Source organism: Actinopolymorpha rutila (genome assembly GCF_013407855.1).
Classification (GTDB): Bacteria; Actinomycetota; Actinomycetes; order Propionibacteriales; family Actinopolymorphaceae; genus Actinopolymorpha; species Actinopolymorpha rutila.
Window position 1 is genome coordinate 6191539 of the sequence record NZ_JACBZH010000001.1, and the last position, 56162, is coordinate 6247700.

Genomic DNA, 56162 nt, shown 5'->3' on the forward strand with positions numbered 1-56162 from the left:
CCACGGTGACGTCCACCTCGCTCCCCTCCACCGCACACGCGACGAGGCGCGCCCGGTGTGCCGCCGCGATCCGGTCGGCCACCGCACAGGCGGACCCGAGCTGGTCCGGGCGAACCGCCGCGGCCGACAGCGCCGCCAGGTCCGCCGCGGTGTCGGCCCTGCGTCCCGCACCCACGACGGCGACCATCGTGGTGGACACCACCGCCGCCATGACCACGATCGCGGCCGCCGCCAGCGTCCAGACACTGCCGCTGCCGCGTTCACATCCGTGAGTGAACGCCTTCGTCGCCGACGGGCTCGCCTCCGCCGTTCCCTTCGTCTCTGTCCGCTCCTTCGTTTGGGTCGGGTCGTTCGCCTGCCCCGGGTCGTTCGCCTGCCCCGGGTCTTTCCCTGCCATGTCAGGAGACCCCCGGCTCGAGCGCCACGACCGCATGGCCGCCGACCGTGATCGCCGGCAGCCGGGACAACACCGGCCAGGACGGCCTGGCGTCCGCGACCACCTCGACGCTCGCCATCCCGCCGGCGCGACGCACCGTGATCCGGGCCCCCTCGGGCGCGCTGCGCCGCCCCTCCTCCTCGCCCGCGCCGACGGACTCACCGCGGGCCACCGCGCGGGCTGTGTCGCGCGCGGCGTCGACGCACCGGGCCTGGATTCCGACCACCGCGACCACCCAGGTCATGCCGAGCGTCACCGCGACGAGTGCGGCCAACGCCACCGCGGTCTCGGCCGTCACCATCCCCGCCTGGCAGCGCCGTCTCGCCTCCACCTTCACGTCTCCTCCCGTTCGCCTTCGTTCCAGCACCACGAACCATTTCCGAAAACCGCCACCTCAGCGCTCCTCGCCCGCCACTGCCGGGTGGCCGGCCCGCCCGGCCTCGGCAAGCGGGCCGGCCACCGCGATCAGCCCGCCAGGCTCAGCGCGGCCTTGACGAGCTTCATCAACAGCTGCTGCACCTCCGAACTCGTCAGCAGCTTGATCAGCAGGCCGGCGAAGCTGGCCGCGGCCACGGTGCCCACGGCGTACTCCGCCGTGGTCATGCCCCGCTCGTCCGGGCGAGCGATCCGGCGCACCTTGCGCATAAGTACCTCCAGGAGTTCCGGCGACCGGCCGGTCCGGCGCCCCGATGTCCGAGGCGATGCATCGACAATGCTGGAAAGGCCTCGGTCGCGGCGCGGTCTGGTCAGGCCCTGAGGACAACTCGGCCGACCGGTCTCCTGTGGACGAATCTCCAACCAGTACAGGGATTCGGGCCCGACGAGACATAGGTCGCCGGACTCGGGGACGAGAACGAACCGACTCGGGGGACCAGGACGAACCGGCTCCGGGCCGCAAGGAGCTGACGCCCCCCACCCGCGCAAGGCCAGCTTGACGCGACCTCGAAGCGCTCGTCGCTACCACGAGAAGGGACGTCAAATCGCAGGTCCCAGCGCGGTGACGGCGACCGCCGGAGTGGTCGGCGACGAGCCGGACGGTCAACGCAGGAAGGCGTCCACCGCGCCCGCGACGAGCGGCACGATTCCCACCAGGACGAAGGCGGGAAGGAAGCACAACCCGAGTGGTGCGGCCGCGCGCACCCCGACCGTTCTGGCGCGCTGGTCGTTTCGTGCCCGTAGGGCTGCCCGCGCGTCGTCGGCCAACCGGTCGAGAGTGCTCGCCAGCGGTGCGCCGGAGTCCCAGACCCGCACCATCGCCCGCCCGAACGACGCCAGCCCCTCCTCGGCGAGGAAACCGGACCATGCCGTTCGGGCGTCCGCGCCGAGCCGGAACGCCGTGGCCACCTGTCCGAGCGCGCTTCCCGTGGGGCCTTCGAGCTCTGCCGCGATGACCTCGACCGCCCGCTGCGGTGAGCTGCCGGCCCGCAGGCATCCGGACAGCAGGTCGGCGACGAAGGGCAGGTCGGCGGCGAGTTGTTCGCGGCGACGGCGTACATCACGTGGCTCCAGTCGGCCCAGTACCCACGGCACGGCGAAGGCCACGACCGCACCGAGAACGAGGCCGGGCACCCCACCCACGACCACCACGGCCGCGCAGCCCGCGAGTGCGGCGGCCAGCATCCGGCTTCGCCGCTCGGCCCCGCGCGCCGGAGGACGTCGACGGGACACCGGAAGCCGGGGACGAACGCGGTCCAGGCGCCGGTGAGCCGTCGCCGGACCTGCCCACGTCAGCATCGCGACGCCGACCAGAGCGGCGGCCAGGAAGCTCACGGTCGTCCCTCCGCACGGGCCGCCAGGCGTTCGACCCACCACACACCGGTCGCGGCGAGGAGCGTGCCCAGCAGCAGGCAGCCCAGACCGTAGGGAGTCCGGAGGAGGAACGTCAGCGGGTTGGCGCCCACCCCCGCACCGAGGGCCAGGCCCAGCAGCGGCATGACAGCGAGCATCCGGGCGGTGGCCCGAGGGGCGGCCAGGGTGCCGGCGACCTCTTCCCGCAGCCGCTCCTCGGCCCGCATGCCGTGGGCGATCCGCTCCAGTACGACGGCCAGGCCGGCGCCGGTGCCTCCGGCGACCGACCACGCCACGGCGAGTCGCCGCAACGGCGCCGTCCCCGGCGCGCTCACCGCGCGCAGGGCCGCGGGCACGTCACCGCCCATCCTGCTCACCGCGGCGGCCGGCGCGAGGTCGGGCAGGACGCCCGCCGCGGCCGCGAGTGCCTGGTCGGCGCTGCGGCCGGCGCGGAGTTCGGCGGCGACGGTCTCGGTCGCCTCCCACAGTGCTGCCCGCCGCCGGCGCACGTCCTTCCGTCGGGACCATCTGGCGCCCAGCCGGACAACCAGCGCCTGGAGCGGGCGAGCGCGCCGACCGAGGGGCTCCCCACCACGCGCAAGCGACCCGGAGCCGGAGCCGCCGTTCGCCGGACGCCCGCCGCCGGCAGATGTCGCGGCTCCGGACGTGTCCGCGTACAGGCGACGCAGCAGAGTGCTCGGCGGGGCCGGTACGCACACCGCGACGGCGAGACCGACCAGGCATGCGGCGACCACCGCGCCGGAGCTCATCGAGCGCCACCGCGGTCGCCGACGTCCCGCCTGGTCAGCAGCCGGCGCAGCTTGGGCAGGCCGGCGCCGACCCGCACCTCCCCGTCGGCGTCGAACCTCACCGCGGACACCGCCGCCACCAGGCCGGTGGGCTGGCGTTCGAACACGCAGACCTCGCCCACCCGGCGGCGACCGTCTCGGCCGCGCACCAGATGCACGTCCACGTCGACGGCCGCGGCCAACTGGCTGTGCACGGCGGCCCGGCCCAGCCCGGCGGCGACGCCGAGCGCCTCGATCCGCGCCGGCACCTCCGCGGCGGAGTTTGCGTGCAACGTGCCGCAGCCACCCTCGTGGCCGGTGTTGAGGGCCGCCAGCAGGTCGACGACCTCTGCTCCTCTGACCTCGCCGACCACGAGCCGGTCGGGCCGCATCCGCAGGGCCTGCCGCACCAACGTGCGAACGGTGATCTCCCCCGCGCCCTCGAGGTTGGCCGGGCGCGCCTCCAGCGCGACGACGTTCGGGTGGTCGGGAGCCAGCTCCCCCGAGTCCTCCACCAGAACCAGCCGGTCGGACGCCGGGACCAGTGACAGCAGGGCGGCCAGCAGCGTGGTCTTCCCCACGCCGGTGCCACCCGACACGAGAAACGCCAACCTGGCCTTGACGAGCCTGCTGAGCAGGTGCGCGCCCTCGGCCGGCACCGAACCCTCCGCCACCAGCTCCTCGACCGCGAACGCACGCCGGCGCGGCACTCGCAGCGAGATGCAGGTGCCCCGCGTGGACACCGGCGCCAGCACTGCGTGGAAACGAGTGCCGTCGGCCAGCCGGGCGTCCACGAACGGGGTCGCGTCGTCGAGCCGTCGTCCCGCGCCGCCGGCCAGGCGCTGGGCGAGCCGGCGCACGGCGGACTCGTCCTCGAAGGCGACGTCTGTGAGTTCGAGGCCGGCACCCCGATCGACCCACACTCGTCGCGGCCCCTGGACCAGGACGTCGGTCACGTTGGGATCGGCGAGGAGGGCCTCGAGCGGGCCGGCACCGGCAAGCTCGCGGCGTAGCGTCTCCACGATGCGCAGGACGGCGGCGTCGCCGAGGATCCGGCCGTCGGCTCCGAGCGCGGCGGCCACCCGGGCCGGTGTCGGATCGACCGCCTGCTGGGCCAGTACCTGGCGTACGCGGTCGAGCAGTCCCTGGTCGACCGCCGCGGCGGTCGCGGCCCCGGTCATGCGGCCGCTCCGTTCCGACGGATCCGGCGGTCGTTTCGCGGCCGACGTGCAGGTCGGGCGTCGAGGTCCGCCGACGGCTGCGCCCCCCGCGCTTGCGCGGACTGCCGAGCTGAGCCGATGCCGAGGTCGGCCAGCAGCTTTCGGCACAACGTCGCGAGCGGGCCCTTGCCGCGGCGGCCAGGCGCCTCGCCGTGTTCGAGCATCACGTCCAGCCGGGGCTCGGGTGCGAGCTCACCGGCCAATGGAAGCTCCAGCGCCGCGGCCACCACCTCACCGTCCAGTCCTGCCGGTGAAGGCCCGCGCACCACCAGCCGAAGGTCGGACACCAGCGCACCGACGGCCGACCGCACCCGGGCGGCGGCCGCGACCGCGCGCACCTCGGCGGGGACGACCAGCAGAGCGAGAGTGCACTGCGCCAGTGCCGCCTCGGTGGCCTCGTCGACGTGCCTGGGCAGGTCGACCACGACGAGGTCACCGCCGCGCACGGCCGCGTTCAGCACCGACCGCATCGCCGCGCGCGGGATGGTGAGCAGGTCGCCGCGGTCCCAGGAGAGCACGACCAGGTCGTCGACGCGGGGCAGTGCCGACCGCAGGGCACCCGCACTCACCCTCCCCTCGGTCGCCACCAGCTCGGGCCATCGCATGCCCGCGCAGTCCTCGCCGCCGAGGATCAGCTCGATGCCACCACCGAGCGGATCGCCGTCGACCAGGAGACTTCGTACGCCCCGGCCGGCGGCCGTCACCGCCAGGGCGGCGACGAGCGTCGACGCCCCTGCCCCACCGCGTCCGCCCACGACGCCGACCGTGACCGCCTGCCGCCCCGCACCATCGGCGGCGTCGGCGAGCCGATGAACGATCCACTGCTCCGCGTCGGGGAGCTGGAGGACGTGCTCCGCCCCCAGCTCGACCGCGCCCTGCCACAACCCGCGGCTGTCCAGCTTGTGACCGACCACCACGACGTCCGGGCGTCGTGGTGGACTCACGCGGACGAGATCGGCCACCAGATCGGCGCCGACCAGGACGAGGGGTGCAGCAGGCCACAGCCGGCGCGCCATCCCGGCGTCGGCCGCCACCTCCAACCCGGCGCCGGCCGCCGTGCCGAGTCGGACGAGATCGTCGAGGAGGAGTTCGTCTGCCGTCGCGACGACCGATCGCGACCCGGGCAGGAGTCCAGACATGGAGAACCTTTCGAACCAGCCACAGATGGGCGGAGAGCGGTCGGAACGGCACTCACGATGCCTCGCCGCCGACAGCGGCGAGCGGGCCCGAACCGGGCCTGTGGACGGGGCCGCCGATCACGTCGGTGTGGAAAACAACCGGGAAACGGCAGGTGCGAAACCGGAAAGTCGGAGGGTTCGCAAAGGTGTGTGCCGGGCACTAGAGCAGACGACGCGAGCTACACAGGCGACAGCCCCCGCCGGGGGGGAGAGCGGGGGCTGTCCCTGGCCTCAGCGCGCTCGGCGAGCTGGGCCGGCACCAGCGGCGAGGGGGTCAGCCGCTGAGATTTTGCTTTCCCTCACCAAAGTCGTCTCAAACTTCGGACGAGGGCCCACACTCAGTTTGTCTCACGGGTGTCTGCCGCGCCAATCCTTCGTGGGTAAAAGGCCGAGGCCGCCCAGGATGATCCCCGGTCGAGTCCCCTCGATCCCCCGAGATTCCCTGTTGTGTGCCGGAATCGCGCCCATTGTCACAGCCGAACGCCGATCGCCCGGTGAGCGGAGCCGTTACCGAAAAGACCACCGCTCGACCGCGAACCGTTGCCCACCGACCGTTCCGGCCTCCCCGGTGCCGACCTAGGCTGGAGGACGGCCCTGGACGATGGCCCAGCAGTATTGGCCCTGCAGGCCGGCCGAGAGGGACGGCCCGAGAGGGACGGCCGAACCGATCCCGATCCGGCCGGCCCGAACGCCAGCCGAACGCCAGCCCGACCGACGACGGACGAGGACCTGCCGACCATGCCCGACGAAGACCCGCGCCGGCCCGACTCCGGCCACCGCGTCGCGGCGTTCTTCGACCTGGACAAGACGATCCTGGCCAGGTCGAGCACGCTCGCCTTCAGCCGCCCGTTCTACAACGGCGGTCTCATCAACCGGCGTGCGGTGCTGCGGTCGGCGTACGCACAGTTCGTCTACCTGCTCGGCGGCGCCGACCACGAGCAGATGGAGAAGATGCGGGCCTACCTCTCGGCCATCGTCACCGGCTGGGATGTGCAGGGTGTGAAGGACATCGTCGCCGAGGCGCTGCGCCACGTCGTCGACCCACTGGTGTTCGCCGAGGCCGTCGCGTTGATGGCCGACCACCAGGCCGCCGGGCACGAGGTGGTCATCGTCTCCTCGTCCGGGCAGGAGGTCGTCGGGCCGATCGGCGAACTCCTGGGCGCCGACCGGGTGATCGCCACCCGTATGGGCGTCGAGGACGGCAAGTACACCGGGGCGATCGACTTCTATTCGTACGGCGAGAACAAAGCGACCGCCGTACGCGAGCTCGCCGCCGAGGGGCACTACGACCTGGCGGAGTGCTACGCGTACTCCGACTCGATCACCGATCTTCCCCTGCTGCGGGTGGTGGGCCACCCGTTCGCCGTCAACCCCGACCGCCCGCTGCGCCGCATCGCCGCCGAGAACGGCTGGCCGGTTCTTCGGTTCGCCCGGCCGGCCGCGGTGGAGGAGACAGGCACGCGCACGACAGGCCGCCGGCCCGCGCTGGCCGTCGCGGTGTGCGCCGGCGCGGCGATGGCGGTGGTGTGGGCCGTCCGCAGCGGCCGGATCTCCGACGTACGTGGCCGGGTGGATCTTCGCGTCGAAGGTAAAGATCTTGGCCGTACCCTTTCCTTCGCGGGACGAAGGTCGTAGAAAGGCAGTACGTCCCGTGGGACCAGAAGAAACCACTCTTCTGATTGCACGAGACGTGCACGCCGGCCGGGCACCCACGCGACGACCAGCCCGTCTTCGAGGGCGGTCGCTTCGGCTCCTGGACTTACGGGAACGAAGCGACACCAGGGTGCGCGCTTGGTAACCCGGCCGACGTGCGCCTTCCGCGCCGACCGCGCTCGCCTCATCTGCCTCCGTCGGTCCTTCGTACGCGTCTGTTCCGCACGCGCATGAACGATTCCGCGACGACCGGACAAGCCCTCTTCCGCTCCGGTCAGCTGTTTTCCCGCCTGGGTTCGCGATTGGCGTCATCGCGTACGACGAAAATGTCCGTGACGCAGGACAAACCGGTGGTTCCGCGCCGTATCGTCGCGCCATGGCGGCGTTGCGTGAGCCCCCGTCCCGTAATCCCTCGTACGGTGAGCCCTCGTTCGAGGTCCTCGACGACGGACGCGTCGAGGAGACGACCACTGTCGGCCCTCGTCGCGGTGGCGGCCGCCGGCTCCGGACTCGTCGGTTCGTGCCCCTGGTGGCGGTACTTCTGGTCGGCCTGGTCGGTGGCGCCGCGTCGACCACCTGGTGGGTTCGCCGGCCCGGCGGCATCGCCGACACCGAGCCGGTCCGGCTGTTCGCCCAGGCAAGCTCCGGCGCCGACGAGCCCGACGACCGCGCCTGCGTGTCGGTGCTGGTCGTACTGCACAACCTCGGCGACCATCCCCTCACCGTCGAACGCGTCGACGTTCGGCTACCGCGGCTGCGGACGAGCCGGCAGTGCCCGCCGCCGGAGCAGCCCGCGGGCGACGCGGTCATCCGGTCGGCCGGCTATCTCGCGTACGTCCTTCGCCTCGGACTGGTCTGCCCGTCGGGCCCTTCGTCCGCGGCAACCTCCACGCCGGCGCCCGAACCGCGCTACACCGCCGTCGCCAGGAGCCCGTTCGGCCGGCGGACCACGGTCACCGGCACCGTCGACACCAGCGGACTGGAGTCCGGGGCCGAACTGTGCGGCCAACGCCCCAACTCACTCACCCTGTGGTGGTCGGGCGAGCACGCGTCCCGGGTCGACGCTCCCGGCCGAACGCCCACCCTCCGGTTGACCGGGCTGGTCGGTTCAGGCCTGTCCGCGCCGGACGTCGCACTCACCTCGCTCGGCACTGCCCCCCGCAGCGCGTTCGCCGTCACCGCGCACGGACTGCCGGTTCGCCTGCACTCCGACACCGACCGTCAAGTCGTCGTTGACATCACGGTACGGGACTGCGCCAGGGCCCGGAGGTTCGCCGACGCCGACCTGGTGCTGACCGCCACCACCCGGCCGGCCGCGCACGTCTCGGGCACCCTCACCGACGGTCCACGAACACTGACGGTCGCCCTGGTCCGCCTGGTCGACGCAAGCTGTGGCGCTCCCGCTCCGACCAGGTGAGCGGGCCCCGAGGCCGGGCTCCGACTCGGCGCCTGGGTCGGCCTCGGATCGGCCGACCCGAAACCGCCCCGGCCACGTGCCCTCGCGTACCATCGCCGCACCATGGAAGAGTCGGTACGACGGTCGCTGGGTCGCTCATTCGGGCGCACCGCCGCGGACTACGAACGCAGTCGTCCCGACTATCCTCAGGCCGCCGCCGACTGGCTGCTCGCCGGTCTGGACGACAGCCCACGCAGCCGTGCCGGCTGGCCCCCGACCGTCGTCGAGCTCGCCGCCGGCACCGGCAAATTCACCCGGTCCCTGGTCGCCGCCGGCCACGACGACGTCATCGCGGTCGAACCTGCCCAGCCGATGCTGGACCGACTGGTCCGCGCGGTTCCCGAGGCCCTCGCGGTCCGGGGAGTCGCCGAGCGCATTCCCCTCGCCGACAGCAGCGCGGACGCGGTGCTCGTCGCCCAGGCATTCCACTGGTTCGACACCGAACCCTCGCTGGCCGAGATCGCGCGGGTGCTGCGGCCCGGCGGGATGTTCGGCCTGGTGTGGAACTACCGCGACGAGTCGGTCCCCTGGGTACGCCAGCTGTCCCGCCTGCTCGGCAGCGACCGGCCGCAGCCCCGGCACGCGGAGGAGCTGATCGAGAAGCTGGAGTGGAGCAGGCTGTTCACCCCGCCGAAGCGGACGACCTTCCGGATGTGGCAGCAGCTGGACCGGCAGAGTCTGGTCCGGCTGGTCGCATCCAGGTCGTACGTCTCGACGATGTCACCGGCCGACCGCGAGGAGCTGCTGTTCAACGTCGGGCAGCTCTTCGACGTCACCGCCCGCCAGCCCGACGGCCTGCTGCTGCCGTACACGACGATCTGTTACCGCGCCGGTGTGCGCAAATGGTGACGGTCCCGGGTGCGAGACTGGCTCGATGAGCGGCAGCGGGGACCACGACGAGCCGGCAGACTCCGCCGGGCCGGCCGGGCCGGCGTCGGAGGAGCCCGGCCGGGTCCTGCACCGCTGGGCGGTCGAGCTGGCCGCGATGGCGCAGAACGGCCTGACCTACAGCTCCGACCGCTACGACATCGCGCGCTACGAACGGCTGCGGTCCATGTCGGCCGACCTGATGGGACTGATCGGCACGCCCGACGCGGCGGAGTTCCGGGCGGCGCTGAGCGCGGAGGCCGGGCACGCCACCCCCAAGGTCGACGTACGCGGCGCGCTCTTTCGTGACGACCGGGTACTGCTGGTCCAGGAGGCCCGCGACCGCCTCTGGACGCTCCCCGGCGGCTGGGCGGACGCGCTGGACTCCCCGTCGGACGCCGCCGAACGCGAGTTCGCCGAGGAGGCCGGCCTTCGCGTACGCGCGCACCGGCTGGCGGCGGTGCACGACGGCTCGCTCCGCAACGGCCACGCCGGCAGTCCCTGGCACACGTACAAGCTGTTCTTCCTCGTCGACCGGCTGGACGACTCACCGCCGCGGGCGGGTCTGGACGGCGAAACCGTCGACGTCGGCTTCTTCGCCCTCGACGACCTGCCCGAGCTGTCCACCGCCCGGTGCACCGCGGACCAGCTGGCGATCCTGCTCGCCCACCACCGCGACCCGAGCCTGCCCACCGACTTCGACTGATCCGGCGGCGCAGCCCGCGACCTCGGCGTACCCACTCCGTACGACGGCCTCAGTTTGCCGTTCCGTGAGCGCCACTTGACGAAAACACTTCCGGCGCGCCGCCGACACCTCTACGGTTGGCCTCCAACGAAGTCACGGTGCGACACCGGCACGTGTCGGTGAGGCACCGCCACAACGTCGGACGCGGCGGCCCGTCGGTGCACGGGCGCCGCACACAGCGGAGGTGGGCAGCGTGGCCGGACCCGACGCGAGACCTGAGCCGAAACCCGATCCGGGGACCGGAGCGACCGTCGCGAACCACAGCGCGTACGCGGAGATCGCGCGCAGCGAGGAGTTCGGCCGGCTGCGCCGGCGCCACCGCGGGTTCGCGTTCCCATGGACCATCGCCTTCCTGGCCTGGTACCTCCTCTACGTCCTGTGCGCCAACTGGGCACCCGGGCTGATGAGCACCAAGGTGGCCGGCAACGTCAACGTCGCACTGGTGTGGGGGCTGTTGCAGTTCCTGTCCACGTTCGTGATCGCGTTCCTCTACAGCCGGCACGCGCGCCGCCATCTCGACCCGGTGGCCGGAGAGCTCAACGACCGGTTCGAGAGCACCCGCACCCAGCCGGGAGCCGCACGATGAGCGGCCTGCTGACGTCGGCCCAGGTGACGGCCGCACAGGTGACGGCGGCACCGGTCCCGTCCTCCGACCACCGCACCCTGACGATCGTGCTGTTCCTCGTCGTCGTGGCGATCACGTTGTACGTCACGCTGGTGGCCAGCCGGCAGAACCGCACCGCCGCCGACTACTACGCCGCCGGCCGGTCCTTCTCCGGCTTCCAGAACGGCATGGCGATCTCCGGCGACTACATGTCGGCCGCGTCGTTCCTCGGCATCTCCGGTGCGATCGCACTGTCGGGCTACGACGGCTTTCTCTACTCCATCGGGTTCCTCGTGGCGTGGCTGGTCGCGCTGATGCTGGTGGCCGAGCTGCTGCGCAACTCCGGACGGTTCACCCTCGCCGACCAGCTCGCCTACCGCATGCGGCAGCGACCCGTACGCACCGCCGCCGCGGTGTCCACGCTCGGCGTCTCGATCTTCTACCTGCTGGCGCAGATGGTCGGTGCGGGCTCCCTGGTCGCCCTGCTGCTCGGCATCAGCAGCGACACCGCCAAGAACATCACCATCGCCCTCGTGGGCGCGCTGATGATCTTCTACGTCACGGTCGGCGGCATGAAGGGCACCACCTGGGTGCAGATCGTCAAGGCCGTCCTGCTCATGGGCGGCACGTTGCTGGTCACGGGCATCGTGTTGTGGAAGTTCGGCTTCAACCTCTCCGACCTGCTGGGCACGGCCGCGGACCGCAGCGGCAAGGGGCAGGCGTTCATCGAACCCGGGCTGAAGTACGGCAAGACGCTCACCTCCAAGATCGACTTCCTGTCCCTCGGCCTGGCCCTCGTCCTCGGCACCGCCGGTCTGCCGCACATCCTGATCCGCTTCTACACCGTGCCGACCTCGCGCGCGGCGCGGTCCTCGGTGCAGTGGGCGATCGGCATCATCGGCGTCTTCTACCTGATGACGCTGGTGCTCGGCTTCGGCGCGGCGGCCATGCTCGACACCGGCCCGGACTCCCAGGTGGCAGCGACCGCCGGCAACGTCGCCGCCCCGCTGCTCGCGGAGGCGGCCGGCGGCGGCGCCGGCACGACCGGCGGCGCGGTGCTGCTGGCGTTGATCGCCGCGGTGGCGTTCGCCACGATCCTCGCGGTGGTGGCCGGCCTGACGCTCACCTCGGCGTCGTCGTTCGCCCACGACATCTACGCGCACGTGTTAAGGCGCGGTCAGGCGTCCGAACGCCAGGAGGTGCGGGTCGCCCGGATGGCCGCGATCCTGATCGGCGCGGTGGCGATCGTGCTGGCGATCCCGGCACAGCGGCTGAACGTCGCGTTCCTGGTGGCGCTGGCGTTCGCGGTGGCGGCCTCGGCCAATCTTCCGGCGATCGTCTACAACCTGTTCTGGCGGCGGTTCAACACCCGGGGCGCGGTGTGGAGCATCTACGGCGGGCTGGGCAGCGCCGTCGTGCTCGTCTTCTTCTCCCCGGTGGTCTCCGGCAAGGTCGCACCCGACGGTACGAGCGCCTCGCTCTTCCCGCTGGGCGTCGACTTCGCGTGGTTCCCGCTGGAGAACCCCGGCATCGTGTCCATTCCGCTCGGCTTCCTGCTCGGCTGGGCGGGCACCATGCTGAGCAGGGACACCGACTCCGAACGCCGCTTCGACGAGTTGCAGGTCCGCGCCCTGACCGGCGCCGGGGCGGAGGTCGCGTCCGGTCGCTGAGCGACGCACCGTTGGACCGTCCGAGCACCGACATCGTCACGCTGCGCGCCAGCCCGGGTGGCCAGGGTGGTCTCCGGTCTGCCGGTCGGCCACGGCCGGTCCAGGCCACCGGGTGCGGACCGGGCACGCTCCCGCGGTGTCGGACTGGAGGGCTAGGGTCTAAGGACCCAGACTGCCAGCACATCTAAGAAGGGGTTGTCCGTGAGCGAAGCACTGTCGAACCTCCTGCGGGAAGACCGCCGCTTCCCGCCGCCCGCGGAGCTCGCCGCCGCCGCCAACGTCACCAAGGAGACCTACGCCGAGGCGGACGCCGACCGGATCGCCTTCTGGGAGAAGCAGGCCCGCCGGCTGCACTGGGACCGCGAGTGGGACGAGGCGCTCGACTGGAGCAAGGCGCCGTTCGCGAAGTGGTTCGTCGGCGGCCGGATCAACGCCGCGTACAACTGTCTCGACCGCCACGTCGAGGCCGGCAACGGCGACAAGGTCGCCTACCACTGGGAGGGTGAGCCGGGCGACACCCGCACGATCACCTACGCCGAACTGCTGCGCGAGGTGTCCAGGGCGGCCAACGCGCTGACCGAGCTGGGCGTGCGTGCAGGTGACCGGGTGGCCATCTACATGCCGATGATCCCCGAGACCGTGGTCGCGATGCTGGCCTGCGCCCGGCTGGGCGCGCCCCACACCGTCGTGTTCGGCGGCTTCTCCGCGAGCGCGCTGCGCGACCGCATCCAGGACTGCGACGCCCGGATCGTGATCACCTCCGACGGCGGCTACCGCCGGGGCGCCCCGAGTGCGCTGAAGCCGCAGGTCGACCAGGCGCTCACCGAGTGCCCCGACGTCCGCAACGTCCTCGTGGTGAAGCGCACCGACCAGGACGTGGAGTGGACCGAGGGCCGCGACCTGTGGTGGCACGAGGCGGTCGACAAGCAGAGCGACCAGCACACCGCGGAGTTCTTCGACGCCGAGCAGCCGCTCTACGTCATGTACACCAGCGGCACCACCGGCAAGCCCAAGGGCATCCTGCACACCACCGGCGGCTACCTCACCCAGGTCGCCTGGACCCACTGGGCGGTCTTCGACGCCAAGCCGGACGACATCTACTGGACCGCCGCCGACATCGGCTGGGTCACCGGGCACTCCTACATCGTCTACGGCCCGCTGGCCAACGGCGTGACGAGCGTGATGTACGAGGGCACGCCGGACACCCCGCACCGCGGCCGCTGGTGGGAGCTGATCGCGAAGTACGGCGTCAGCATCCTCTACTGCGCGCCCACCGCGATCCGGACGTTCATGAAGTGGGGCGAGGACATCCCGGCGGACTTCGACCTGTCCTCACTGCGCGTTCTGGGCAGCGTCGGCGAGCCGATCAACCCCGAGGCCTACGTGTGGTACCGCACCTACATCGGCGGCGGCCGCACCCCGGTCGTGGACACCTGGTGGCAGACCGAGACGGGCGGCATGATGATCACGCCGCTGCCCGGGGTCGCCGACGGGAAGCCGGGCGCGGCCATGACCCCGCTGCCCGGGATCTCCGCCGAGGTGGTCGACGACGCCGGCAATGCCGTGCCCAACGGCGCCGGTGGCTACCTCGTGCTCACCGAGCCGTGGCCGGCGATGCTGCGGACGCTGTGGGGCGACGACCAGCGCTACGTCGACACCTACTGGTCGCGGTTCGAGGGCCGCTACTTCGCCGGCGACGGCGCCAAGAAGGACGACGACGGCGACATCTGGCTGCTCGGCCGGGTCGACGACGTCATGAACGTCTCCGGGCACCGGCTGTCCACCACCGAGATCGAGTCCGCGCTGGTGTCCCACCCGAATGTGGCCGAGGCCGCCGTGGTGGGTGCCACCGACCCGACCACCGGGCAGGCCGTGGTGGCGTTCGTGATCCTGCGCGGCAGCGCGGCCGCCTCCGGGGAGCAGGCGGCGAAGGAGTTGCGCAACCACGTGGCCGCCGAGATCGGGCCGATCGCCAAGCCTCGCCAGATCCTGGTGGTGGAGGAGCTGCCGAAGACCCGATCGGGCAAGATCATGCGCCGGCTGCTGCGCGACGTGGCCGAAAACCGCGAGCTCGGCGACGTCACCACCCTCACCGACTCCTCGGTGATGGAGCTGATCCGGACCAACCTCTCCACGCCCGGCGCGGCCGACGACGACTGAGCAGGCAGGACCGAGCGGGTTCGAGCCGAGCCTGTGACGACGCGGCCCTGGTGTTCCCCGAGGGGAGTACCAGGGCCGCGTCGTTTTCCGCCCATCAGGGCCGGACCTCACGCGGGTTCTGGTAGACCCGCAGTACGCACTACTGGCCGAACCCTCCAGCTGCCCGGCGAACTCCGGAAGGACACCATGCGCGCTCTCGTCGTCGACCACTCCGCTCCCGCACATCTGCGGCTCGCCGAGGCACCCGATCCGCGACCGGCCGCCAACCAGGCGCTGGTCGAGGTACGGGCGTTCTCCCTGAACTACGGCGAGCTGGCCGGTCTGCCCAACCAGCCCGAGGGCATGGTGCCGGGCTGGGACGCCGCCGGCGTCGTGGTGGCCGCGGCCGCCGACGGGACCGGTCCGGCGGAGGGCTCCCGGGTGGTGACGTTCGGTCCGGCCGGCGCCTGGGCGAGGCTGCGCGCGGTGGACACCACCGAGCTCGCCGTCGTACCCGACGAGGTCGACCTGGGTACGGCGAGCGCCCTACCGGTGGCCGGCGTGACGGCGCTGCGGGCGATCCGCAGGTTCGGGTTCGTCGGGGGCGAGCGGGTCCTGGTGACCGGGGCGTCCGGCGGGGTGGGCAGGTTCGCGGTGCAGATCGCGGCGCTGGCCGGCGCACACGTGATCGCCAGTGTCGGCCGGCCCGAACGCGGCGCGGGCCTGGCCGAGCTCGGTGCCGACGAGGTGGTCGTCGGTCTGGACACGGTGGCCGGTCCGCTGCACGGGGTGGTGGACAACGTCGGCGGCCCACACCTGGTGAGGGCGTTCGGCCTGCTGGGCGAGGGCGGCTCACTGCAGTCGATCGGCGCCACCTCCGGTGAGCCGGCGGTGTTCCCGCCGTACGCCACGGTCGGCATGCACCGCCGGTTGGAGGCGTTCACCATGGGCGGCAACCTCGCCGGAGACCTCGGCTATCTCGTCGGCCTCGCCGCCCGTGGTCGTCTCGACATCCAGGTCGGACGCCGCGGCTCGTGGGAGCAGATGGCCGAGGCGGTCGAGGCGTTGTTCGGCCGGCAGGTGGCCGGCAAGGCCGTGCTCGACGTCAGCTGAGCGCCCAGGTCCCGGTCCGGCTCCTCAGGTCGGCCAGTCCAGCTGCGATTCGGGCACACCGACCGAACGTCCGTACGCCCTGGCCGCCGTCTCTCCTTCCCGATCGCCGCGGGGGTGCCGGAAGACCCGGCCGGCGTAGACGACGAACGTCTCTTCGTTCGTACGGAAGTCGACGTACCAACTGCCGGAGTCCAGCGCACGTGCGAACCGCTCCGCCAGCGCCGGCGCACGGTCGTCGGGAACCGAGAACGACAGCAATGTCCACACCACCGGCTGCCCCGCCGCGGGGTCTCCGACGGCGGCGCGGACGATCCGGTGCACGATGAGGTCGAGCCCGTCGAGCCCGTCGAGCCCGTCGAGTTCGGCGTCGGTGCGCAGGCTCTCCGCGATGAGCGTTCCCTCGGCCATGGGTCCTCCAGGTCCGTGAGCACGGCGTGCCGGCCGTACGTTAGTCCCGACCACCGACAGCGCCCGATTCCTGGCCTCTTCCTGGGGAACCCCGTGGACTTCCAGCCGATCGAACGCCCTCCGGACGCCTTCCAGCAGTCGGTCACCGCCGACCAGGTCGTGGCCATGTCGCTGCGTGCCTTCGGCCCGCACGTGCAGGTCCGCGCGGGGGTCGAACTCGGCAACGGCTCGTACAACAACACCTACCGCGTCGACCTCACCGGCGATCTCGATGCAAACGTCACCGAAGGCGTCGACGCGCATCCGCCCCAGGACCGCTCCGTGATCCTGCGCGTCGCACCCGAACCCGCCCGGCAGTTCCGCACCGAGCGCGAGTTCCTGCGCAACGAGGTCGCGAGCATCCCCCTCCTCTCCCCGATCGCCGCGCTGATGCCGAGGTTGCTCGCGGCCGACTTCAGCCACGCGGTCGTGAACCGGGACTACGTTTTCCAGTCGTTGCTGGACGGCGTACCGGCACCCCAGGGACTGGCCGCCTACCCGCGCGCGTCCTGGGCGGCCTTCTTCCGAAGCCTGGGCGCGATCACGCGGACCGTCCACGACGTACGCGGTGAAGGCTTCGGCCCGGTCAACGGTCCGGCGTTCGCCACCTGGGCCGAGGCGTTGGCCGCCCGCCTGGCCGACCTCGCCGCCGACCTGGACGACCTCGGCCTGGACGCCACCGACGTACGCCAGGTCGCCGAGGTAGCGGGCCGCCACCTCGGCGTGCTGAACCGGATCCGCGAGCCTCGGCTGCTGCACGGTGACCTGTGGACGGTCAACGTGATGGTCGCGCCCGACGCGCCGGAGCCCACGATCTGCGGGGTTTTCGACTGCGACCGCACCTCCTGGGGTGATCCGGAAGCGGACTGGTCGATCCTGCTCGCGGGCCGGCGTCCGGGCACCGAGCGGGACGCGTTCTGGGATGCGTACGGACCGTTGGCGAACTCCGGCGAGGCGAGGCTGCGCCGGCTGATCTACCGGGCCTCGCATCTCGGCGCCGCGCGGCTGGAACGTCACCGGCTGGGAAACGCGGTCGGCGTCGCCGAGTCCTACGACGAGCTGCGCGAAATCCTGGCCCTGCTGACCGACTGACGCCCAGGCGGGATCGTCGTCAGTCGTCGTCGAGCTGGAAGCCCTGCCGGCGACGGACCCGATCGTGCACCCCGGCAGGCAACGCATCCGCGGCCAGCAGCCGCGGCAGCAGCTCCGGCTCCAGGGTGAGGGCACGGAACGTCAGCGCGATCGTGACGTCGTGGTCGGGCCGGTCGACGACGACCACCTCGTCACCGGCCCGCACCTGTCCGGGCGTGACCACCCGGAGGTAGGCCCCGGGCAGCGCGCCGCGAGTGAACGTCTTGATCCAGCCGCGTTCGGCGAGCCAGCCGACGAACGTCGAGCACGGGATCCGAGGCACCGACACCTCGAGGACCGTCGAACCGATCCGCCACCGCTCGCCGATCCGAGCGCCGTTGACGTCCACGCCGACCGTGGTGAGGTTCTCCCCGAACGAGCCGGGCCGCAACTCCCGGCCGAGCACGCCCTGCCAGTGGTCGAGATCCTCCCGGGCATAGGCGTACACCGCCTGGTCGTCGCCGCCGTGATTCTTGCGGTCGCCGATGAAGTCGCCCACCAGACCACTGCCCTGCCCGCCGTGCTTGGGACCGGGTGCGCGCACGTCGACCGGCTCGGTGACCGGCAGCTTGTCGATACCGGTGGTGCCGGTGTCCTTGTGCGGGTTGGGTGCGGGAGCCCCGACGTTGACCGAGAGAACGTGTGCCATCGCGGCGACCCTACCGGGCACTTGCAACCGCCTCAGGGGCTGTCCTTGGCTCGGTCACTTGCGTCGCCGCTGCATCCGAGGCTGCTGCAGCGTCGGGTCGTCCGGGCGTACGGGCGCCAGCTGCTGGGTCTTGTCGTCGGCGTTGCCCGACTGGGTGGCGTCGTCGGTTGGAGCGGACCCACCCGCCGGCTGGACACCGTTGGCGCCGTGGTCGCCGTGGTCGCCGTGCTCGGTCTTCTCGTCCGCGTTCTGGCCGGTCTTCTCGTCCGCGTTCTGGCCGGTCTTCTCGTCCGCGTTCTGGCCGGTCTTCTCGTCCGCGTTCTGGCCGGCGTCCTGCCCGGCGGGCGGGGCCGAGGGACCCGGGACACCGGCGGCGGGCAGCGCGAGGCCGGCGTCCTCTCCTCCGGACAGGGTGGCGAGCATCTGCCGGAGGTTGGCCATCTGGGCGAGGATGCTGTCCCGCCGCTGGGCGATGGACTTCAGCTCACGGTCGGCGTCGCCGCGGACACGCTCCGAGTGAGCCTTCGCCTCGGAGAGGATCGTCTGTGCCTTGCGCTGCGCCTCCTCGATCGAACGCTCGGCCTGCGCGGCGGCCTCGGCCTGGTGACGGCCGGCCTCGGTGTGGGTCTGCTCGGCGCGCTCCAGGACGGCCGCGAGGTGCTGCTCGGCGGCCGACCGCCGCTCGGCGATGTCCCGGTCGGCGTGCTCGCGGCGCTGGGCGAGCGCGCGTTCGAGGGCGACCGTGGCCTGCGCGGACTTGGCGCGCTGGTCCTCCAGCAGCGCCTCGGCCTCGGCCCGGACGGTAGCGGCGTCCCGCTCGGCGGCCTCGGCGATCTCCGCGGCCTGGTCCTTCGCCTCGCTGAGCAACTCCGCGGCGCCGCGGTCGGCCTCGGCGCGCCGCTCGGTGGCGTGCCGCTCGGCTTCTTTGCGCAGCTCACCGGTGGCCTGCTCGGCCTCCTGGCGTAGCTCGTGGGCGTGGGTGGTCGCTGCGGCGCGCTGCTCGGCGGCCTCCTCCTCGGCCAGTGCGAGGATGCGGCCGATGCGCTCGCCGAGATCGGAGTAGTTCGACTCGCTGCGCCGCTCCCGGGCCTGCGCGGCCTTCGCCTCGAGGTCCTGCACCCGGCCGGCGAGGTAGGACTTCTCCCGGCGAGCGGTGTCCAGGGTCTCGTTGAGCTTGCGGACCGTCTGGTCCACCTGGGCCGGCTCGTAGCCCCGGCGGACGACGCGGAACGAGGTGGTGTTGGGGTCTGGCATGGGCACTCGTCCTTCGGGTCCGGCGAGAAACTCTGGCGGTGATACGGCGGGTTGTGCGTGCAGCGGAGCGCGCCCGCGAGGGCATACGTCACCGACGGCGCCGCGGGCAACGACGTCGTGTGGGCAGCTGTTGTGGGCCGCTCGCGAACACCGAACGCCTCGCGGCGACGTGAGGAAATCCTAACCGCCGTCCCTGACACCAACCAGGCCGCACATAAGGCGTGAGAAGGTCATACCGGTACGCAGTGGGCCGAGGCGCCGCACCCGCGCGGGCCGGACCTGTGCCAGCATCGGGATCCGTGTCGAGCACTCCGCGCCGCCCCCACCGACCCGGGTCCCGAGCCGGAGCCCGGTCCCGCACCAGCTCCGGACCAGGACCAGGACCAGGCCCCCGAGCCAGGGACGCCCGGGTCGGCCAGGACCTGCACGTCGGCGCCCGCAACGCGCGGTTCCAGCAGTGGCAGGCGCTGCTGGACAACCGCACGAAGCGCAATCACCAGGGCGAGTTCCTCGTGCATGGCGTACGGCCGATCACCCTGGCGGTCGAGCACGGATGGCCGCTGAGCGCGCTGCTGCGCCCGGCGAGCAGCAGGTCGACGGAGGCGACTGGGGCGACGTCGGAATGGGCCCGGCGGATCACCGAGCGCGTTCGCGCCGAGCAACCGGACGTGGAGCACGTCGCGGTGGCCCCCGAGCTTCTGCGCGAACTCGGCGAGAAGTCCGACGACCTGCCCGAACTCCTCGCCGTGGCCCGGATACCCGCCGACCGGCTGGACCGGATCGACGTAGGTACCGACGGCCTGGTGGTGGCCTTCGACCGACCGGCCAACCCCGGCAACATCGGCACGCTGGTCCGTTCCGCCGACGCGTTCGGCGCCAGGGGCGTGCTGGTCACCGGTCACGCCGCGGACGTCTACGACCCGAAGGCGGTGCGGGCGAGTACGGGCTCGCTGTTCGCGCTGCCCACGGTGCGGGCAGCCGCGCCCCGTGACGTGCTCGCCTGGGTCGCGGACCTGCACGCGGACGGCGTACCCCTGACAGTGGTCGGCACCGACGAGGCCGGGACCGAGGACGTCGACCAGGTGGATCTGACCGGCCCCACGCTGCTGGTCGTCGGCAACGAGACCCGCGGCATGAGCGCGGCCTGGCGCGAGGCCTGCGACATCGTGGCCCGGATACCGGCCGGCGGCGCCGCCAGCTCACTGAACGCCGCGGTCGCGGCCACCGTCGTCCTCTACGAGGCCGGCCGCCAGCGCCGGAGCGAGCAACCGAGGTGAACCGAGCCGTCCCGTAGGGTGGGAGCCGGTGCGCCGGGAAGTCTGGTCGGCAGTCCTCAGCGGAGCCTGCCCACGCGCGGGTCCTCCGCCGACCCAGCCGACGGACGGAGACCACCATGGCGCGCCCCACCGAACGCCTCCGCCAGCTGGTTCTTCCCGACCAGACCGGGGCCGAACGCTCCTTCCTCGGCGACGTCCTGCGCCAGGAGACCGTCGGCGGCGCCCTCCTGCTCGGCGCCGCGGTGATCGCGCTGGTCTGGGCGAACTCCCCGTGGCATGCCGGTTACGAGCACGTACACGAGTTCGCGATCGGCCCGCTGTCGGTGGAGCAGTGGGCCGCCGACGGGCTGCTGGCGATCTTCTTCTACGTCGCCGGTCTGGAACTCAAGCGCGAACTCGTCACCGGCTCCCTGCACCGGCTGTCCCTCGCCCTGGTCCCGGTCGCCGCCGCGCTGGCCGGGATGGTGGTGCCCGCGCTGCTGTACGTCGCGGTGGTCGCCGGCTCCGGTGACCGGACCGCCCTCGACGGGTGGGCGGTGCCGACCGCCACCGACATCGCGTTCGCGCTGGCCGTCCTCGCGGTCGCGGGCTCGGCCCTGCCGCCGGCGCTGCGCGCGTTCCTGCTCACCCTGGCCGTGGTGGACGACCTGGGCGCGATCACGGTGATCGCGGTGTTCTTCACCGACCACCTCGACCTCGTCGCGCTCGCGGTGGCGGTGGTGTTGCTCGGTGCGTACGCCTACCTCCAGCACCGCCGGGTCCGTACGCCGTGGATCTACGTCCCGCTGGCCGTCGCGGTCTGGTGGTTCGTGCACGAGAGCGGAGTGCACGCGACGGTGGCGGGGGTCGCCCTCGGCCTGCTGACCCGGGTGCGGCCCGACCCGGACGAGGTGCACTCCCCCGCCGAACGCCTCGAGCACCGGATCCGCCCGCTGTCGGCCGGCCTGGCCGTACCGGCGTTCGCGTTGTTCGCGGCCGGGGTCCCGGTCAGCGCGGCTGCCCTCGGCGCGATGGTGCGCGACCCCGCCGCGGTCGGCGTCATGGTCGGCCTGGTCGTCGGGAAGGCGGTCGGTGTCTTCGGCGGCGCCTGGCTGACGGCGACGTTCACCCGGGCCGACCTCAACCCCGACCTGGAGTGGCGGGACATGTTCGCCGTGGCCGCGCTGTCCGGGATCGGGTTCACCGTCTCGCTGCTGGTCGCCGACCTCGCTTTCGGCTCCGACCCGGCGGAGACCGCCCGGGTGAAGGCGGCCGTCCTCACCGCGTCGCTGGTCGCCGCGACGGTCGCGGTGGTCCTCCTTCGGCTGCGGCGCCGAGCACGTCAGGTGACATAGTCATAGTCTTGTCGCGACCTGGTCGAGAAACATCGCCAGGAGCCGTTACGAGGCAAGGAGCGCGCATGGCCACGCACCACGACACTGTGCCCGGATCGCAGTCCCGCGCCTCGGCGTCCGACGAGCGGTCGCTCGGCCAGCTCGTCGCGGACGCCAGTCGCGACCTGTCCACGCTGCTTCGCGGCGAGATCGAGCTTGCCAAGGTGGAGCTGAAGGAGAGCGCCACAGCGGCCGGCAAGGGCGCGGGCATGTTCGGCGGCGCGGCGTTCTTCGGATACGTCGCGTTCCTGATGCTGTCCGTCGCCGCGGGCTACGGCCTGGTGGCCGCCGGCCTGCACCCGGCGCTCGCGTTCGTCGTCGTCGGGGTCGTCTACCTGATCATCGCCGGCATTCTCGCCCTGATCGGCAAACGCAACATGAAGAAGGCCGGTCCGCCCGAGCGCACCAAGCGGTCCATCGACGAGACCAAGACGATGATGCAGCAGCTTGGCCACGGCGACCAGAACGCCGGCGGGCGGCCACAGCTCGACCCTTCGCGCCGGTAGTCGACGCGGTAGGTCAACACGCCCCGAGGGCGCCGAGCGGTCACCTCCGCGTCGGTTCGCTGTCCGCTATGGGACAGTGGAGGCATGAGCGCCCACGCAGGGGGAGCTGTCGAGATCGACGGGCCGTGGACCCACCGCTGGGTGGCGGCCAACGGCGCCCGGTTCCACCTGGCCGAGTGCGGCAACGGGCCGCTCGTCCTCTTCCTGCACGGTTTCCCCGAGTTCTGGTGGGCGTGGCGGCACCAGCTCCCCGCGCTGGCCGACCTGGGATACCGTGCCGCCGCCATGGACCTGCGCGGGTACGGCGGTAGCGACAAGACGCCGCGCGGATACGACCCGGTGACCCTGGCCGGCGACGTGGCCGGGCTCGTGCGTTCACTCGGCCACTCCGACGCCGTCCTGGTCGGGCACGGCTGGGGCGGCTACGTCGCCTGGGCCACCGCAACCCTCCATCCCCGCCAGGTCAGCTCGCTGGCCGTGGTCGGTGCGCCGCACCCGCTCCGGCTGCGCCGGGAGGCGTTCCGGGGCGGCAGCCAGCTCCGCTCCGCCGGGCACGTCGTGTCGTTCCAGACCCCGCTGCTGCCCGAACGCCAACTCGTCGCCGACGACGGGGCGCTCGTCGAACGCCTGCTGCGCCGGTGGTCCGCCCCCGGCTCGGCGTTCCCCGATCCCGAGGCGGCCAGGCGTTACCGCACGGCGATGCAGCTGTGGCCGGCGCCGCACTGCGCGCTGGAGTACTACCGCTGGCTGGTACGGGCGGCGTTCCGCTCCGACGGGCGCAGGTTCGTCGCCCGGATGAAGCAGCCGGTCACCCAGCGGGTGCTGCAGGTGCACGGGATGCTCGACCCGTCGGTCCTGCCCGCCACCGCCGAGGGGTCGGCGGAGTACGTCGCCGGCACCCACCGCTGGCGGCTGCTGGACGGCGTGGGCCACTTCCCGCACGAGGAGGCGCCGGACGCCTTCCTCAAGGAACTCCTGGCCTGGCTCGACGACGCCTGACCAGGGCGTACGCCAGGGCGCCTGGGCCCGGGTCTCCGCGGAGGCCGCCGGGGATCCGGTCAGGAACAGCCGCCGGTCGACACCGGTTTGCGGGCGTCCACCCCGGCCCGGGCGTTGGCGGCCACCTCCTCCGCGGTCAGCGCGTACCCCGTCGAACCGTCCTCGACCGACGCGGCGAAGACCAGCCCAGTGACGGTGCCCTCGGGCGAGACCAGCGGACCGCCGGAGTTGCCCGGCCGCACCTTGGCGTACAGCGAGAACACGTCGCGGGTGACCTGCTGGTCGCCGTAGATGTCCGGGCCCCGCAGCGCCTGCTCCGACCGCACCCGGGCCGCACCGGCGGTGAACGGGCCGTTACCGGGGTAGCCGAGCACCGCGCCCTCGTCGCCGGGCTTGGCCCCCTCGTCCAGCGGAACCGGCGCGAGCGGCAGGTCGGGAACGGCGAGGATCGCGACGTCGCGCTCGGGGTCGTACGACACCACGCGGGCGTTGTAGCGGCGGCCCTCGCGGGTCTCCACCCGGGGGGCCGACACCCCGGCCACCACGTGGGCGTTGGTCATCACGCGGTTCGGCGCGTACACGAACCCGGACCCCTCCAGGGACCGCGAGCACTCCAGCGCCACGCCGGTCACCCGCACCACGCTGCGGCCGGCGCGACGGATGTCGGGGTCCTTCAGCACACCGGCGGCCGGCGGCTGGGCGGGCGCGATGCGTTCGGTCTCGAACGGCGCGAGGTAGCGCGGGAACAGGCTGGGGTCGACCACCCGGCCGAACGCCTGCACCGCCTGCGCCCCGAACGGCGGGACGATCTCGTCGACGGTCGCCAGCACCTTCGAGCCGCGGACGGTCGTGGAGACGTCCCCGAAGCGGGCGCTGGCGACCGCGGAGCCGAGGATCCAGGCCACCACGAGCATGGCGGCGATGCTGAGCGCGGCGCCCGCGGTCGCGTCGACGAAGTGCGCCGGGCGCCAGGTCACGTGCGAGCGCAGGGCGGCGCCGAGCGCGGCACCGAGCGCCTGGCCGAGGAAGGCGCAGACCAGCACGATGCCGAGCGCGACCAGGGAGACGCGCAGGCCGGGTTCGTACTTGTCCAGGACGATCGGTGCGAGCCACGCGCCGGCCACCCCGCCGCCGATCAGGCCGGCGACGCCGAGGGCGCCGATGAGGAAGCCCTGCCGGTAACCGGAGATGCCGTAGCAGATCGCCGCGACGATCAGGATGATGTCGAGCACGTTCACGACGGCCTCCGGTCATCGGTGGCACGGGCCGCCCCGAGCTCGACCAGGTGAGTGGGCAGGTCCTCGACCCGGTTGGCGTCCCAGGGCCGCTCCCAGCCGGCGAGAGCGATCAGCCGGTCGAGTACCCCGCCGGTGAAGCCCCACACCACCAGGCCGGCCACCGCGAACGCCGGGCCGACGAAACCGGACGGATGGCGTACGGACAACCGGTTGGCGGGGTCGAGCAGCGTCTCCAGGGGTACGCGGTGCACCGAGGCCACCTCCGCGACGTCGACCACGCGCACCGGCGAGGGTGCGTGCCACCAGCCGAGGACCGGCGTGACGAGGTAGCCGGACGGCGGGAGCCAGAGGTCGGGCAGCGTCCCGAACACCGTGACACCGGCCTGGTCCAGCCCGGTCTCCTCCACGGTCTCCCGCAGCGCCGCGGCCACCGGGCCGGTGTCGGTGGGGTCGATGGCGCCGCCGGGGAAGGCGGGCTGGCCGGCGTGGGACCGCAGCGTGTGGGCGCGTTCGATCAGCAGGATGTCGGGGCCGTGCACCCCCTCGCCGAACAGCAGCAGCACGGCCGAGGCGCGCCCGCCCCCGTCGGGTGGCAGTGCCCGGCTGAAGTCGCCGGGCCGGGCGCGGCGGGCGACGTCTCGTACGGGTTCCAGCCAGGTAGGCAGGTCGACCGGGTCCTGCTCCGCGTGGGCGTCGGTCCTCACAGCTTCACTCCCAGGTAGGTCCGTACGTCCTGGCGCAGCTCCCGCTCGGAGTCGTACGGCCGGTGTGCCACGTGCACGACCTTGCCGTCGGCGTCCACGAAGACGGTCGCGGGGATGCCGGCGAGCAACCCGAAGGGCGCCAGCAGCCGTTTGTCGGGGTCGGCCAGCTGTGGGTAGCGCAGGCCGAGGTCGCGGGCGAAGGCGAGGGCGAGCTCGGGACGCGGGTCGGCGAAGTCGACACCCACGACGCGCAGCGAGTCACCGGCCGCGGCGTAGAGCTTCTGGAAGTGCGGCGCCTCCGCCCGGCACGGCCCGCACCACTGCGCCCAGACGTTCAGCACCGTCGGGGCGCCCTTGAGGTCGCTCAGGCGCACGGACCGGCCGGACCCCAGACAGACCAGGGTGACGTCGGGCAGCGGCTTCCCGCCGGGGGGCGCCGGCGGAGCCTGGTGCACGGAGCCGCCCGGGCCGACCGTCAGCTGGGCGCAGGGCGCGATCCCGGCCCGCGCGCGAAGCGTGGCCAGGCGCTTGCTGTCCGGGGCGGTGGACTTCCCCGAGGCGGGCGTACCGGTGGATGTCGGCGTCTCGGTGACCCGCTCGCCGACGCCGGCCGGCTGCTGCCCGTCCGGACCGCCGGTGCCCGCGCAGCCCGCACTCAGCAGAGCGAGCATGAGGCCCGCGACCGCGTACGCCGTCCGTCTGCCGCCGTGCCTCATTGGGTGTCCAGTGCCTCCGCGGCACTACGGACGAGCTTGCTCGCGGTCTTGGCGTCGGTCGGTCCCTCGCCGAAGGAGGGGCACAGCGGCGCGACCGGGCAGGCGCCACACGCCGGCCGGCGGGCGTGACACCGGCGGCGGCCGTGCCAGATGAGGCGCTGGGACATGTCGGTCCACTCGCGCTTCTCGATCAGCGCGCCGACCTCGTGCTCGATCTTCACCGGGTCGGTCTCGGTGGTCCACCCGAAGCGCCGGGACAGCCGCTGGAAGTGGGTGTCGACGGTGATGCCGGGGACGCCGAACGCGTTGCCGAGCACGACGTTGGCGGTCTTGCGACCCACGCCGGGAAGGGTGACCAGATCCTTCAGCTTGCCCGGCACCTCGCCGGAGTAGCGCTCGACCAGCGCCTGCGCCATCCCCATGATCGACTTCGTCTTCGCCCGGAAGAACCCGGTCGACTGGATGATCGACTCGACGTCCTCGGGGTTGGCGGCGGCCAGGTCGGCCGCGGTCGGGTATTTCGCGAAGAGTGCCGGAGTGACGAGGTTGACCCGCTTGTCGGTGGTCTGGGCGGACAGGATCGTGGCCACCAGCAGTTGGAACGCGTCGGTGAAGTCGAGCTCGCAGTGCGCGTCGGGATAGGTCTCGGCCAGGATCCGGTTGATCCGCCGCGCCCGTCGGACCAGGGCCAGCCGGCTCTCCTCGGGACGGCCGGCGCCCTTCGCGGCCTTGCCTGCGGGCTTGCCGGTGGGGGTGCTCGGCGTGCTCGCGGCACTCGCGGAGCCGCGCCCGGGGCGGGTCGTGGAGCGGGCCGAACCCGCGGCGGGTGGTGTCACGCGGGTCAGCCTACGTGGCCTAGCTACCGCGATCATGGTGTGGCGCGGCACACTAGACCGCGGGTCGGCACGGCGCGGACCCGGAGGAGGATCACCGAGTGAACGACGTGCTGCGGCAAGCGCCGCTGTTCGCGGGCCTGGACGACGCCGCGGCGACGGCTCTGCGCGCCGCCATGCACGAGATCCGCCTGCGCCGGGGCGACGCGCTCTTCCACGAGGGCGACATCGGGGACGAGTTGTACGTCGTGATCGACGGCAAGGTCAAGATGGGCCGAACCTCCTCCGACGGCCGGGAGAACCTCCTTTCGGTGCTCGGGCCGGGCCAGATGTTCGGCGAGCTGTCGGTCTTCGACCCCGGCCCGCGGTCCTCCACGGTCACGGCGGTCACCGACGCCACGCTGCTGGTGCTGGGGCAGGACCAGCTGATGACCTGGCTGACCGGCCGGCCCGAGGTGTCCCGCAACCTCCTGCACCAGCTCGCCTCCCGGCTGCGCGCCCTCAACGAGGCGGTCGCCGACCTGGTGTTCTCCGACGTACCCGGCCGGGTCGCCAAGGCGCTGCTCGACCTGGCCCGGAGGTTCGGCCGACCCGCCGACGGCGGCATCCACGTCCACCACGACCTGACGCAGGAGGAGCTCGCCCAGCTCGTCGGCGCGTCCCGGGAGACCGTCAACAAGGCGTTGGCGGACTTTGCGCACCGGGGCTGGATCCGGCTGGAGCAGCGGGCGGTGGTCATCCTCGACGTGGAGCGGCTCACCAACCGGGCCCGCTGACGGGGCCCGCTCAGGCGTCGGTGGCCTCGGCCGCGAGGGAGTCCAGGTAGTCGAGCTGGGCTCGCACGCTCTGCTCAGCTGCCGGCCACAGCGCCCGGTCGACCTCGGCGTACACGCGTTCGACCACCTCTCGCGGTGTCCGCGCACCCGATCGGACGGCCGCGCGCACCTGCTCCAGGCGTTCGGCCCGGTGGGTGAGGTAGTGGTCGAGGACACCGAGCGGGTCGTCGACCACCGGGCCGTGTCCGGGCAACAGCCGGCGTACGGGCACCTGCGCGACCAGTTCGCGGAGCCGGCGCAGCGAGGCGAGGTAGGGCCCGAGCGCTCCGTCGGGGTGCGCCACCACCGTGGTCCCCCGGCCCAGCACCGTGTCGCCGGTGAGCAGGACGGCCGCGCCCGCCGGGTCACCTGCCGAAGCCGGCACCGCCGGGTCCGCCGGGTCCGCTGGGTCCGCGGGGTCCGACAGCAGGAACGACACCGAGTCGGAGGTGTGGCCCGGTGTGGCGACCACCCGCAGGGCGAGGTCGTCGACCGTCAGCACGTCGCCGTCGGCCAGCCCACCGTCGCGGGCGTAGGCCGGGTCCACCGCGCGCAGCGGGCACCCGGCGAGCTCGGCGAACCGGCGCGCGCCATCGGAATGGTCGAGGTGGCCGTGGGTGAGCACCGCGGCCGTCACCTGGCCGCCGCGCGATCCGCCCGCCGCCAGGACCTGCCGCAGGTGACCTTCGTCGGCGGGGCCGGGGTCGACCACCAGCGCGTCGCCGCAAGCGCCGAACAGCACCCAGGTGTTGGTGCCGTCCAACGTCATCGGGCCGGGGTTGTCCGCGAGCACACACACCGCCCGCGCGCCCACCGGGCCACCCGTCCACCGCTCCGGCGCGGTCACCGCAGCTCCCCCTCGTCGTATGCCGGGCCGGCGGGTACGGCGTCACCGCCGGCGTCCCCGTCCCAGTCGGGGTCCCAGGGAAGCACCCACCGCCCACCGTCGGACGTGCGGCGGACCCGCGGCTGCACCGGCCGGATCGTCCGCTCGCCGGCGGCGGCCAGCGCCGTCGCGACGTCGGGCAGGTCGGCGAGGGAGGCGAGGGTGAGGTAGGTCGGGGGCAGCATCCGCATCTCGCCGCGACGCACCGAGGCCAGTGCGTCGGCGGGCCGCATCCACGCCACCCGGTCGGCCTCGCCGGACACGTCCCGGGGCTGCTGGCCGGCCGGCAGGGCCGCGACGAAGAACCTGGTGTCGAACCGGCGTTCCTCGACCCGCGGGGTGATCCAGTGGTCCCACGCCGCGAGCAGGTCCGATCGCAAGACCAGGCCGCGGTGGGCGAGCAGCTCGGCGAAGGGCAGCACCCGGCCGAGCAGGGCCATCCGGTCGCGTTCCCAGTCGTCCCCGGTCGGGTCGGCGACCACGCTGCCGGTGTCCGGGCCGGCGAGCAGCACGCCCGCCTCCTCGAAGGTCTCGCGTACGGCGGCGCAGACGGAAGCCCGGGCCAGCCCCTCGTCGGAGAACCCCAGCCGCGCGGCCCACTCCGCGGGCGCCGGGCCGGCCCAACCGAGCGCGGCGTCGGCGTCGCGGGCATCGGCCGAGCCGCCCGGGAAGGCGTACATCCCCGCGGCGAACGCCATCGAGGTGTGCCGGCGCAGGAGGTAGACCTCCAGGCCGCCGGACCCGTCGCGCAGGAGCACGACGGTGGAGGCGTGCCTCGGCCGGACCGGGGTGAACTCCCCCGCCTCCAGCCGGGCGGCGCGTTCGACCAGGGCGGGCGGCACGACCCGGACCGACGTGTCGTACGCCGGTCCGTCGAGCGCCCCCGTCTCACCCGCGTCCGCGTCCACCGGGGGTGCTCACCCCGTCTCCACCACGAGCTCGACCTCGACCGGCGCGTCCAGCGGCAGCACCGCGACGCCGACGGCGCTGCGGGCGTGCTGGCCCGCGTCGCCGAAGACCGCGCCGAGCAGCTCCGAGGCGCCGTTGGCGACCTTCGGCTGCCCGGTGAAGTCGGGCGCGCTGGCCACGAACACCACGACCTTGACCACCCTGGTCACCGACGACAGGTCACCCAGCTCCGCGCGCACCGCGGCGAGCGCGTTGAGGGTGGCCTGCCGGGCCAGCGCGTAGGCGTCCTCCGGACTGACCTCGGCGCCCACCTTGCCGGTCGCCAGCAGGGACCCGCCGGAGATCGGCAGCTGGCCGGAGGTGTGGACGTGGCTGCCGGTGCGTACCGCCGGGACGTACACCGCGACCGGCGCGGCCACCGGCGGCAGCTCCAGCCCGAGCTCGGCGAGCCTGGCCTCGGGTCCGCTCACGCCTTGGCCCGCTTGAGGTAGGCGACCAGGTTGTCGGGGTTGGGGCCCGGCACGACCTGGACCAGCTCCCAGCCGTCCTCGCCCCAGTTGTCGAGGATCTGCTTGGTCGCGTGCACCAGCAGGGGGACGGTGGCGTACTCCCATTTCGTCATGGCCGCGAGCTTATGGCACCGCGCCGACGGACTCCGGCCGCCCGGAATGTCCGTCGGCAGCAGCCGGTCCGGCGGTCCGTTACCGACGCCGCCGCCGCAGCGGCTAGTGTCGACGAGCGTGACACGCGGTGACAGTGACTGGGAGGGTGTCCGCCTCCATATCGTGACGGGCAAGGGCGGCACCGGTAAGACAACGGTCGCCGGATCGCTCGCGCTCGCCCTCGCGGCCAGCGGGCAGACGGTCCTGCTGTGCGAGGTCGAGGGCCGCCAGGGCATCGCCCGGCTGTTCGACGCACCCAACCGCACCTACGACGAGCACCGGATCGCCGCCGTGCCCGACGAGAACGCCACGGCCGGCGAGGTCTACGGCCTGGCGATCGACCCGGAGGCGGCGCTCGCGGAGTACCTCGAGATGTACTACCGGATGGGCCGCGCCGTCCGCGCCCTGGACAAGGTGGGCGCGATCGACTTCGCCACCACCATCGCCCCCGGCGTCCGCGACGTCCTGCTGACCGGCAAGGTCTACGAGGCCGTCCGCCGCAGGGAGAAGAAGCGCACCCACGCCCGGGTCTACGACGCGGTCGTGCTGGACGCCCCGCCCACCGGCCGGATCGCCCGCTTCCTCGGGGTCAACGCCGGTGTCGCCGACATCGCCCGGGTCGGCCCGATCCGCCGGCAGGCCGACAGCATCATGACGATGATGCGTTCGCCCCAGACGGTGGTCCACCTGGTGACACTGCTGGAGGAGATGCCCGTCCAGGAGACCGCGGACGGGATCGCCGAGCTGCGGGAGGCGAAGATCCCCGTCGGCGCGGTCGTGATCAACCTGGCCGAGCAGAGCCCCCTCGACGCGAAGGCCCTCACCGCGGCGTCGGGCGGCTCGCTCCCCCGGGCCGACTTCACCGCCGCGCTGCGCGAGACGGGCCTGTCCGCCGACGACGAGACCGTCACCGGGCTGCTCACCGACGCCCGCGAGCACGCGGTCCGGGTCGAGCTGGAGAACGAGCTGCGGTCGCAGGTCTCCGCGCTGGACCGGCCGACGTACGAACTACCCCGGCTCACCGACGGAGTTGATCTCGGCGCGCTGTTCGAGCTCAGCCACGCACTCACCGCGCAGGGGATGGCATGACCAGGCGGAAGAAGACCGTGGACGGGCTGCACGGCCTGGAGATCGACACGCTCCTGGACGACCGTACGGTGGAGATCGTCGTCTGCTGCGGCTCCGGCGGGGTCGGCAAGACCACCACGGCGGCGGCCCTCGGCGTACGCGCCGCCGAGCGCGGCCGGCAGGTCGTCGTACTCACCATCGACCCCGCGCGGCGGCTGGCCCAGGCGATGGGCCTGCCCGAGCTCGACGACACCCCGCGCCGGGTGGAGGGGATCGACACCAAGCGCGGCGGTCACCTCGACGCGATGATGCTGGACATGAAGCGCACTTTCGACCAGGTGGTGCTGGCCACCACCTCGCCGGAGAAGGCGAAGGTGATCCTGGAGAACCCGTTCTACGTCGCGCTGTCGTCGTCGTTCGCGGGCACCCAGGAGTACATGGCGATGGAGAAGCTCGGCCAGCTGCACGCCGACGCCCTGGCCGACGGGCGGTACGACCTGATCATCGTCGACACCCCGCCGTCGCGGTCCGCGCTGGACTTCCTGGACGCGCCGAAGCGGCTGTCGTCGTTCCTGGACAGCCGGCTGCTGCGGCTGCTGAGCGCACCCGCACGCGGCCCGATCAAGGTGTTCTCGGCCGGGATGGGCCTGGTGACCGGAATGCTCACCAAGCTCCTCGGCGCCCAGGTGCTCACCGACATCCAGACGTTCGTCGCGGCGCTCGACACGACGTTCGGCGGGTTCCGTGCCCGCTCCGAGCGCACCTACGCGCTGCTGCAGGAGGAGCGGACGGCGTTCCTCGTGGTGGCCGCGCCCGAACCCGACGCGATGCGCGAGGCGGCCTACTTCGTCGACCGCCTGCGGGACGAGCGCATGCCGCTGACCGGGATGGTGCTCAACCGGATGACCGCGCCGGCGGCGACCCACGTCTCCGCCGAACGCAGCCTGTCCGCGGCCGAGGCGCTCACCGAGTCCGGCAAGCACCCGGTCGCCGCCGCGGTGCTGCGCCTGCACGGTGAACGCATGCGCCGCGCCGCGCGCGAGCACCACCTGGCCGAGAGGTTCGCCTCGGCGCACCCGGGTGTCTCCGTGACCGGCGTACCCGCGCTGTCGTCCGACGTGCACGACCTGGACAGCCTGCGCGAGATCGGTGCCCGGCTCAGCGGCGAATGACCGGCGTACGCCCAGATGACTGGCGTACGCCGATGATGGTGGTTCGAAAATGCCGGGCCCCCGTCATGGTCCGGGACGAGGGCACCGACGTGAAGTGCTACTCAGTGCTGCTCGTCTGCCTACCCGAGAGCACGAACCCGAGCGGGTCCGTGGGTGGTGTAGGCCCGCTCGTACTCCGTGCGAGCGGTTTCGAGCAACTGCCGCCACGAGGTGACGGTGGGGCGTCGACGGAGCACGGCACGACGCTCGCGCTCGGTCATTCCTCCCCAGACCCCCCATTCGATCCGACCGTCCAGTGCTTCGGCGAGGCACTCGGTACGCACCGGGCACCCCATGCAGACGGTCTTGACATCGTGCTGAGCGGCCCCCTGGACGAACAGCCGGTCGGGTTCGTCACTTCCGCGGCAGGCGGCCAGCCGGACCCAGTCGCCATTCCATGTCATTCTTTTGTCCCTCCCCTGACGTCGGTCACGCAAGGTGACCGATGCGCGGACGTTCCCCCAACGTCCTGGCAGAACGGTAAGGCCAGGAGTGCCCAAAGCGACAGCCCCCGAAGGCCAGAATTGAGATTGTGTCGACCGTCGGGCTGGGTAAGTAGGGGTCGGGAGGTCGGCGACATGACGAAGCGATCACTCATGACGACCGCGTAGGCTATGCCGTCATGAGCCCAATCCGAGCCATGTCACGAACACACGGTGAGCGGGGATTCGTCTCGCAGATCCTGCTGTTCGTCGGGATCAGTGCGCTCACCGGCGCGCTCGTCGCCGGGCTGGCCGTCCCCTTCGCCGGTTTACTGGGGCTTTCCTCCCAGTCCGCGACCGACGCGTTCGAGAACATGGACGGCGACCTCACCAGCCCGCCGCTACCCGAGCGCAGCCGCGTGCTGGCCGCCGACGGCTCGGTGATAGCGACGTTCTACGACCAGAACCGTGTCGAGGTGCCGCTGAAGCGGGTGGCCCCGGCGATGCGGCAGGCGATCGTCGCGATCGAGGACGCCCGCTTCCGCCAGCACGGTCCGCTGGACATTCAGGGCACGATGCGGGCGTTCGTCCGTAACCAGCAGTCCGGCGGGGTCTCCCAGGGTGGGTCGAGCATCACCCAGCAGTACGTCAAGCAGGTGCTGTTCGAGAACGCCCAGACCCCGGAGGAGAAGGCCCAGGTCATCGAGGACTCCTACGGCCGCAAGCTCCAGGAGCTGCGCTACGCCGTCGAGCTCGAGAAGAAGATGACCAAGGACGAGATCCTGGGCAAGTACCTCAACATCGTCTACTTCGGTGACGGCGCCTACGGCGTCGAGTCCGCCGCCCGGCACTACTTCAGCACCACCGCGGCCAAGCTCACCGTGCCCCAGGCGGCCATGCTCGCCGGGCTCGTACGCGACCCGAACAACGTCAACCCGGTCGCCGACGCCAAGGCCGCGCTCAACCGCCGCAACCTCGTGCTCTCGCGGATGTCCACCCTCGGGATGATCTCGCCGAAGGCATACCAGGACGCGCGCGGGACCCCCATCGGGCTGAAGACGAACAAGACGCCCCGCGGCTGCTACTACTCGAAGTACCCGTTCTTCTGCGACTACGTCGAACAACTCCTGCTGCACGACCCCAACCTCGGCAAGACCCGCGACCAGCGCCGGCAGCTGATCGACCAGGGCGGGCTGACGATCCAGACCACGCTGGACCCGAAGGCCCAGGCCGCCGCCGAGAAGGCCGTGCACGACAACGTCCGCCCCACCGACGGCGCGATCGGCGCGGTGTCGATGGTGGAGCCGGGCACCGGCTACATCAAGGCGATGGCCCAGTCCCGGGGCTACGGCCAGGGCAAGGGCAACACGTTCATCAACCTCAACGTCCCGCAGAAGTACAACGGCACGCTCGGCTACCAGCCGGGTTCGACGTTCAAGCCGTTCGTGCTGGCCGCCGCGATCAAGCAGGGCATCCCGATCACGCAGTCGTTCCCGTCGCCGGAGAGCACGGTGATCGGTGACCCGGTGAAGACCTGTGTGGACGGCAAGCCCGGTTACAACCGGGACGCCTGGCATGTCAGCAACTCCACCAGTGCCGGGTCGACCAGCACGATGATCTCCGGCGCCGCCCACTCGGTGAACACGTTCTTCGCCGAGCTGGAGAAGGCGACCGGCATCTGCGAGCCGGCCACCATCGCCGCCAAGATGGGCGCGGTCCGCGCCGACGGCAACCCGCTGCAGCAGGTCAAGCCGTTCACCCTCGGTGTCAACGAGATCGCGCCGGTGTCCATGGCCGAGGCGTACGCCACGTTCGCCGCCCGCGGTCTGCACTGCAACGCGATCCCGATCACCGAGGTGACCGATCGCACCGGCAACCAGGTCAAGGTGCAGGGACCCGACTGCAAGCAGGTCATTCCGCGTGACGTCGCCGACGGCGTCAACTACATCCTCCGCCAGGTCATCGACGGCCCCGACCCGGGCCGCACCGGCGCCGACATGCACCTCGACGGGCGCCAGGCGGCCGGTAAGACGGGTACCAGCGAGGACCGCATCGGCGTGTGGTTCATGGGCTACACCACCAACCTCGCCGCCGCGTCGGTGATCACCGACGCTGACGCGCCGCAGACCACCCTGATCGGCAAGGAGATCGGCGGCCGCCGGGTCTTCGGCGACCAGGTCTGGGGTGGCAAGCTCGCCGGCCCGATGTGGACCGCGGCGATGAAGGGCGCGCTGGAGGGCAAGAAGAGCCCGAACTTCGTCGAGCCCAACCCCGACGTCGTACAGGGCGTGCCGACCGACGTCCCGTCGGTGGTCTCGATGAGCCGCGACCAGGCCCAGAAGACGATCGAGGCCGCCGGGTTCAGCATGGCCATCGGCTCCTACGTCGACTCCGGGCTGCCCCGCGGCACGGTGGCCCGGCAGAGCCCAGGACCCAACAGCAAGGCCGGTTCGGGCTCGACCATCGTCGTCTACCTCTCCGACGGCACCCCGCCCGCGCCGCCGCCGCAGCCCCAACCGCCGCAGCCCAACCCGCAGCCGCAGCCGCCGAAGGGCCCGGACCTGCCGCCCGGCCCGTTCCCGCCCGGCCCGGGCAAGCCCCACAAGCCCCACGGTGGTGGTCAGCAGGGGCTGTTCGGCGGCATCTTCGGAGCGGGCTGACCCCGGTCGGCCCACGCGCAGCAGGCCGTACGCAGAGAACGAGGGCCGCCCGAGCACCGGAGAGATCCGGTGGTCGGGCGGCCCTCGTTCTTCGTCCCGCTTCGGGCGGGTCGGCCGGGCGCTGCGGTCAGCCGAGCCGTGAGCGTACGGCGGCGGCGACGCGGCCGCCCTCGGCCCGGCCCTTCACCTGCGGCTGGACGACCTTCATCACCTTGCCCATGTCCTTCATGCCGCTCGCGCCCACCTCGTCGACGGCGCTGCCGACGATCGCCGACAGCTCCTCGTCGGACAGCTGGGCGGGGAGGTACTCCGCGATGATCTCGCCCTCGGCGCGCTCCTTGCCGGCGAGTTCCCCGCGACCGGCCTGGTCGTAGGCGTCGGCGGCCTCCCGGCGCTTCTTCGCCTCCCGGTCCAGCACCTCGAGCACCTCGGCGTCGCTCAGCTCCCGCGCGGAGGTGCCGGCCACCTCGGCGTTCGTCACCTCGGTCAGGGTCATCCGCAGCGTGGAGGCGCGCAACGCATCCCGCGCCTTCATCGCCGCGGTCAGGTCAGTGCGCAGACGGTCCTTGAGGTCGCTCATGCGCCGATCCTACGGTCGGGGCGCGCCGGTGCGGCGGCTCCGAGCCGGGGCCGCGCCGGTTCGCCGAGCGCAGCTTGGTGTGGGACGCTGGCCGGGTGCATCCGCTGCTCAAGTACTCCCTGGGAACAGCCGCCGGTGCCGTCGCCGCCGGTGCCGCCTGCGTGACCTACGCCGCGGCGTACGAAGCGCACGCCTTCCGCCTGCGCCGCTTCGACGTCCCGGTGCTGGCGCCAGGCAGCCGACCGCTGCGCATCCTGCACCTGTCCGACCTTCACCTCATGCCGGACCAGCAGGACAAGGTGGAGTGGGTGCGCGGCCTCGCCGCTCTGGAGCCCGACCTGGTGGTCAACACCGGTGACAACATCTCCGACCCGGAGTCGATCCCGGTGGCACTGCACGCCTACGAGCGGTTGCTGGAGCTGCCCGGCGTCTTCGTCTTCGGGTCGAACGACTACTACGCACCGTCACCGGTGAACCCTTTCCGTTACCTCCGGCGCAGGGAGCGCTCGCGGCCGATCGTCGCCCCCAAGCTGCCGATCGAGGGACTGCGGAAAGGCTTCACCGAGGCGGGCTGGCTCGACCTCAACAACGCCAAGGGCGAGCTGAAGGCGGACGGCCGCCGGTGGGCGTTCGCGGGCGTGGACGATCCGCACATCCGCGTCGACCGGTACGACGAGGTCGCGGGGCCGGCCGACGAGTCCGCCGAGCTCACCATCGGGGTCACCCACGCGCCGTACCGCCGGGTGCTGGACGCGATGACCGCCGACGGCTACCGCCTCCTGCTGGCCGGGCACACTCACGGCGGCCAGCTGTGCGTACCGCTGTACGGCGCGCTGGTCACCAACTGCGACCTGGACTCCAAGCGGGCCAAGGGCCTGTCCCGCTGGGGCCCGTCGTGGCTGCACGTGTCCGCGGGCCTGGGCACCTCGCCGTACGCCCGGATCCGGTTCGCCTGCTATCCCGAGGCCAGCCTGCTGACCCTGCGACCCGCCAGGTGAGGGTGCCTGAGTGAGGTTGCTCAGGGTTCCGGCCAGGCTGACCACACCACGGCTGATCCTGCGCACGTGGCGCGCGGAGGACCGGCCGGCGTTCTCGGCTCTCAACGCGGACCCGATGGTGATGGAGCACATCATGGGTACGCCGATGAGCCAGGCCGAGAGCGACCAACTGGCCGAGCGCATCGAGGAACATTGGCAGAAGCGGGGCTACGGGCTGTACGCGGTGGAGCTGCGGTCGACGGGCGAGCTGGCCGGGTTCATCGGCCTGCACCAGCACCTCGCCGTCCCCCAGGAGGTCGAGATCGGCTGGCGGCTGGCCCAATCCACCTGGGGCCGCGGCCTGGCCACCGAGGGCGCGCTGGCCGTTCGTGATCTCGCGTACGGCCAGCTCCGGCTCAGGTCGCTGATCGCGATCACGGTCGCGGCGAACGTCCGGTCGGTGCGGGTGATGGAGAAGCTCGGGATGACGTACTGGCGCCAGGTGCGGTTCCAGGAGTGGCTGCTGACGGTCTACCGGGGCATCCCGGACGCCGTGACCGATACCCAGTCGCAGGCTCGCGAAGGGGCCCGATAGACTCGCCTGGCGTTCTCGGGGTGTGGCGCAGCTTGGTAGCGCGCTTCGTTCGGGACGAAGAGGTCGTGGGTTCAAATCCCGCCACCCCGACGCAGGTCGCAGGGGGTGTCACCACCAGGTGGCACCCCCTGCGACATCTCCTGAGTGACCAACTGAGTGACTACGGATCGCCCACGCCGGCTTGGACCGTACGACTCGATCACTACGCAGTCATCGGTCAGCGTGGCTTCCGCGATCCGGGGAATCCAAGTCCGCCTACAGCGGCTCTGCGGACGCAGAACGTCCGGGATGAGTTCTAGGGTGCCGCCATGACTGAGACCGAGCAGACAGCCGAGCAGAGCATCGACCCGCCCTGGGAGCCACCCCTCGCCGGTACCGAGACCGAGCACCTTCTCGGTGCCCTCAACCGGCTGCGTACGACGTTCCGCTGGAAGGCGGGTCACCTCGACGCGACCGGGCTGCAGACACGCATCGGAGCCTCCTCGCTGACCCTCGGCGGCCTGCTCAAACACCTCGCGCTGGTCGAGGACTACACCTTCACCGGCAAGCTGCGCGGTGGGTCGCCGGGCGAGCCGTGGGAGACGGTCTACCGGGACGACGTACCCGACTGGGTGTTCGTCTCCGCCGCCGACGACTCCCCCGCGGATCTCTACGCCCTGTGGGACGGCGCAGTCGAACGCTCCAACGCGCGGCTGGACGCCGCCCTGGCCGACGGCGGGCTCGACCAGCTCGTGCACGTCTCCGCACCCGACGGGCGTCATGCCAGCCTGCGCCGGCTGGTGTGCGACCTGATCGAGGAGTACGGCCGGCACACCGGGCAGGCCGATCTGCTCCGCGAGGCCGTGGACGGCGTGGTCGGCGAGGACCCGCCGCCGGGCTGGCACGCCTGAACCAGCGCGTACGCAGGGCGGACGGGTCCCGACCGGTCGATGAGGATCAGGCGCCCGGATGCACGCCTTCCCCGGGCTTTGCCGCCCTGATCAGGTAGCGGTGGTTGTGCACCACGAGCGGCCCCTCGGCGCGGAGGCGGCGGTCGAGCTCCCGAAGCTTCGCGTCGTACCGGCCTACGTCGAAGTCGGGGATCACCCAGGACACCACGGTGAGGTGGTAGACCACCGCCGCGATGTCGTGGAAGGCGTAGGGCGCGAACTCCTCCTGCGCGGTGAGGATCGAGAACCCCTGTTTCTCCAACGCAGCAAGGGTTCCGGCGAAGACGTCGGAGTCCGCATCCCGGGCGGGCGGGGCCCCGAGCGCGGCGTTGAGTTCGAGGTCGTTGCGCGTTCCACACTGCTGGGTAAGGAAGATCCCACCCGGAGACAGAGCGCGCCACACCTCGTCGCCGTCGACAGCCCCGTGCCGGTTGAGGACCAGGGCGAACTCACCGTCGGCGACCGGCAGCTGGACCCCCTCCTGTGCCAGGCGCACGTCGACGTCCAGGGGCCCGAGGCGCTTACGGGGTGCACGTTCGGCTCCCAGGCCTCGGTCGCGACGGTGTGCGACGGGAGCGGGGCCAGCGACGCCAGCATCTCCCCGCCGCCGGTGTCGAGGTCGAGCAGGGCGGCCGAGCGCGAGACCGCGTCGCGGGCAAGGTCCGGGTACGACCAGGAAAGCTCGCCGCCGCTGCTCCGGTCCCGCACGTAGGAGAAGTCCCAACCGTTCATCGACTCGGCGGCGGCCAGGGCGTCGGCGACGAGGTCTTCGTAGGTGCCGGTCGGGTGAGCTGGAGTGGCGGGTTCGGCCGCAGAGGCGGCACGACTGGAATCCATGGCTGAAGGTCCTGTTCGAGACGAAGGTACGAGGACAACGCAGAAACGCGCCGACGGGCAGGTCACCGTCGGCGCGGCGCCGGGATTCCTGGGTCCTGGGCAGTAGTTAGCGTGTGGACATGACGCTGCCGGACGCCGAACTCGTGGCGGCTCTGCCGAAGGCCGACCTGCACGTCCACCAGGAAGCCGGCCCACGGCTTGACCGCGTGCTCGCCCGGCGGGAGGGACCCCCGAGCTACGACTGGGCGGCCTGGCGCCGTCGGCTGCTGGCGGAACTCCCGCCCGGTCCGCTCCGGCTGGGTTCGCTGGGCAGCGAGTGCCCCGTACCGGCGGAACTCGACGACGACGAGATGTTCGTCGCGCGCACCGTCGACATCCTGACCGAGCACGCCCGCGCAGGAGGGTGCTACGTCGAGGTGCGCTGCGGCGGAGACTCGGTGCTGCGGGACGGGTTCATGGAACTGTTCCGCACCGCAGAACGCCAGGTCCGGGCCGAACACCCTCACCTGCGCGCCGAGGCACTCGCGGTCTTCGCCGACCTCACCGCGTCACCGGACTACCTTGCCCGCAAGGCCGACGCCTGTATCCGAGCGAGGGCAGAGGGCCTGGCCGGCGTGGACTTCATCTCGCGCCGTACGGCACCGACACCGACTGGACGATCGCCTGTCGGCTGGCGGACAGGCTCGCCGAAGCGGGCCTCGGCATCACCGTGCACGCAGGAGAGGTGAGCACCGCCGACCTCGCCGCCGCCGTACGGACACCGGGGCTGACCCGGATCGGGCACGGTGTGCACGCGGCGTACGACCCGTCGCTGATCCAGTTGCTGCTCGATCGCGGTGTGACGTTGGAGGTGGCGTTGTCCTGCAACGAGCTGTTCGGTGTCCTTCCCACCGCGGAGAAGCATCCGCTGCCGACCCTGCTGGCCGCCGGGGTACCGGTCACGTTGGCCACCGACGACCCGGTCCAGGTCGGCACGACCATCGACGCGGAGTACGCAGCCGCCACGCAACTCGGGCTTGACACCGGTCAGCTTCTGCGGATCACCCGGAACGCGGTCCAGGCCGCCTTCACCACTGAGGAACGGCGCACGGAACTCCTCCGCCACGTCGACCGGGCCGCGCGGACGTCAGTCGGCTGAACGGTTCCTCCACTCCGGTGCCAGGATGCTCATCACCACGTCGGAGACCCACTCGCCGTCGAGACAGAGGACGTCGCGCCGCGCTCCCTCCTGCACGAAGCCGACCTTCTCGTAGGCACGACGAGCACGCGGGTTGAAGTCGTACACGTTCAAGGAGATCCGGTGCAGGCCGAGCTGCTCGAAACCGTGGGCCACCATCAGCCGCATCGCCTCCGTACCCAGACCGCGGCCCTGACCGGCGGACACCAGCGCGATGCGGATGTTGCAGCTGCGGTTCGGCTCGTCCCACTCGTTCAGGACCACCTCGCCCACACATGCGTCGTCGCGCCGATCGACGACGGCCAGGTCCAACCGGTCCGGCTGCGCGTTCCGGCTGCTGTACCAGGCCAGCATCCGCGCCTCGGCCGTCTCGTCCCACGGCGTTACCTCGCCGGTTGCGTGCACGCTGCCGGTCAGCCGGCCGATCTCCGCGTCGCGAAGCATGGAACGCAGGACGGGGGTGTCCTCCGCGAGGAAGGGCCGCAGCGTCACCAGCTTCCCGATCAGAGTGGGCTTGGCGGAGAAGATGCTCGCGGGCGCTTCGTCGGTCACCGAGCAATTGTCGCTACAGCCGCCCCGGGGGAGAAACGTTTCGTGCGATGAGTGGACCGACGCCACCTTCACCGGCTCGAAGCGCCGGTTCGCCGATGCCCGAGTAGCGATCAACCTCTGATCCCAACGGGACAACACTGAACAGCCGCCACCGCATCCGCGACGGTAGATCAACTAGTCTGGCGACCAGAACCGGCGCATATCCGGCCAGATGGGGACAGCCGGGCGTGTTCCGGGCTCAGAACCTGAACACTTCCTGACGACGTACCACGTTGTAATGCTCTTTGCAGTCGAAGAAAGCGGAGACGACAGGATGCTGGACAGGCGCACATTCCTCTACGGCACAGGCCTCACCGCCGGCGCCGTGATGCTCGGCGCGTGCTCCTCGGGTGAGGGTGAGCAGACCGCACAGCCCAAGGCGGGCAAGTCTGCAGCAAGCTCGGGGAAGGGGTCGGAGCGCAAGCCGCTCTCGCCGCCCAAGAAGCTCACCGAGGCGCCGATGCTGGCCGACCAGGTGAAGGCCGGCAAGCTTCCCGAGCTGGCAAAGCGAGTTCCTTCCAGCCCGTACGTCGTACCACACAAGTGGCTGGAGCCGGCGAAGTACGGTGGCAACCTCAACATCCTGGTGCCGGAGACGAACGACCTGCAGATCCTGGAGTACATGTACGGCCACTCCTTGCTGCGGTTCCTCAACGACGCACTGGACATCGGCCCCGGTCTGGTGGAGAACTTCGAGTCGAACGAGGACGCCTCGGAGTGGACACTGCACTTCCGCAAGGGACTGCACTGGTCGGACGGGCAGCCATGGACCACCGCGGACATCATGTTCTGGTGGGAGGACATGGTCCTCAACACCGAACACACCGAGGTCCCACCGGACGAGGCGAAGTCGGGCAAGGGAACGGTCATGAAGATGACCGCGCCGGACGAGAACACCCTGGTGCTCACCTACGACGCGGCCGCGCCGCTCACGCCGATGCGACTCGCTGGATACGTCAACCGTGGTAACGGTTCCACCTGGATGGAGCCCAAGCACTACCTGAAGCAGTACCACCCGCGCTACAACAAGTCCGTCGCGAAGAACTGGGCCAGTGCCGACGGCGAGTTCGAGAAGAAGCGCAACCAGGTACAGACTCCCGGCTGCCCCGTCATGACCGGCTGGGTGCTGAAGTCCTACAAGGAAGGCCGCCAGGCCGTCTGGGAACGCAACCCCTACTACTGGGTGGTGGACCGGGAGGGCCGACAGCTTCCCAACGTCGACCAGATCACCTTCCGTGCCAACAAGGACGTCGAGGTCGGCAAGCTGCAGATCCAGCAGGGCAAGGTCGACTACGTGCACGGGCCGTTCACCGGGCTGACGCTCGGGGACGTGTCGGGGTTCAAGCAGACCCAGAAGCGCAGCGGGATGGACACCTTCTTCTGGGACAGCGGAACCGGCACCGGTTCGATGTTCTTCTTCAACTACGACTACGAGGACCCGAAGATGCGGGCCCTCGTCCGCAAGCCGAAGTTCCGGCAGGCGCTGTCGTACGCATACAAGCGCGAGGACGCCCGCAAGCAGATCTACTTCAACACCGGCGAACTCTCCACCGGGACGATGAGCCCGAAGGCCAAGGAGTACCAGTCCGGCGCCGAAGGTCAGAAGATCTACAAGCAGTGGCGCGACTCCTACGTGAAGTACGACCCTGCCAAGGCGAAAGCGCTGCTTGACGAGCTCGGCGTCAAGGACACCAACGGCGACGGCAAGCGGGAGATGCCCGACGGCAGCCCGCTGGCGATCCGGCTGGACTTTCCGGCCGACACCGGCGACGAGCACCAGCAGAAGAACAACCTGCTCAAGCGGGACTGGGAAGCCGTCGGCCTGACGGTCAAGCTCAACCCGGTCGCGCCGGAAGGCTACGGCGACCAGTGGGCCAACGGCCGCCTGGCGTCCCAGTGCGCGTGGGAGGTCAGCAGCGGACCGGACCACCTCGCCCAGGTCGCCTGGATGGTGCCGGTCGAGTCGAGCCGGTGGGCTCCGCTGGAAGGGCAGATGTACAACCTGCGCGGAACGCCGGCGGAGAAGGAACAGCTTGACGTCGACCCGTTCAAGCGCACGCCGCCGCGGATGGCGCCGGAGAAGGGCGGCCCGATCGAGCGGCTGTGGAAGCTGTACGACCAGGCCAAGCTGGAGCCGGACGAGATCAAGCGGCGCCAGATCGCCTTCCAGATGGTGAAGATCCACATCGACGAGGGCCCGTTCTTCATGGGCACGATCGCCAACACCCCGGCGGTCATGCTGACCCACAAGGATCTGCGCAACGTGCCCCGCAAGGAGAACCTCGCCCAGGGCGGCTTCGTCAACCCGTGGCAGCACCCGACGCCCGCGGTGTACGACCCCGAGACGTACTTCTGGCAGAACCCCGACAAGCACACCACCTGAGGTAACCCACACCGGCCGCGGCCGGGCCTCCCACCGGGGGCCCGGCCGCGTCGCACGTCGCCCGCGCCGAGGACGACGCCGAGGACCAGACCGAGGACCACGTGGCCTTCGGCCTTCCAAGTCGGGCGTTCTGGCGTGTCCGCACAGGGCCCAACCGCCGCAGACTGCTGCCATGAACTCCTTCGTCAGGCAGATCCTGCGGCTGTGGGACGAACCGATCGTCGACTGGGCGGCGGCCGAGACCGCCTTCCACGCGGTGTACGCCGACCCGGTGGTGGTCAACGACGTCAAGCTGGCGGTGCCGGACCTGGTGAGCCGGGCGCTGGCGCTGCAGGAGACCTACGAGGGACGTACGACCGACATCATCGAGTCGTTCGAGTCGGATGGCCGGATCGCGCTGGCGGTCCGGATGCGCGGACGCCACGTGGGCGCCCTGGCCACCCCGCTCGGCCCCGTCGCGCCCACCGGGCGGATGGTGGAGATCCGGGTGGTCGACCTGCTCACCGTGTCCGGCGGCCGGGTCACCGCGATCACCACGTTGTCCGACGAGCTCAGCCTGCTCCGTCAGCTCGACGCCGTGGCGCTCATCTGACCTACAGGGCGTCCCAGTCCAGCACCGGCGCGGCCAGGTCGCGGATGGACGCCAGCAGCCCCAGCCGCGCGGCGCGTACCGCCGGGTCGTCGGCCATCACCAGCACCGCATCGAAGAACGCGTTGACCGGCCCGACCAGCCCACCGACCGCGTCGGCGAACTCGGCCAGGGAGTACTCCGGCCCGAGCGCGTCGGCGACCTTGCCCAGCTCCTGGTGCAGCGCCAGCTCCTCCGGCTCGGTCAGCGCGGCCGGGTCGTAGCCACCCGCCACGTCGGCCGGCACGATCCGCCGCACCCGCTGCAGCGCGGTCACCACGTCACCGAACGCCGGGTCGGACGTACGCCGGGAAAGCTCCCGCAGCGTCTGGTCGGCCAGAGCCGGCGTCCCCGCCAGCGGCAGCACCGCCTGCACCTGGGTGTACTCGTGCCCGGCGTCCAGCAGTTGCTGTTCGTACCGGCGTACGACGAACTCACGCGCGTCGGCCAGCGCCTGGTCCGGCACCTCCACGCCCTGCGCCCTGATCCGCTCGGCGGCCTCGGCCAGCCCACGCTCGACCGTCACCGCGGCGAGGTCGGGCCGGTCGCGCAGGATGCTCACCACACCGAGCGCGGCCCGGCGCAACGCGAACGGGTCGGAGCTTCCGGTCGGGTTGGCACCGACGGCGAACAGCCCGGCCAGCAGGTCCAGCCGGTCGGCCAGCGCCAGCAGGGCACCCGGCCGGGTCGCCGGCAGCGGGCCACCCGCGGTGCGCGGCAGCTCCATGTCGTACAGCGCCGCAGCAACCGCGTCGGTCTCCCCCGCGCGCCGGGAGTACTCCCTGGCCATCGTCCCGGCCAGCGACGTCAGCTCGACGACCATCTGCGAGGCCAGGTCGAACTTCGTCAGCTCACCCGCCCGGGCCAGCGCGGTCGCGTCGTCGCCGGACACCGACACCAGCTCGCCGAGCCGGCCCGCGACGGCCGCGATCCGGTCGGCGCGCTCGGCCATCGAGCCGAGGCGGTTCTCGAACGCCAGCTTGGCCAGGCCCGCGCGGTGCTGCTCCGGCGGCACCTCCAGGTCGGCCCGCCAGAAGAACGCCGCGTCCTCGTACCTCGCCCGCAGCACCGCCTCGTTGCCGGCCCGCACCACGTCGGCGTCGCAGGAACCGTCGGCGACCGCGACGAAGTGCGGCAGCAGGGTGCCGTCGCCCGCACGCACCGGGAGGTAACGCTGGTGCTTGCGCATCACCGTGGTGAGGATCTCCGCCGGCAGGTCGAGGTAGTCGGCCGAGAACGACCCGAGGATCGGCACCGGGTGCTCGACGATGTTGACGATCTCCTCGACCAGGGCGGCTTCGCCCTCCAGGTCGATCACGCCGCCGACCTGCGCGGCGAGCGCCTGGGACGCGGCCACGACGAGCTCGCGGCGTTCGTCCGGGCTGGCGGTGATCTCGTGCCGGCGCAGGAAGTCGAGGTAGCCGTCGGCGGACGGCACGGTGACCACCGGCTCGGCCGCCGTGCGCCGCACCCGGGTCGTCGACCCCGAGGCGAGCGCGGAGACCGCGACCGGGACGGCCTGCTCACCGAGCAGGGCCAGCAGCCAGCGGATCGGGCGGGTGAACGACAGCTTCGGGTCGCTCCAGCGCATGTTGGTGTCGGCGCGCAGGTCGGCCACCAGCGAGCCGAGCAGCTCCGACAGGACCCGCGCCGCGGGCCTGCCGACGTCGGTGCGCACCGCGGCGACGTACTCCGCGCCACCCTGCTCGATCCGGGTCAGGTCGGCGGGGTCCACGCCCTGGCCGCGGGCGAACCCCTGCGCGGCCTTGGTCGGGTTGCCGTCGGCGTCGTAGGCGGCCGAGACCCGCGGCCCGCGTACCGTGCGTTCGGCGTCCGGCTCGTGTGGGGCCACCGCCTCGACGACCGCGACGACTCGCCGCGGCGTGGCGTAGGTGCGTACGTCGCCGTGGGTGAGCCGGGTGCCGGCGAGCCGGCTGGTCAGCCCCTCGCGTACGGCCTCGGCGGTACGGCGTACTTCCGCGTGCGGAAGTTCCTCGGTGCCGAGCTCGAACAGCAGCGTGGCCGGCTCGTCGATCGTCGGGTACGCCGAGTCGTCGGCCGGCGCCTGCGCGAGCGCCGGCGGTTCGACCAGCCCGAGCGGGTTGCCGAGCTCCTCCCGGCGTTCGGCCCACAGCGTGGCGACCTGGCGGGCCAGCGAGCGCATCCGGCCGAATGCGTTCGCCCGCTCGGTGGTGCTGATCGCGCCGCGGGAGTCGAGCACGTTGAAGACGTGGGAGCACTTCAGGACGAAGTTGTGCGCGGGGACCGGCAGCCGCTCGGTGATGCACCGGCGGGCCTCGCCCTCGTAGTCCTCGAACAGCCGCCAGTTGGTGGCCACGTCGGCGTCGTCGAGGTAGTACCGGCTCATTTCGTACTCGGACTGGCCGAACACCTCGCCGTAGGAGATCCCGGGCGCGTAGGCGATGTCCTTGAAGTGACCGACGCCCTGCAGCGCCATCAGGATCCGCTCGATGCCGTAGGTGATCTCCACCGACACCGGGTCGAGGTTCTTGCCGCCGGCCTGCTGGAAGTAGGTGAACTGGGTGATCTCCAGGCCGTCCAGCCAGACCTCCCAGCCCAGGCCCCACGCGCCGAGCGCCGGGGACGCCCAGTTGTCCTCGACGAACCGGATGTCGTGCGCGTCCACGTCGATGCCGAGCGCGCCCAGGCTGCCGAGGTAGACCTCCTGCGGGTCGCCCGGGTCGGGCTTGAGGATCACCTGGAACTGCGTGTGGGTCTGCAGGCGGTTGGGGTTCTCGCCGTACCGCGCGTCGTCGGGGCGGACACTCGGCTCGACGTACGCCACCCGCCACGGCTCCGGGCCCAGCACCCGCAGGATCGTGGCAGGGTTGTACGTACCCGCGCCGACCTCGGTGTTGAAGGGCTGCACGATCATCGCGCCGCGCTCGGTCCAGTAGTTCGTCAGCGCGAGGAGCGCGTCCTGCATCGTCACCACAGTTGCCACGCGGACCACCCTATGGTGTGTCGCGGTGCGAGCCGTCGACCGGGACGCCGCGCCCGGACCCGCCGTCGGCATCCGTGGTCAGGAGATCGTCCGGGAAGGCGTAGAAGCGGAGCGCGACCGCCCGGACCTCGCCGTCGCCGTCCCGTCCGTCCTCGGCTCGGAGGAGCTGGTAGCGGTCCAGCAGCTCGAGGTACTCGTCGGCGAACCGCCGCAGGTCGGACTGGGACAGCACGAGCCGTGCCCGCGAGCCCTGGGCCCACGGCCCGAACCGCTCCGGATGCCGGAACGCCCGACGAAACAGCTTCAGCTCGTGCGCGAGTTTCGCGTCCCAGAACGCCTCGAACCGGGGCCGGTCCGCCTCCGCGATCTCCTCCGGTCGCGGGGCGCGCAGGTTGAGCGGGACGTCCCGCCAGCCCTGCCCGGAAGCCTCGACGTAGCCGGCTCGGGACAGCTCACGCAACGTCGCCCGTACCTCCTCCCGCGACAGCTTCGCCGCGGCGGCCAGCTCGTCCGTGGTCATCACCCTCGTGCCCAGCAGGGTGAGCAGGCGCTGCGCGCTCGGGTTGCCCACGATGAGCTCGATGTCGCGGACGGTCAGCTCCCGCGAGGCCACGCCCGCGGTGACGATGGTGCGCGCCCGTACGGCCAGCAGGACCGCGATCGGGACCTCGATCAGGACGGCGGTGCCCAGCGACAGCCACCGGTCGGAGCTGTTCCAGTCGAGTACGACGTCGAACCACGCGTCGCAGCACAGCAGCGCGGCCGTGGCCACCAGGATGGGCACCGCCGCGCGGCGACGCCGCCAGCCGAACCACGCCGCCAGGCCGAGAAGGATCACCAGGGCCAGGTCGAAGCCGACCCAGGCCAGCCGCCAGTGCCTGGTTTGGTACTGGTCGGGCAGGCTCACCAGCAGGAAGCCGATCCAGGGGACGAGGGCGACCGCCGCCACGACGAGGAAGAGGAGCAACGGTCGACGTTTCACGGGACCACGGTAGGCCGCGAATGCGAATGCCGCTCGCCACGCCGGGCGCGCTCCGCCGGGCCGTCACGTCACGTACATTCACCACGTATGGGACGTCTCGAACCACTCGTGGGGCGTGTCGACCTGCGTCCCGCGCAGGACGTGGCTGGACCCCCGGGAACACGCGGACCGGTCGGCGCGGCCGAGCGTCACCTGGCTCCCGACCTCGCCCGGGGCGCGATGCTGTTGGTCATCGCGCTGGCCAACGCCCCGATCCTGCTGTACGACCGGCCGCTGAGCCTGCGCGGTCACCTCGCCGAGCCCGGCTGGGCGGACCGGCTGGTGACCTTCGCGACCACGGCGTTCGTCGACGGCCGGGCGTACCCGATGTTCGCCGCGCTGCTCGGCTACGGCGTCGTGTCCCTCGTCCGCCGGCAACTCGACGCGGGCACGACCCACGCCGCCGTCCGCCGGCTGCTGCGCCGACGGCACCTCGCCCTGCTCGGCATCGGTCTCGTGCACGCGGTGGCACTGCTCTCCGGTGACGTCCTCGGCGCGTACGGCCTGGCCGGGCTGGTGATCGTTGCCCTGCTCGCCATGAGCGACGGCCGCCTGCTGCTCACCGCCGGGCTGCTCGGGATCCCGTTCCTCGCTGTGGGGGCGACGTACGGCGTGCCACCCGAACCCGGTGTCGCCTACCTGCCGTCGGCCGCCGAGCCTTCGCCGCTGACAGCCGCCGCGCTCCGCCTGGGCGAGTGGCTGCCGGCCACCCCGGTCAGCGCGCTCGGCATGCTCGTACCCATCTGCCTGGGCGTGTGGGCCGGCCGGCGCGGATACCTCGACCAGCCGGACCGGGACCAGCAGGACCGGCACGCGCGGACGCTGCGGTGGGCGGCCTGGCTCGGCATCGGCGTGGGCGTGCTGGGCGGCGTCCCGTTCGCGCTGGTCGTGGCCGGGGTGTGGCCGACCGCCTCGCTGGGCGTCGATCTGGGACTCGCGGTGCTGCACACCGGGACCGGCGTGGCGGGTGGCCTGGGGCTGGCTGCCCTCGCCGGGCTGGTCGCGGCCCGGACCGCCCGCCGTGGCCGGGACGTCCCGGCGCCGGACCCGGCGCCGGTCCCGGGGCTGATCTCGGCGCTGATCTCTGGGCTGGCGGCCTGCGGCGCGCGGTCGCTGTCGTGCTACCTCGCCCAGTCGGTCGTCCTGGTCCCGCTGCTGTCGCCGTGGGCTCTCGGGCTGGGCGCCCGGCTGGGCAGTGCCGCGACGGCTCTGCTGGCCGTGGCGACCTGGCTGGCGACGGTGCTCGGCTCGGCCTGGCTGGCCCGGCACGGCCGGCGTGGCCCGGCGGAGGTGGTGCTGCGCCGGGTCGTCTACGGCCGGGCCTCCAGCGCCAGGTCGTAGTTGACCCACTCCCGCCGGGTGCGGAAGCCGAGGCGTTCGTACAGACCGAGGGCGCCGGTCGGGTTGACCGAGTCCACCCCGAGCGAGGCCTCGTCGAACCCGGCGTCACGGGCCGCGACCAGGGTGCGGCTGAGCAGCGCGCGGGCGGCGCCGCGGCCGCGGTACTCCCGCCGGGTGCCGACCTGACCGATGTAACAGTCACGGACGCCGGTGGCGGCGGTGTCGGCTTCGTACTCGTAGCTGAGGACGTACGACGCGATCCGGTCCCCGTCCAGCAGCAGGTGGGACGTCGCGCCCCGGAACGACCGCGACCCGGTCATCCAGATCCGCCACACCTCCTCGTCCCGCGGCTGGAAACCCCAGTGGTCGAGGAACGCCTCGTTGTGCGCGGCTCGCAGCGCGGCGTCGAGGTCGGGCCGGAACGTGGTGAGCGTGAGGCCTTCGGGGATCTCCGCGGCCGGGATGGGTTCGGCCAGCACGCGCTGCATCCCGAAGAAGTAGCGGGCGGGCGCGAAGCCGGCCCGCTCCAGCATCGTGCGCGCACCGGTGTTGCCGGCACCGGTCCCGGTGGTGAGCAGCCCCGGCACCTCGGGGTTCTTCTGCGTGTGCGCCTGCCGGCCGCGGTCGCACATCCAGTCCACCAGCCGCGTGCCGAGGCCGCGGCGCCGCCACAACGGGTGCACCGCGCCTTCCAGCCGGATCCGGTCCGTCTCCTGGGCGCCCGACCGGGCGTGCACCACGGCGTAGCCGACCATCTGCTCGCCGTCCCACAGCGCGCGGGTGTCGTCGGCGGCGCTGAGCGTGGCGTCGGACATCTCCTCGGCGAGGTCCTCCGCGTCGTAGTGCTCGCCCTGGTCGTCCACGATCTCCACGGCCCGCAGCAGCTCCACCCAGGCGGGCAGGTCGCCGGAGCCGATCGGCCGGGCCGAGAGGTCGTCCCAGCCCCGCTTCGGTCCGGCCTCGGTGGGTACGTCGGCGTTCATGGTCGGCAGGGTACGGCCGCGCGCCCCCACCGGGCGCGGGGTTTTCCGCTTGCCGCGGCCCCGACCGGCCTACAGTCCACACGGACTGTCCGTACGTCTTCGGAGCGCGGACTGGCAGACCGGCTCCGGCTTGATGTCAACTATGAGTTGGCGATGCGGGAGGCCGAGCCGGCGCGGACCGCCGCGCTCGCCGACGACATCGAACGCGGCACCGTCGAGTGGCCCACCGAAACCGATCCGGAAACCGACGATCCGGAAACCGAGGAGACGACCGGATGAACGGATCGAACGCGAGACACTCCGCAGCCAGCGGGGCAGGCGGGTCGGCCGGTGGACCCAACGGACCCGGTGGCGCGTCCGGCGAGGTGGACAGGCCCTGGCCGGCCCTGGCCGCCCTGTGCGCGGGCTTCTTCATGATCATGCTGGACACCACGATCGTGAACATCGCGATCCCGGCCATGATCAGGGGCCTGAACGCCAGCCTGTCCGAGGTCATCTGGATCAACAGCGTCTACCTGCTCACCTACGCCGTACCGCTGCTGCTCACCGGACGGCTCGGCGACCGGTTCGGACCGAAGCGGCTCTTCCTCGGCGGGCTGGTCGTCTTCACCCTGGCCTCGGCCGCCTGTGGGTTCGCCGGCAGCGCTGCCGTGCTGATCGCGGCCCGGGCGGTTCAGGGTCTCGGCGCGGCCGCGATGACGCCGCAGACGATGGCGTTCATCACCCGGCTGTTCCCGCCCAGCAAGCGGGGCGCCCCGATGGGTCTGTGGGGCGCGGTGGCCGGCGTCGCCACCATCACCGGCCCACTGCTCGGCGGGGTCCTCGTCCAGACGCTCGGCTGGGAGTGGATCTTCTTCGTCAACGTGCCGATCGGCGTCCTCGCCATCACGGCGACGATCTTCCTCGTGCCGGACTGGCAACCGCGGCACAGCCACCGCTTCGACCCGATCGGCATCGCGCTCAGCAGCGTCGGGCTCTTCTGCGTGGTCTTCGGGCTGCAGGAGGGTCAGCGCTACGACTGGGGCACGATCGCCGGCCCGGTCACCGTGCCCGAGATCATCGGCGCGGGCGTACTCCTGCTGGTGGCGTTCGTGGTGTGGCAGCGGGTCAACCGGAACGAGCCACTGCTGCCGTTGGGGGTGTTCGGGCACCGCAACTTCTCCATGTCGAACCTCGCCAACATCACCGTGGGCTTCACGATGGCGGGGATGTTCCTGCCGCTGGTGATCTACATCCAGTCGGTGCTGGGCTACTCCGCGATCATGTCCGGGCTGATCACCGCGCCGTTGTCGTTCGTGTCCGGGCTGGTCGCGCCGTTCGCGGGGCGGATGTCGGACCGGATCAGCGGGAAGTGGATCGTCGCCGGCGGCATCGCGACGTTCGCGCTCGGCATCTTGATGCTGACCATGCTGGCGCGCTACGACAGCACCGGCTGGACGTTCACGCCGGCCTTCGTGGTCGCCGGACTCGGTGTCGGCTGCATCTTCTCCCCGCTGGCCAACCTCGCCACCTCGGGCCTGGACCCGCGGCTGATCGGCGCCGGCTCGGGGATCTTCAACACCTCCCGGCAGGTCGGCAGCGTGATCGGGAGCGCCGCCATCGGGGTACTGCTGCAGGCCCGGCTCGCCGTCGAGCTACCGGCCCAGGCGGCGGCCGCTGCCGCGAAGCTGCCCGCCCCCTACCGCGGGCAGTTCGAGCAGGGTTTCGCCAAGGCTGCTGCCGGCAACGGCGACTTCTCCGCCGCCGCCCGGACCCCGCTGCCGCCCGGCATCCCGGCCGCCGTTGCCGACCAGTTGCGCCGGCTCGGCGCGAGCGTGTTCGACCACGCGTTCACGGCCGCGATGCGGACCACGCTGCTGCTCCCGGTGGTCGTACTCGCCGCCGGTGTGGTCGCGTGCCTGGCGATGCGCCCGCGCGCCCACGCGGCCGGGCGGCACCGGGCGACCAGCGAGGCCGACGCACCGGCCCGCTCGAGGTGAGCACCGGCGACGATCACCGGATGATCGATCCCACCGAGGCCGACCACCTGCTGAGCCTCACCGGTGCGCGGACGGGCCACTTCGGCCTGGAGTCGGGCTTCCACGGCGACGTCTGGCTGGACGACCTGGACGGAATCTTCCGGCGGCCGGGCGATCTCGCGCCCCACGTGGCGGCCCTTGCCGGCCGACTCCGGGCGTACGACCCGGGTGCGGTCTGTGGCCCGCTCACCGGCGGCGCCTTCCTCGCACAACTCCTCGCGCGCGAGCTCGACGTGGAGTTCTGCTGGACGGAGCGAGCGCGCGCACCCGAGTCCGGCGTGCTCTTCTCCGCGGAGTACGCCCTGCCGGACGGCACTTCCCTGGCGGGTCGCCGGGTCGCGGTCGTCGACGACGTGGTCAACGCCGGTTCGGCGGTACGCGCGACCCTGGACAGCGTGACGGCCGGCGGCGGGGAGCCAGTGGTGGTGGGTGCGCTGCTCCTCCTCGGGCCGCCGGACAGCCGGCCGACGAGCTTCGGCCGGTGCCGCGTCGAGGCGCTCGCCCAGGCCGACAGCAACCTGTGGGAGCCGGCGGCGTGCCCGCGCTGCGCCGCCGGCGAGCCGCTCACCGCCCTGCCGACCTGACCGGGCCAGGGCCCTGGGTCGGACGCCGGGAACTAGCGGCCGGTGCCGCCGTAGACGACGGCCTCGACCTCGGTGGCGTCCAGGTCGAACGCGTGGTGGGCCGCCGCCACCGCGGCGTCCACTCCGTCCTCGTCGACCACGACCGACACCCGGATCTCGGAGGTGGAGATCATCTCGATGTTGACGCCCGCCTCCGAGATCGCCTGGAAGAACCGCGCCGCCACCCCGGGGTTGGTGCGCATCCCGGCGCCGATCAGCGACACCTTGCCGATCCGGTCGTCGTAGAGCAGCTGCTCGTACCCCACGGTGTCCTTGATCTTGGCCAGCGACGTCATCGCCTGCTGGCCGTCGACGCGGGGCAGGCTGAAGGAGATGTCGGTACGGCCGGTGGCCACGCCGGAGACGTTCTGGACGATCATGTCGATGTTGATCTCGGCGTCGGCCAGCGTCTTGAAGATGTGCGCCGCCTCGCCCACCTTGTCGGGGACGGCCACCACCGTGATCTTCGCCTCGGTGCGGTCGTGCGAGACCCCGGAAATGATCGGTTGTTCCATCTCGGCCTCCTCGGTGGGGTCCGGTGTGTCGGTGACATGGGCGCGCCGGGCGGTCTCGACGACCTCCGGATCGGCGACCCAGGTGCCGACCTTGTTGCTGAACGACGACCTGACGTGGATCGGAATCTGGTAGCGGCGGGCGTACTCCACACACCGCAGGTGCAGGATCTTGGAGCCGCAGGCCGCCATCTCCAGCATCTCGGAGTAGCTGATGCGCGGGATCCGGCGGGCGGTCGGCACGATCCTCGGGTCGGCGGTAAAAACCCCGTCGACGTCGGTGTAGATCTCGCACACGTCGGCGCCCATCGAGGCGGCCAGCGCCACCGCGGTGGTGTCGGAGCCGCCGCGGCCGAGAGTGGTGATCTCCTTGGTGTCCTGGGAGACGCCCTGGAAGCCGGCCACGATCGCGATCGCGCCCTCGTCCAGCGCCTGCCGGATCCGCCCCGGCGTGACGTCGATGATCTTGGCGCGCCCGTGTTGGGAGGTGGTGAGCACGCCGGCCTGGCTGCCCGTGTAGGACTTCGCCACCTGGCCCAACTGCGCGATCGCCATCGCCAGCAGGGCCATCGAGATCCGCTCACCCGCGGTGAGCAGCATGTCGAACTCCCGCGGCGGCGGGAGCGGGGTCACCTGCTGAGCGAGATCGGTGAGTTCGTCGGTCGTGTCGCCCATGGCCGAGACGACCACGACGACGTCGTGGCCGGCCTTCTTGGTCGCCACAATGCGTTGCGCGACTCGCTTGATGCCTTGGGCATCGGCCACCGACGACCCGCCGTACTTCTGCACGACAAGGCCCACGGGACGCTCCTGCTCAGCGGATAGGACTCCCGCACCGGTAGGGCACCGGCCGGGACGGCGGCGTGCGCGGCACCACCGGTCTGCTGACCGGGGCCGGTCACGGCGGACAGTCTAGCGAGCTGCCCACCAGGCGGTCAGGGCGTCCAAATGTCGAGAGTGCCCAGAGGTACGGGACACAGGGCGGCGGCCGCGATCGACAGGGCGGGACAGCAGGCACGTCCTAGGATGCCTGCGTGACGACCACCGCCCCCCGGCGCACGGCCGCCGCCCCGGCCCCGCCCGGGCGGCTACGCGGGCTCGTCCGCACCTGCCGGCCCCGGCAGTGGGTCAAGAACCTCCTGGTGCTGGCCGCCCCGGCGGCGGCCGGCGTCCTCGGCCGGCCGAGCGCGGTGCTCGACGTCGCGCTGGCGTTCGTCGCCTTCTGCCTGGCGGCCAGCGGCACCTACCTCGTCAACGACGCCCGCGACGCGGTGGCCGACCGGGTGCACCCGCGCAAGCGCAGCCGTCCGGTGGCCGCCGGGATCGTGCCCGTCGGACTCGCGTACGCGCTGGGTGTCACGTTCCTGGTACTCGCGGTCGCGTTGTCCCTGCTCACCGGCGGCTGGGAGCTGGCCGCGGTGATCGCCGCGTACGTCGCCCTCACCACCGCCTACTCGCTGAGCCTGAAGCACGTGGCGATCGTCGACCTGGTGAGCGTCGCCGCGGGATTCGTGCTGCGGTCCGTCGCGGGCGCGGCGGCGGTACACGTCGAGGTGTCCAGCTGGTTCCTCACCGTGGCCACCCTGGGGTCACTGTTCGTGGTCGCCTGCAAGCGGGAGGCGGAGCTGCGCAACGCCGGCCTGCGCAACCCCGAGCTCGGCGAGTCCCGGCTCACGCTGCGCCACTACACCCGGGAGTTCCTCGGCTACGTCCGGGCCACCACGTCCGGGGCCCTGCTGGTGGCGTACTGCCTGTGGGCGTTCGAACTCCACGAGGGGCTGTCGAAGGTCGCGTTCGGGCTGTCGATCGTGCCGTTCGCGGTGGGGATCCTGCGGTACGCGATGCTGGTCGACGGCGGTTCGGGCGAGGCGCCGGAGGAGATCGTCTTCGACGACCGGATGCTGCTGGTGTCCGGGCTGCTCGTGGTCGCCTGCCTCGGAGTGGGTGTCTATGCGTTCTGAGGAACCGCGGCTGCTCACCGGCTGGGGGCGTACGTCCCCCACGGCCGCGCGGGTGCTGCGTCCCCGGTCGGCGGAGGAGGTGGCCGCCGCCCTGGCCGACCCGCCCGGGCGGGGGGTGATCGCCCGCGGTCTCGGCCGCTCCTACGGCGACGCCGCCCAGGACGCCGGCGGCCTGGTCCTCGACTGCACCGGCCTCGCGCCGTCGCGCACCATCGACGCCGAGCACGGCATCGTCAGCGCGTCCGCCGGGCTGAGCCTGGACCAGCTGATGCGCGACCTGCTGCCGCTCGGCTGGTTCGTCCCGGTGACCCCGGGCACCCGGCACGTCACCGTGGGCGGGGCCGTCGCCGCCGACGTGCACGGCAAGAACCACCACGTCGACGGCTCGTTCGGCTCGGCCCTGGTCGACCTCACCCTGGCGCTGCCCGGCGGCAAGCTCGTCGTCGTCACACCCGAGAACGACCCGGAGCTGTTCTGGGCGACCGTCGGCGGGATGGGGCTGACCGGGGTGGTCACGGCCGCGACGTTCCGGTGCCTGCCGGTACGCACGTCCCGCATGGTCGTGGACACCGAGCGCGCCGCCGACCTCGACGAGGCGCTCGCGGTGATGGCCGGCACCGACGA

Annotated in this window: 56 protein-coding genes and 1 tRNA gene (2 of these 57 only partly in view); 31 read left to right on the forward strand and 26 right to left on the reverse strand. The window is 71.9% G+C overall.

The window, feature by feature from the left end; genetic code table 11:
- The 7 genes from F4554_RS27780 to ssd form a co-directional block, all read right to left on the reverse strand.
- Window positions 1–397, reverse strand: the 5' portion of a protein-coding gene (locus F4554_RS27780) for an Rv3654c family TadE-like protein (protein ID WP_179790443.1). The gene continues 83 nt to the left of window position 1, outside the view; the window shows 397 of its 480 coding nt (coding positions 1–397); the start codon lies at window positions 395–397; the stop codon falls past the left edge of the window.
- Window position 398: 1 nt separating this feature from the next.
- Window positions 399–767 (reverse strand): TadE family type IV pilus minor pilin, encoded by a 369-nt coding sequence (locus F4554_RS27785; protein WP_202889488.1) that lies wholly within the window; start codon window positions 765–767, stop codon window positions 399–401.
- A 134-nt stretch (window positions 768–901) separates the two neighbouring features.
- Window positions 902–1081 (reverse strand): DUF4244 domain-containing protein, encoded by a 180-nt coding sequence (locus tag F4554_RS27790; RefSeq protein WP_179790444.1) that lies wholly within the window; start codon window positions 1079–1081, stop codon window positions 902–904.
- A 393-nt stretch (window positions 1082–1474) separates the two neighbouring features.
- Window positions 1475–2206 carry a type II secretion system F family protein gene (locus F4554_RS27795; protein WP_202889489.1) on the reverse strand — a complete coding sequence of 244 codons (732 nt, stop codon included), beginning with the start codon at window positions 2204–2206 and terminating at the stop codon, window positions 1475–1477.
- Window positions 2203–2994 carry a type II secretion system F family protein gene (locus tag F4554_RS27800; RefSeq protein ID WP_179790446.1) on the reverse strand — a complete coding sequence of 264 codons (792 nt, stop codon included), beginning with the start codon at window positions 2992–2994 and terminating at the stop codon, window positions 2203–2205. The genes F4554_RS27795 and F4554_RS27800 overlap by 4 nt, the downstream gene beginning before the upstream one ends.
- Window positions 2991–4193 (reverse strand): TadA family conjugal transfer-associated ATPase, encoded by a 1203-nt coding sequence (locus F4554_RS27805; protein ID WP_179790448.1) that lies wholly within the window; start codon window positions 4191–4193, stop codon window positions 2991–2993. The genes F4554_RS27800 and F4554_RS27805 overlap by 4 nt, the downstream gene beginning before the upstream one ends.
- A complete protein-coding gene (ssd, locus tag F4554_RS27810; protein ID WP_179790450.1) occupies window positions 4190–5371 on the reverse strand; it encodes a septum site-determining protein Ssd in 1182 nt (393 codons plus the stop codon). The genes F4554_RS27805 and ssd overlap by 4 nt, the downstream gene beginning before the upstream one ends.
- A gap of 777 nt (window positions 5372–6148) precedes the next feature.
- Between ssd and F4554_RS27815 the strand changes: the two genes are divergently transcribed.
- From F4554_RS27815 to F4554_RS27850, 8 genes are all read left to right on the forward strand, one after another.
- Entirely contained in the window at window positions 6149–7045 is an 897-nt protein-coding gene (locus F4554_RS27815) for an HAD family hydrolase (protein ID WP_179790452.1), read from the forward strand.
- A 394-nt stretch (window positions 7046–7439) separates the two neighbouring features.
- Entirely contained in the window at window positions 7440–8480 is a 1041-nt protein-coding gene (locus F4554_RS27820; protein ID WP_179790454.1) for a hypothetical protein, read from the forward strand.
- 102 nt (window positions 8481–8582) lie between these two features.
- On the forward strand, window positions 8583–9368 hold the full coding sequence (locus tag F4554_RS27825; RefSeq protein WP_179790456.1) for a class I SAM-dependent methyltransferase: 786 nt from the start codon (window positions 8583–8585) through the stop codon (window positions 9366–9368).
- Between the two features lie 25 nt (window positions 9369–9393).
- On the forward strand, window positions 9394–10092 hold the full coding sequence (locus tag F4554_RS27830; RefSeq protein ID WP_179790458.1) for an NUDIX hydrolase: 699 nt from the start codon (window positions 9394–9396) through the stop codon (window positions 10090–10092).
- A 232-nt stretch (window positions 10093–10324) separates the two neighbouring features.
- Window positions 10325–10717, forward strand: coding sequence for a DUF485 domain-containing protein (locus tag F4554_RS27835; protein WP_179790460.1), 393 nt, complete (start codon window positions 10325–10327; stop codon window positions 10715–10717).
- A complete protein-coding gene (locus F4554_RS27840; protein WP_179790462.1) occupies window positions 10714–12405 on the forward strand; it encodes a solute symporter family protein in 1692 nt (563 codons plus the stop codon). Before F4554_RS27835 ends, F4554_RS27840 begins: the two co-directional genes overlap by 4 nt.
- A 201-nt stretch (window positions 12406–12606) precedes the next feature.
- Complete coding sequence (gene acs, locus F4554_RS27845) at window positions 12607–14565, forward strand: acetate--CoA ligase (protein WP_337796223.1); 1959 nt, start codon at window positions 12607–12609, stop codon at window positions 14563–14565.
- Between the two features lie 186 nt (window positions 14566–14751).
- A complete protein-coding gene (locus tag F4554_RS27850; RefSeq protein ID WP_179790466.1) occupies window positions 14752–15657 on the forward strand; it encodes a zinc-binding dehydrogenase in 906 nt (301 codons plus the stop codon).
- 24 nt (window positions 15658–15681) lie between these two features.
- On the opposite strand, the gene F4554_RS27855 is transcribed toward F4554_RS27850, so the two are convergent.
- The gene (locus tag F4554_RS27855; protein ID WP_179790468.1) at window positions 15682–16065 is read right to left on the reverse strand and encodes a hypothetical protein; all 384 of its coding nucleotides are present in this window, start codon (window positions 16063–16065) and stop codon (window positions 15682–15684) included.
- A 93-nt stretch (window positions 16066–16158) separates the two neighbouring features.
- Here F4554_RS27855 and F4554_RS27860 point away from each other — a divergent pair, with 93 nt between their 5' ends.
- Window positions 16159–17196, forward strand: coding sequence for a phosphotransferase (locus F4554_RS27860; protein ID WP_179790470.1), 1038 nt, complete (start codon window positions 16159–16161; stop codon window positions 17194–17196).
- 19 nt (window positions 17197–17215) lie between these two features.
- Here the strand turns inward: F4554_RS27860 and F4554_RS27865 are convergent, their stop codons facing one another.
- A complete protein-coding gene (locus F4554_RS27865; protein ID WP_179790483.1) occupies window positions 17216–17884 on the reverse strand; it encodes an MOSC domain-containing protein in 669 nt (222 codons plus the stop codon).
- Between the two features lie 54 nt (window positions 17885–17938).
- Window positions 17939–19138, reverse strand: a complete 1200-nt coding sequence (locus tag F4554_RS27870; protein WP_179790485.1) for a coiled-coil domain-containing protein — start codon at window positions 19136–19138, stop codon at window positions 17939–17941.
- 299 nt (window positions 19139–19437) lie between these two features.
- Between F4554_RS27870 and F4554_RS27875 the strand changes: the two genes are divergently transcribed.
- The 4 genes from F4554_RS27875 to F4554_RS27890 all read left to right on the forward strand — a co-directional run bounded on the left by F4554_RS27875 (window position 19438) and on the right by F4554_RS27890 (window position 23293).
- Window positions 19438–20415: a TrmH family RNA methyltransferase gene (locus tag F4554_RS27875; RefSeq protein ID WP_337796224.1), complete on the forward strand. Its 978-nt coding sequence runs from the start codon at window positions 19438–19440 to the stop codon at window positions 20413–20415.
- A 116-nt stretch (window positions 20416–20531) separates the two neighbouring features.
- The gene (nhaA, locus tag F4554_RS27880; RefSeq protein ID WP_179790487.1) at window positions 20532–21749 is read left to right on the forward strand and encodes a Na+/H+ antiporter NhaA; all 1218 of its coding nucleotides are present in this window, start codon (window positions 20532–20534) and stop codon (window positions 21747–21749) included.
- A 65-nt stretch (window positions 21750–21814) separates the two neighbouring features.
- A complete protein-coding gene (locus F4554_RS27885; RefSeq protein WP_179790489.1) occupies window positions 21815–22294 on the forward strand; it encodes a phage holin family protein in 480 nt (159 codons plus the stop codon).
- A gap of 84 nt (window positions 22295–22378) precedes the next feature.
- Window positions 22379–23293, forward strand: a complete 915-nt coding sequence (locus F4554_RS27890; protein ID WP_179790491.1) for an alpha/beta fold hydrolase — start codon at window positions 22379–22381, stop codon at window positions 23291–23293.
- A gap of 59 nt (window positions 23294–23352) precedes the next feature.
- Here F4554_RS27890 and F4554_RS27895 read toward each other — a convergent pair whose 3' ends face one another.
- The 4 genes from F4554_RS27895 to nth are packed head-to-tail and all read right to left on the reverse strand — an operon-like array spanning window position 23353 to window position 26637.
- Window positions 23353–24531: a MarP family serine protease gene (locus F4554_RS27895; protein WP_179790493.1), complete on the reverse strand. Its 1179-nt coding sequence runs from the start codon at window positions 24529–24531 to the stop codon at window positions 23353–23355.
- Window positions 24528–25235, reverse strand: a complete 708-nt coding sequence (locus tag F4554_RS27900) for an NUDIX domain-containing protein (RefSeq protein ID WP_179790495.1) — start codon at window positions 25233–25235, stop codon at window positions 24528–24530. Before F4554_RS27900 ends, F4554_RS27895 begins: the two co-directional genes overlap by 4 nt.
- Window positions 25232–25951: a TlpA family protein disulfide reductase gene (locus F4554_RS27905; protein ID WP_179790497.1), complete on the reverse strand. Its 720-nt coding sequence runs from the start codon at window positions 25949–25951 to the stop codon at window positions 25232–25234. The genes F4554_RS27900 and F4554_RS27905 overlap by 4 nt, the downstream gene beginning before the upstream one ends.
- The gene (gene nth / locus F4554_RS27910; RefSeq protein WP_202890229.1) at window positions 25948–26637 is read right to left on the reverse strand and encodes an endonuclease III; all 690 of its coding nucleotides are present in this window, start codon (window positions 26635–26637) and stop codon (window positions 25948–25950) included. The genes F4554_RS27905 and nth overlap by 4 nt, the downstream gene beginning before the upstream one ends.
- A 248-nt stretch (window positions 26638–26885) precedes the next feature.
- Between nth and F4554_RS27915 the strand changes: the two genes are divergently transcribed.
- Window positions 26886–27560, forward strand: a complete 675-nt coding sequence (locus F4554_RS27915; RefSeq protein ID WP_179790500.1) for a cyclic nucleotide-binding domain-containing protein — start codon at window positions 26886–26888, stop codon at window positions 27558–27560.
- 10 nt (window positions 27561–27570) lie between these two features.
- On the opposite strand, the gene F4554_RS27920 is transcribed toward F4554_RS27915, so the two are convergent.
- The 4 genes from F4554_RS27920 to F4554_RS32720 are packed head-to-tail and all read right to left on the reverse strand — an operon-like array spanning window position 27571 to window position 30016.
- Window positions 27571–28446 (reverse strand): MBL fold metallo-hydrolase, encoded by an 876-nt coding sequence (locus F4554_RS27920; RefSeq protein ID WP_337796225.1) that lies wholly within the window; start codon window positions 28444–28446, stop codon window positions 27571–27573.
- On the reverse strand, window positions 28443–29393 hold the full coding sequence (locus F4554_RS27925) for an NUDIX hydrolase (RefSeq protein WP_337796226.1): 951 nt from the start codon (window positions 29391–29393) through the stop codon (window positions 28443–28445). Before F4554_RS27925 ends, F4554_RS27920 begins: the two co-directional genes overlap by 4 nt.
- Before the next feature lie 9 nt (window positions 29394–29402).
- On the reverse strand, window positions 29403–29864 hold the full coding sequence (locus tag F4554_RS27930; protein ID WP_179790502.1) for an Atu1372/SO_1960 family protein: 462 nt from the start codon (window positions 29862–29864) through the stop codon (window positions 29403–29405).
- Window positions 29861–30016, reverse strand: a complete 156-nt coding sequence (locus F4554_RS32720; RefSeq protein ID WP_092652338.1) for a Sp36 family protein — start codon at window positions 30014–30016, stop codon at window positions 29861–29863. The genes F4554_RS27930 and F4554_RS32720 overlap by 4 nt, the downstream gene beginning before the upstream one ends.
- Before the next feature lie 118 nt (window positions 30017–30134).
- Between F4554_RS32720 and bagA the strand changes: the two genes are divergently transcribed.
- Both bagA and bagB read left to right on the forward strand, forming a co-directional pair.
- On the forward strand, window positions 30135–31145 hold the full coding sequence (bagA, locus tag F4554_RS27940) for an ATPase BagA (RefSeq protein ID WP_337796227.1): 1011 nt from the start codon (window positions 30135–30137) through the stop codon (window positions 31143–31145).
- Complete coding sequence (gene bagB / locus F4554_RS27945; RefSeq protein WP_179790504.1) at window positions 31142–32296, forward strand: ArsA family ATPase; 1155 nt, start codon at window positions 31142–31144, stop codon at window positions 32294–32296. Before bagA ends, bagB begins: the two co-directional genes overlap by 4 nt.
- A gap of 119 nt (window positions 32297–32415) precedes the next feature.
- On the opposite strand, the gene F4554_RS27950 is transcribed toward bagB, so the two are convergent.
- Window positions 32416–32739, reverse strand: coding sequence for a WhiB family transcriptional regulator (locus F4554_RS27950; RefSeq protein ID WP_092882080.1), 324 nt, complete (start codon window positions 32737–32739; stop codon window positions 32416–32418).
- 236 nt (window positions 32740–32975) lie between these two features.
- On the opposite strand from F4554_RS27950, the gene F4554_RS27955 reads away from it, so the two are divergent.
- Window positions 32976–35417: a penicillin-binding protein gene (locus tag F4554_RS27955; protein ID WP_179790507.1), complete on the forward strand. Its 2442-nt coding sequence runs from the start codon at window positions 32976–32978 to the stop codon at window positions 35415–35417.
- Window positions 35418–35544: 127 nt separating this feature from the next.
- Here the strand turns inward: F4554_RS27955 and F4554_RS27960 are convergent, their stop codons facing one another.
- On the reverse strand, window positions 35545–35997 hold the full coding sequence (locus tag F4554_RS27960; protein ID WP_179790508.1) for a GatB/YqeY domain-containing protein: 453 nt from the start codon (window positions 35995–35997) through the stop codon (window positions 35545–35547).
- Window positions 35998–36092: 95 nt separating this feature from the next.
- Here F4554_RS27960 and F4554_RS27965 point away from each other — a divergent pair, with 95 nt between their 5' ends.
- The 4 genes from F4554_RS27965 (at window position 36093) to F4554_RS27980 (ending at window position 38459) form a co-directional block, all read left to right on the forward strand.
- A complete protein-coding gene (locus F4554_RS27965; RefSeq protein ID WP_179790510.1) occupies window positions 36093–36995 on the forward strand; it encodes a metallophosphoesterase in 903 nt (300 codons plus the stop codon).
- Window positions 36996–37005: 10 nt separating this feature from the next.
- On the forward strand, window positions 37006–37569 hold the full coding sequence (locus F4554_RS27970) for a GNAT family N-acetyltransferase (protein WP_179790512.1): 564 nt from the start codon (window positions 37006–37008) through the stop codon (window positions 37567–37569).
- Between the two features lie 16 nt (window positions 37570–37585).
- Window positions 37586–37659: transfer RNA gene (locus tag F4554_RS27975), tRNA-Pro, on the forward strand.
- A gap of 218 nt (window positions 37660–37877) precedes the next feature.
- Entirely contained in the window at window positions 37878–38459 is a 582-nt protein-coding gene (locus F4554_RS27980) for a mycothiol transferase (protein ID WP_179790514.1), read from the forward strand.
- A 46-nt stretch (window positions 38460–38505) separates the two neighbouring features.
- On the opposite strand, the gene F4554_RS27985 is transcribed toward F4554_RS27980, so the two are convergent.
- Window positions 38506–38994, reverse strand: coding sequence for a hypothetical protein (locus tag F4554_RS27985; RefSeq protein WP_179790516.1), 489 nt, complete (start codon window positions 38992–38994; stop codon window positions 38506–38508).
- Between the two features lie 460 nt (window positions 38995–39454).
- Here F4554_RS27985 and F4554_RS32725 point away from each other — a divergent pair, with 460 nt between their 5' ends.
- Window positions 39455–40063, forward strand: coding sequence for a hypothetical protein (locus F4554_RS32725; RefSeq protein WP_238342554.1), 609 nt, complete (start codon window positions 39455–39457; stop codon window positions 40061–40063).
- Entirely contained in the window at window positions 40060–40473 is a 414-nt protein-coding gene (locus F4554_RS32730; RefSeq protein WP_337796228.1) for a hypothetical protein, read from the forward strand. The genes F4554_RS32725 and F4554_RS32730 overlap by 4 nt, the downstream gene beginning before the upstream one ends.
- Here the strand turns inward: F4554_RS32730 and F4554_RS27995 are convergent.
- Complete coding sequence (locus F4554_RS27995; RefSeq protein WP_179790520.1) at window positions 40462–41064, reverse strand: GNAT family N-acetyltransferase; 603 nt, start codon at window positions 41062–41064, stop codon at window positions 40462–40464. The two genes, F4554_RS32730 and F4554_RS27995, sit on opposite strands and share 12 nt — an antisense overlap.
- Window positions 41065–41377: 313 nt before the next feature.
- On the opposite strand from F4554_RS27995, the gene F4554_RS28000 reads away from it, so the two are divergent.
- Both F4554_RS28000 and F4554_RS28005 read left to right on the forward strand, forming a co-directional pair.
- Window positions 41378–43486, forward strand: coding sequence for an ABC transporter substrate-binding protein (locus F4554_RS28000; protein WP_179790522.1), 2109 nt, complete (start codon window positions 41378–41380; stop codon window positions 43484–43486).
- A gap of 172 nt (window positions 43487–43658) precedes the next feature.
- Window positions 43659–44078: an ester cyclase gene (locus F4554_RS28005; RefSeq protein ID WP_179790524.1), complete on the forward strand. Its 420-nt coding sequence runs from the start codon at window positions 43659–43661 to the stop codon at window positions 44076–44078.
- Between the two features lies 1 nt (window position 44079).
- Here the strand turns inward: F4554_RS28005 and F4554_RS28010 are convergent, their stop codons facing one another.
- Together F4554_RS28010 and F4554_RS33305 are read right to left on the reverse strand one after the other, a co-directional pair.
- Window positions 44080–47079: a glycine--tRNA ligase gene (locus tag F4554_RS28010; protein ID WP_337796229.1), complete on the reverse strand. Its 3000-nt coding sequence runs from the start codon at window positions 47077–47079 to the stop codon at window positions 44080–44082.
- A gap of 10 nt (window positions 47080–47089) precedes the next feature.
- On the reverse strand, window positions 47090–48061 hold the full coding sequence (locus F4554_RS33305) for a DprA-like winged helix domain-containing protein (protein WP_179790526.1): 972 nt from the start codon (window positions 48059–48061) through the stop codon (window positions 47090–47092).
- Between the two features lie 87 nt (window positions 48062–48148).
- Here F4554_RS33305 and F4554_RS28020 point away from each other — a divergent pair, with 87 nt between their 5' ends.
- On the forward strand, window positions 48149–49441 hold the full coding sequence (locus tag F4554_RS28020) for a DUF418 domain-containing protein (protein WP_179790528.1): 1293 nt from the start codon (window positions 48149–48151) through the stop codon (window positions 49439–49441).
- Here the strand turns inward: F4554_RS28020 and F4554_RS28025 are convergent.
- Entirely contained in the window at window positions 49411–50424 is a 1014-nt protein-coding gene (locus F4554_RS28025) for a GNAT family N-acetyltransferase (RefSeq protein WP_179790530.1), read from the reverse strand. The genes F4554_RS28020 and F4554_RS28025 overlap by 31 nt on opposite strands.
- Before the next feature lie 153 nt (window positions 50425–50577).
- On the opposite strand from F4554_RS28025, the gene F4554_RS33310 reads away from it, so the two are divergent.
- From F4554_RS33310 to F4554_RS28035, 3 genes are read left to right on the forward strand one after another with little or no spacing between them, the layout of a single operon-like run.
- A complete protein-coding gene (locus tag F4554_RS33310; RefSeq protein ID WP_272955918.1) occupies window positions 50578–50703 on the forward strand; it encodes a hypothetical protein in 126 nt (41 codons plus the stop codon).
- Window positions 50700–52403 (forward strand): DHA2 family efflux MFS transporter permease subunit, encoded by a 1704-nt coding sequence (locus F4554_RS28030; RefSeq protein WP_179790532.1) that lies wholly within the window; start codon window positions 50700–50702, stop codon window positions 52401–52403. The genes F4554_RS33310 and F4554_RS28030 overlap by 4 nt, the downstream gene beginning before the upstream one ends.
- Before the next feature lie 20 nt (window positions 52404–52423).
- Window positions 52424–53026 carry a phosphoribosyltransferase family protein gene (locus tag F4554_RS28035; RefSeq protein WP_179790533.1) on the forward strand — a complete coding sequence of 201 codons (603 nt, stop codon included), beginning with the start codon at window positions 52424–52426 and terminating at the stop codon, window positions 53024–53026.
- A 32-nt stretch (window positions 53027–53058) separates the two neighbouring features.
- On the opposite strand, the gene F4554_RS28040 is transcribed toward F4554_RS28035, so the two are convergent.
- The gene (locus F4554_RS28040; RefSeq protein WP_179790535.1) at window positions 53059–54378 is read right to left on the reverse strand and encodes an aspartate kinase; all 1320 of its coding nucleotides are present in this window, start codon (window positions 54376–54378) and stop codon (window positions 53059–53061) included.
- A 233-nt stretch (window positions 54379–54611) separates the two neighbouring features.
- Between F4554_RS28040 and F4554_RS28045 the strand changes: the two genes are divergently transcribed.
- Together F4554_RS28045 and F4554_RS28050 are read left to right on the forward strand one after the other, a co-directional pair.
- A complete protein-coding gene (locus F4554_RS28045) occupies window positions 54612–55538 on the forward strand; it encodes a decaprenyl-phosphate phosphoribosyltransferase (protein ID WP_179790536.1) in 927 nt (308 codons plus the stop codon).
- A protein-coding gene (locus F4554_RS28050; protein WP_179790537.1) for a decaprenylphosphoryl-beta-D-ribose oxidase crosses the window boundary here: on the forward strand, window positions 55528–56162 show its 5' portion. Its footprint extends 724 nt past the window's final position; 635 of the gene's 1359 nt are visible here — the first part of the coding sequence; it begins with the start codon at window positions 55528–55530; its stop codon lies off the right edge, out of view. The genes F4554_RS28045 and F4554_RS28050 overlap by 11 nt, the downstream gene beginning before the upstream one ends.

Excerpts from the sequence above, each read along its gene's own strand:
- ssd (WP_179790450.1), bottom strand. The coding sequence starts at position 5,371 with ATGTCTGGACTCCTGCCCGGGTCGCGATCGGTCGTCGCGACGGCAGAC.
- F4554_RS28005 (WP_179790524.1), top strand. The coding sequence starts at position 43,659 with ATGAACTCCTTCGTCAGGCAGATCCTGCGGCTGTGGGACGAACCGATC.
- F4554_RS27960 (WP_179790508.1), bottom strand. The coding sequence starts at position 35,997 with ATGAGCGACCTCAAGGACCGTCTGCGCACTGACCTGACCGCGGCGATG.
- F4554_RS27905 (WP_179790497.1), bottom strand. The coding sequence starts at position 25,951 with ATGAGGCACGGCGGCAGACGGACGGCGTACGCGGTCGCGGGCCTCATG.
- F4554_RS27890 (WP_179790491.1), top strand. The coding sequence starts at position 22,379 with ATGAGCGCCCACGCAGGGGGAGCTGTCGAGATCGACGGGCCGTGGACC.
- F4554_RS27850 (WP_179790466.1), top strand. The coding sequence starts at position 14,752 with ATGCGCGCTCTCGTCGTCGACCACTCCGCTCCCGCACATCTGCGGCTC.
- F4554_RS28030 (WP_179790532.1), top strand. The coding sequence starts at position 50,700 with ATGAACGGATCGAACGCGAGACACTCCGCAGCCAGCGGGGCAGGCGGG.
- F4554_RS27790 (WP_179790444.1), bottom strand. The coding sequence starts at position 1,081 with ATGCGCAAGGTGCGCCGGATCGCTCGCCCGGACGAGCGGGGCATGACC.
- F4554_RS27955 (WP_179790507.1), top strand. The coding sequence starts at position 32,976 with ATGTCACGAACACACGGTGAGCGGGGATTCGTCTCGCAGATCCTGCTG.
- F4554_RS28025 (WP_179790530.1), bottom strand. The coding sequence starts at position 50,424 with ATGAACGCCGACGTACCCACCGAGGCCGGACCGAAGCGGGGCTGGGAC.
- F4554_RS27885 (WP_179790489.1), top strand. The coding sequence starts at position 21,815 with ATGGCCACGCACCACGACACTGTGCCCGGATCGCAGTCCCGCGCCTCG.
- F4554_RS32725 (WP_238342554.1), top strand. The coding sequence starts at position 39,455 with ATGACGCTGCCGGACGCCGAACTCGTGGCGGCTCTGCCGAAGGCCGAC.
- F4554_RS27815 (WP_179790452.1), top strand. The coding sequence starts at position 6,149 with ATGCCCGACGAAGACCCGCGCCGGCCCGACTCCGGCCACCGCGTCGCG.
- F4554_RS32720 (WP_092652338.1), bottom strand. The coding sequence starts at position 30,016 with ATGACGAAATGGGAGTACGCCACCGTCCCCCTGCTGGTGCACGCGACC.
- F4554_RS27800 (WP_179790446.1), bottom strand. The coding sequence starts at position 2,994 with ATGAGCTCCGGCGCGGTGGTCGCCGCATGCCTGGTCGGTCTCGCCGTC.
- F4554_RS28020 (WP_179790528.1), top strand. The coding sequence starts at position 48,149 with ATGGGACGTCTCGAACCACTCGTGGGGCGTGTCGACCTGCGTCCCGCG.
- F4554_RS27865 (WP_179790483.1), bottom strand. The coding sequence starts at position 17,884 with ATGGCACACGTTCTCTCGGTCAACGTCGGGGCTCCCGCACCCAACCCG.
- F4554_RS27980 (WP_179790514.1), top strand. The coding sequence starts at position 37,878 with ATGACTGAGACCGAGCAGACAGCCGAGCAGAGCATCGACCCGCCCTGG.
- F4554_RS27870 (WP_179790485.1), bottom strand. The coding sequence starts at position 19,138 with ATGCCAGACCCCAACACCACCTCGTTCCGCGTCGTCCGCCGGGGCTAC.
- bagB (WP_179790504.1), top strand. The coding sequence starts at position 31,142 with ATGACCAGGCGGAAGAAGACCGTGGACGGGCTGCACGGCCTGGAGATC.
- F4554_RS27840 (WP_179790462.1), top strand. The coding sequence starts at position 10,714 with ATGAGCGGCCTGCTGACGTCGGCCCAGGTGACGGCCGCACAGGTGACG.
- F4554_RS27825 (WP_179790456.1), top strand. The coding sequence starts at position 8,583 with ATGGAAGAGTCGGTACGACGGTCGCTGGGTCGCTCATTCGGGCGCACC.
- F4554_RS28000 (WP_179790522.1), top strand. The coding sequence starts at position 41,378 with ATGCTGGACAGGCGCACATTCCTCTACGGCACAGGCCTCACCGCCGGC.
- F4554_RS27855 (WP_179790468.1), bottom strand. The coding sequence starts at position 16,065 with ATGGCCGAGGGAACGCTCATCGCGGAGAGCCTGCGCACCGACGCCGAA.
- nhaA (WP_179790487.1), top strand. The coding sequence starts at position 20,532 with ATGGCGCGCCCCACCGAACGCCTCCGCCAGCTGGTTCTTCCCGACCAG.
- F4554_RS27820 (WP_179790454.1), top strand. The coding sequence starts at position 7,440 with ATGGCGGCGTTGCGTGAGCCCCCGTCCCGTAATCCCTCGTACGGTGAG.
- F4554_RS27830 (WP_179790458.1), top strand. The coding sequence starts at position 9,394 with ATGAGCGGCAGCGGGGACCACGACGAGCCGGCAGACTCCGCCGGGCCG.
- F4554_RS33310 (WP_272955918.1), top strand. The coding sequence starts at position 50,578 with ATGCGGGAGGCCGAGCCGGCGCGGACCGCCGCGCTCGCCGACGACATC.
- F4554_RS28035 (WP_179790533.1), top strand. The coding sequence starts at position 52,424 with ATGATCGATCCCACCGAGGCCGACCACCTGCTGAGCCTCACCGGTGCG.
- F4554_RS27950 (WP_092882080.1), bottom strand. The coding sequence starts at position 32,739 with ATGACATGGAATGGCGACTGGGTCCGGCTGGCCGCCTGCCGCGGAAGT.
- F4554_RS27805 (WP_179790448.1), bottom strand. The coding sequence starts at position 4,193 with ATGACCGGGGCCGCGACCGCCGCGGCGGTCGACCAGGGACTGCTCGAC.